The 57671-nt window shown below is 54.3% G+C and carries 44 protein-coding genes and 1 pseudogene (2 of these 45 cut by a window edge); 21 read left to right on the top strand and 24 right to left on the bottom strand.

Features of this window, described 5'->3' with window-relative positions:
• The 5 genes in view from glgB to glgP are tightly spaced (at most 19 nt apart) and all read left to right on the top strand, a layout consistent with a single transcriptional unit that may run on beyond the window.
• A protein-coding gene (gene glgB, locus OGV83_RS08330; RefSeq protein WP_248622799.1) for a 1,4-alpha-glucan branching enzyme crosses the window boundary here: on the top strand, positions 1-1416 show its 3' portion. It extends 771 nt beyond the left edge of the window; only the last 1416 of its 2187 coding nucleotides appear in the window; its start codon lies beyond the left edge, outside the window; it ends in the stop codon at positions 1414-1416.
• Positions 1413-3386: a glycogen debranching protein GlgX gene (gene glgX / locus OGV83_RS08325; protein ID WP_286463418.1), complete on the top strand. Its 1974-nt coding sequence runs from the start codon at positions 1413-1415 to the stop codon at positions 3384-3386. The genes glgB and glgX overlap by 4 nt, the downstream gene beginning before the upstream one ends.
• Before the next feature lie 17 nt (positions 3387-3403).
• Positions 3404-4699 carry a glucose-1-phosphate adenylyltransferase gene (glgC, locus tag OGV83_RS08320; RefSeq protein ID WP_024131017.1) on the top strand — a complete coding sequence of 432 codons (1296 nt, stop codon included), beginning with the start codon at positions 3404-3406 and terminating at the stop codon, positions 4697-4699.
• Complete coding sequence (gene glgA / locus OGV83_RS08315) at positions 4699-6132, top strand: glycogen synthase GlgA (protein WP_286463416.1); 1434 nt, start codon at positions 4699-4701, stop codon at positions 6130-6132. The genes glgC and glgA overlap by 1 nt, the downstream gene beginning before the upstream one ends.
• Before the next feature lie 19 nt (positions 6133-6151).
• A complete protein-coding gene (glgP, locus tag OGV83_RS08310) occupies positions 6152-8599 on the top strand; it encodes a glycogen phosphorylase (RefSeq protein WP_012135533.1) in 2448 nt (815 codons plus the stop codon).
• Between the two features lie 207 nt (positions 8600-8806).
• Here the strand turns inward: glgP and OGV83_RS08305 are convergent, their stop codons facing one another.
• The 9 genes and pseudogenes from OGV83_RS08305 to glpD all read right to left on the bottom strand — a co-directional run bounded on the left by OGV83_RS08305 (position 8807) and on the right by glpD (position 19802).
• A complete protein-coding gene (locus OGV83_RS08305; RefSeq protein ID WP_058668211.1) occupies positions 8807-9091 on the bottom strand; it encodes a type VI secretion system PAAR protein in 285 nt (94 codons plus the stop codon).
• Positions 9092-9307: 216 nt separating this feature from the next.
• The gene (locus OGV83_RS08300; protein WP_286463415.1) at positions 9308-9928 is read right to left on the bottom strand and encodes a hypothetical protein; all 621 of its coding nucleotides are present in this window, start codon (positions 9926-9928) and stop codon (positions 9308-9310) included.
• Positions 9929-10883: 955 nt separating this feature from the next.
• Positions 10884-12071 (bottom strand): annotated as a pseudogene (gene tssI / locus OGV83_RS08295) (type VI secretion system tip protein TssI/VgrG); the annotation flags it as partial.
• Positions 12072-12263: 192 nt separating this feature from the next.
• Positions 12264-12548 carry a type VI secretion system PAAR protein gene (locus tag OGV83_RS08290; protein ID WP_072272059.1) on the bottom strand — a complete coding sequence of 95 codons (285 nt, stop codon included), beginning with the start codon at positions 12546-12548 and terminating at the stop codon, positions 12264-12266.
• 91 nt (positions 12549-12639) lie between these two features.
• On the bottom strand, positions 12640-13593 hold the full coding sequence (locus tag OGV83_RS08285; RefSeq protein ID WP_058668209.1) for a hypothetical protein: 954 nt from the start codon (positions 13591-13593) through the stop codon (positions 12640-12642).
• Between the two features lie 57 nt (positions 13594-13650).
• Entirely contained in the window at positions 13651-15273 is a 1623-nt protein-coding gene (locus OGV83_RS08280; RefSeq protein ID WP_060816133.1) for a hypothetical protein, read from the bottom strand.
• A 10-nt stretch (positions 15274-15283) separates the two neighbouring features.
• Positions 15284-16123, bottom strand: coding sequence for a DUF4123 domain-containing protein (locus OGV83_RS08275; protein WP_049012082.1), 840 nt, complete (start codon positions 16121-16123; stop codon positions 15284-15286).
• Positions 16124-16128: 5 nt separating this feature from the next.
• Entirely contained in the window at positions 16129-18081 is a 1953-nt protein-coding gene (locus tag OGV83_RS08270) for a type VI secretion system Vgr family protein (RefSeq protein WP_058668207.1), read from the bottom strand.
• 212 nt (positions 18082-18293) lie between these two features.
• Positions 18294-19802, bottom strand: coding sequence for a glycerol-3-phosphate dehydrogenase (glpD, locus tag OGV83_RS08265; protein ID WP_012135531.1), 1509 nt, complete (start codon positions 19800-19802; stop codon positions 18294-18296).
• Between the two features lie 202 nt (positions 19803-20004).
• On the opposite strand from glpD, the gene glpE reads away from it, so the two are divergent.
• From glpE to OGV83_RS08250, 3 genes are all read left to right on the top strand, one after another.
• Entirely contained in the window at positions 20005-20331 is a 327-nt protein-coding gene (glpE, locus tag OGV83_RS08260) for a thiosulfate sulfurtransferase GlpE (RefSeq protein ID WP_012135529.1), read from the top strand.
• A gap of 75 nt (positions 20332-20406) precedes the next feature.
• Complete coding sequence (gene glpG, locus OGV83_RS08255; protein ID WP_012135528.1) at positions 20407-21237, top strand: rhomboid family intramembrane serine protease GlpG; 831 nt, start codon at positions 20407-20409, stop codon at positions 21235-21237.
• A 115-nt stretch (positions 21238-21352) separates the two neighbouring features.
• Complete coding sequence (locus tag OGV83_RS08250) at positions 21353-22111, top strand: DeoR/GlpR family transcriptional regulator (RefSeq protein ID WP_012135527.1); 759 nt, start codon at positions 21353-21355, stop codon at positions 22109-22111.
• A gap of 47 nt (positions 22112-22158) precedes the next feature.
• Here the strand turns inward: OGV83_RS08250 and malT are convergent, their stop codons facing one another.
• Complete coding sequence (gene malT / locus OGV83_RS08245; RefSeq protein ID WP_012135526.1) at positions 22159-24864, bottom strand: HTH-type transcriptional regulator MalT; 2706 nt, start codon at positions 24862-24864, stop codon at positions 22159-22161.
• A gap of 617 nt (positions 24865-25481) precedes the next feature.
• Between malT and malP the strand changes: the two genes are divergently transcribed.
• Positions 25482-27875 (top strand): maltodextrin phosphorylase, encoded by a 2394-nt coding sequence (gene malP / locus OGV83_RS08240; RefSeq protein WP_058668199.1) that lies wholly within the window; start codon positions 25482-25484, stop codon positions 27873-27875.
• Between the two features lie 9 nt (positions 27876-27884).
• Entirely contained in the window at positions 27885-29972 is a 2088-nt protein-coding gene (gene malQ / locus OGV83_RS08235; protein ID WP_200093163.1) for a 4-alpha-glucanotransferase, read from the top strand.
• A 131-nt stretch (positions 29973-30103) separates the two neighbouring features.
• Here the strand turns inward: malQ and gntT are convergent, their stop codons facing one another.
• The 3 genes from gntT to gntX form a co-directional block, all read right to left on the bottom strand.
• Complete coding sequence (gene gntT, locus OGV83_RS08230; protein ID WP_012135522.1) at positions 30104-31420, bottom strand: gluconate transporter; 1317 nt, start codon at positions 31418-31420, stop codon at positions 30104-30106.
• A 349-nt stretch (positions 31421-31769) separates the two neighbouring features.
• Positions 31770-32345 carry a Fe-S biogenesis protein NfuA gene (nfuA, locus tag OGV83_RS08225; RefSeq protein WP_012135521.1) on the bottom strand — a complete coding sequence of 192 codons (576 nt, stop codon included), beginning with the start codon at positions 32343-32345 and terminating at the stop codon, positions 31770-31772.
• A gap of 58 nt (positions 32346-32403) precedes the next feature.
• The gene (gntX, locus tag OGV83_RS08220) at positions 32404-33087 is read right to left on the bottom strand and encodes a DNA utilization protein GntX (RefSeq protein WP_024131016.1); all 684 of its coding nucleotides are present in this window, start codon (positions 33085-33087) and stop codon (positions 32404-32406) included.
• Positions 33088-33124: 37 nt separating this feature from the next.
• On the opposite strand from gntX, the gene bioH reads away from it, so the two are divergent.
• Complete coding sequence (gene bioH, locus OGV83_RS08215; protein ID WP_047460677.1) at positions 33125-33895, top strand: pimeloyl-ACP methyl ester esterase BioH; 771 nt, start codon at positions 33125-33127, stop codon at positions 33893-33895.
• Between the two features lie 83 nt (positions 33896-33978).
• Here the strand turns inward: bioH and feoC are convergent, their stop codons facing one another.
• From feoC to greB, 5 genes are all read right to left on the bottom strand, one after another.
• Positions 33979-34215, bottom strand: coding sequence for a [Fe-S]-dependent transcriptional repressor FeoC (gene feoC / locus OGV83_RS08210; protein ID WP_012135518.1), 237 nt, complete (start codon positions 34213-34215; stop codon positions 33979-33981).
• 11 nt (positions 34216-34226) lie between these two features.
• On the bottom strand, positions 34227-36545 hold the full coding sequence (gene feoB, locus OGV83_RS08205) for a Fe(2+) transporter permease subunit FeoB (RefSeq protein WP_115181033.1): 2319 nt from the start codon (positions 36543-36545) through the stop codon (positions 34227-34229).
• Positions 36546-36563: 18 nt separating this feature from the next.
• Positions 36564-36791 carry a ferrous iron transporter A gene (gene feoA / locus OGV83_RS08200; RefSeq protein ID WP_012135516.1) on the bottom strand — a complete coding sequence of 76 codons (228 nt, stop codon included), beginning with the start codon at positions 36789-36791 and terminating at the stop codon, positions 36564-36566.
• Positions 36792-37216: 425 nt separating this feature from the next.
• Positions 37217-39547: a Tex family protein gene (locus OGV83_RS08195; RefSeq protein ID WP_012135515.1), complete on the bottom strand. Its 2331-nt coding sequence runs from the start codon at positions 39545-39547 to the stop codon at positions 37217-37219.
• 97 nt (positions 39548-39644) lie between these two features.
• The gene (gene greB, locus OGV83_RS08190; protein ID WP_012135514.1) at positions 39645-40118 is read right to left on the bottom strand and encodes a transcription elongation factor GreB; all 474 of its coding nucleotides are present in this window, start codon (positions 40116-40118) and stop codon (positions 39645-39647) included.
• Between the two features lie 226 nt (positions 40119-40344).
• Here greB and ompR point away from each other — a divergent pair, with 226 nt between their 5' ends.
• Together ompR and envZ are read left to right on the top strand one after the other, a co-directional pair.
• Positions 40345-41064 carry an osmolarity response regulator transcription factor OmpR gene (gene ompR / locus OGV83_RS08185; RefSeq protein ID WP_001157751.1) on the top strand — a complete coding sequence of 240 codons (720 nt, stop codon included), beginning with the start codon at positions 40345-40347 and terminating at the stop codon, positions 41062-41064.
• Positions 41061-42413: a two-component system sensor histidine kinase EnvZ gene (envZ, locus tag OGV83_RS08180; RefSeq protein ID WP_012135512.1), complete on the top strand. Its 1353-nt coding sequence runs from the start codon at positions 41061-41063 to the stop codon at positions 42411-42413. The genes ompR and envZ overlap by 4 nt, the downstream gene beginning before the upstream one ends.
• Before the next feature lie 288 nt (positions 42414-42701).
• On the opposite strand, the gene pckA is transcribed toward envZ, so the two are convergent.
• The 5 genes from pckA to igaA all read right to left on the bottom strand — a co-directional run bounded on the left by pckA (position 42702) and on the right by igaA (position 48936).
• On the bottom strand, positions 42702-44321 hold the full coding sequence (gene pckA / locus OGV83_RS08175) for a phosphoenolpyruvate carboxykinase (ATP) (protein ID WP_012135511.1): 1620 nt from the start codon (positions 44319-44321) through the stop codon (positions 42702-42704).
• Positions 44322-44738: 417 nt separating this feature from the next.
• The gene (gene hslO / locus OGV83_RS08170) at positions 44739-45617 is read right to left on the bottom strand and encodes an Hsp33 family molecular chaperone HslO (protein ID WP_286463414.1); all 879 of its coding nucleotides are present in this window, start codon (positions 45615-45617) and stop codon (positions 44739-44741) included.
• A 24-nt stretch (positions 45618-45641) separates the two neighbouring features.
• Positions 45642-46043: a ribosome-associated heat shock protein Hsp15 gene (hslR, locus tag OGV83_RS08165; RefSeq protein WP_047460684.1), complete on the bottom strand. Its 402-nt coding sequence runs from the start codon at positions 46041-46043 to the stop codon at positions 45642-45644.
• A 10-nt stretch (positions 46044-46053) separates the two neighbouring features.
• Positions 46054-46722, bottom strand: coding sequence for a GMP/IMP nucleotidase (gene yrfG / locus OGV83_RS08160; protein WP_012135508.1), 669 nt, complete (start codon positions 46720-46722; stop codon positions 46054-46056).
• Positions 46723-46803: 81 nt separating this feature from the next.
• Positions 46804-48936: an intracellular growth attenuator protein IgaA gene (gene igaA / locus OGV83_RS08155; RefSeq protein ID WP_286463412.1), complete on the bottom strand. Its 2133-nt coding sequence runs from the start codon at positions 48934-48936 to the stop codon at positions 46804-46806.
• 322 nt (positions 48937-49258) lie between these two features.
• On the opposite strand from igaA, the gene nudE reads away from it, so the two are divergent.
• Positions 49259-49819: an ADP compounds hydrolase NudE gene (nudE, locus tag OGV83_RS08150; RefSeq protein WP_012135506.1), complete on the top strand. Its 561-nt coding sequence runs from the start codon at positions 49259-49261 to the stop codon at positions 49817-49819.
• Between the two features lie 93 nt (positions 49820-49912).
• Here the strand turns inward: nudE and mrcA are convergent, their stop codons facing one another.
• On the bottom strand, positions 49913-52465 hold the full coding sequence (mrcA, locus tag OGV83_RS08145; RefSeq protein WP_047460696.1) for a peptidoglycan glycosyltransferase/peptidoglycan DD-transpeptidase MrcA: 2553 nt from the start codon (positions 52463-52465) through the stop codon (positions 49913-49915).
• A gap of 120 nt (positions 52466-52585) precedes the next feature.
• On the opposite strand from mrcA, the gene OGV83_RS08140 reads away from it, so the two are divergent.
• From OGV83_RS08140 to aroB, 7 genes are all read left to right on the top strand, one after another.
• A complete protein-coding gene (locus OGV83_RS08140; protein WP_058668194.1) occupies positions 52586-53365 on the top strand; it encodes a type IV pilus biogenesis protein PilM in 780 nt (259 codons plus the stop codon).
• A complete protein-coding gene (locus OGV83_RS08135) occupies positions 53365-53904 on the top strand; it encodes a PilN domain-containing protein (RefSeq protein ID WP_058668193.1) in 540 nt (179 codons plus the stop codon). Before OGV83_RS08140 ends, OGV83_RS08135 begins: the two co-directional genes overlap by 1 nt.
• Positions 53888-54358, top strand: a complete 471-nt coding sequence (locus tag OGV83_RS08130) for a HofO family protein (RefSeq protein ID WP_058668192.1) — start codon at positions 53888-53890, stop codon at positions 54356-54358. The genes OGV83_RS08135 and OGV83_RS08130 overlap by 17 nt, the downstream gene beginning before the upstream one ends.
• Complete coding sequence (locus OGV83_RS08125) at positions 54351-54752, top strand: DUF2531 family protein (RefSeq protein WP_058668191.1); 402 nt, start codon at positions 54351-54353, stop codon at positions 54750-54752. Before OGV83_RS08130 ends, OGV83_RS08125 begins: the two co-directional genes overlap by 8 nt.
• The gene (gene hofQ / locus OGV83_RS08120) at positions 54664-55902 is read left to right on the top strand and encodes a DNA uptake porin HofQ (RefSeq protein ID WP_230031937.1); all 1239 of its coding nucleotides are present in this window, start codon (positions 54664-54666) and stop codon (positions 55900-55902) included. Before OGV83_RS08125 ends, hofQ begins: the two co-directional genes overlap by 89 nt.
• A 308-nt stretch (positions 55903-56210) precedes the next feature.
• Complete coding sequence (gene aroK, locus OGV83_RS08115; protein WP_012135498.1) at positions 56211-56732, top strand: shikimate kinase AroK; 522 nt, start codon at positions 56211-56213, stop codon at positions 56730-56732.
• A 58-nt stretch (positions 56733-56790) separates the two neighbouring features.
• Positions 56791-57671: the 5' portion of a 3-dehydroquinate synthase gene (gene aroB, locus OGV83_RS08110; RefSeq protein ID WP_047460717.1), read on the top strand. It continues 208 nt past the right edge of the window; only the first 881 of its 1089 coding nucleotides appear in the window; it begins with the start codon at positions 56791-56793; its stop codon lies off the right edge, out of view.

The raw sequence follows: 57671 nt of genomic DNA, 5'->3' as shown, positions 1-57671 counted from the left end.
GATAACAATTTCTGGCTGAGCTACCGCGAACTGGCGGATCAGCTTATTCCATACGTAAAATGGATGGGCTTTACCCACCTCGAACTGCTTCCTGTTAATGAACATCCCTTTGATGGCAGCTGGGGCTACCAGCCGACCGGGCTGTATGCGCCGACCCGCCGTTTCGGCACGCGCGATGACTTCCGCTATTTCATCAATGCCGCTCATCAGGCGGGTCTGAACGTCATTCTTGACTGGGTGCCGGGCCACTTCCCGTCGGATGATTTTGGTCTGGCGGATTTCGACGGCACCAAACTGTATGAGCACAGCGACCCGCGCGAAGGGTATCACCAGGACTGGAACACGCTTATCTATAACTACGGGCGCCGTGAAGTCAGCAACTATCTGGTCGGGAACGCGCTTTACTGGATTGAGCGTTTCGGCATTGATGCGCTGCGTGTAGACGCCGTGGCGTCGATGATTTACCGCGACTACAGCCGCAAAGAAGGCGAGTGGATCCCCAACGAGTTCGGCGGGCGTGAGAACCTGGAAGCCATTGAGTTCTTACGCAATACCAACCGTATTCTGGGAGAGCAGGTGCCTGGCGCGGTGAGCATGGCCGAGGAGTCCACTGACTTCGCTGGCGTGTCCCGACCACAGGATATGGGCGGACTGGGTTTCTGGTACAAATGGAACCTGGGCTGGATGCATGACACGCTGGACTACATGAAGCTGGACCCGGTTCATCGCCAGTATCATCACGATAAGCTGACCTTCGGCATGCTCTACAACTACACCGAAAACTTTGTCCTGCCGCTGTCGCATGACGAAGTGGTGCATGGCAAAAAATCGATTCTCGACCGTATGCCTGGCGACGCCTGGCAGAAATTCGCCAACCTGCGCGCCTATTACGGCTGGATGTGGGCGTTCCCCGGTAAGAAACTGCTGTTTATGGGCAACGAGTTCGCCCAGGGGCGCGAGTGGAACCACGACGCCAGCCTTGACTGGCATCTGCTGGAAGGCGGCGACAACTGGCACCACGGCGTACAGCGGCTGGTGCGCGATCTCAACCATACCTATCGCCACCATAAAGCGCTGCATGAACTTGATTTTGACGCTTACGGTTTTGAATGGCTGGTGGTGGATGATAACGAACGTTCGGTGCTGATTTTTGTCCGCCGCGATAAAGTCGGCAATGAAATCATCGTCGCCAGCAACTTTACCCCGGTGCCGCGCCATGACTATCGTTTTGGCATCAATCAGCCAGGGAAATGGCGGGAGATTGTGAATACCGACTCCATGCACTACCACGGCAGCAATACCGGCAACGGCGGGGGGGTGCACAGCGACGAGATCGCCAGCCACGGCCGCCAGCACTCATTGAGTCTGACGCTGCCGCCGCTGGCCACCATCTGGCTTGTGCGGGAGGGTGAATGACGCAACTGGCAACCGGCAAAGCGACACCGCATGGCGCGACGTATGACGGTCATGGCGTCAACTTCACGCTCTTTTCGGCGCATGCGGAGCGCGTTGAACTGTGCGTGTTTGATGCGCTCGGCAATGAGCAGCGGTATGACCTGCCGGGGCGCAGCGGCGATATCTGGCACGGCTACCTTGCCGACGCCAGACCCGGCCTGCGCTACGGGTATCGCGTACACGGCCCGTGGCAACCCGCGCAAGGGCACCGCTTTAACCCGGCAAAACTGCTTATCGATCCCTGCGCTCGCCGCGTTGAAGGAGAGCTGAAGGATAACCCGCTGCTGCACGGCGGGTACGACGAGCCGGACCATCGTGATAATGCCGCTGTTGCCCTGAAGTGCGTTGTCACCGCCGACCGCTATGACTGGGAAGATGACGTCCCGCCGCGCACGCCGTGGGGCAACACGGTCATCTACGAAGCGCATGTGAAGGGGCTGACGTACCTGCATCCGGCGATCCCGTCAGAGATTCGCGGCACCTGGAAGGCGCTGGGCCATCCGGTGATGATCGCGTATTTCAAGCAGTTGGGCATTACCGCGCTGGAGCTGTTGCCGGTGGCGCATTTTGCCAGTGAACCGCGCTTACAGCGCCTGGGGCTGTCGAATTACTGGGGCTATAACCCGGTGGCGATGTTCGCGCTGCATCCGGCTTATGCCTGCTCCCCGGAAACGGCGCTGGATGAGTTTCGCGATGCCATCAAAGCGCTGCATAAAGCCGGTATTGAAGTCATTCTTGATATTGTGCTGAACCATAGCGCGGAGCTGGATCTCGACGGGCCGCTCTTCTCCCTGCGCGGAATCGACAACCGTAGCTATTATTGGATCAAGGAGGATGGCGACTATCACAACTGGACCGGCTGCGGCAACACCCTCAATCTGAGCCATCCCGGCGTGGTGGAGTTTGCGTGCGAGTGCCTGCGCTACTGGGCTGAAACATGCCATGTGGACGGTTTTCGTTTTGATCTGGCCTCCGTGATGGGGCGCACCCCGGCGTTCCGTCAGGATGCGCCGCTGTTTACCGCCATCAACAATTGCCCGGTATTGTCGAGCGTGAAGCTCATTGCTGAGCCCTGGGATATCGGCGAAGGCGGCTATCAGGTGGGGAATTTCCCGCCGCCGTTTGCCGAGTGGAACGACCATTTCCGTGACGCGGCCCGCCGCTTCTGGTTGCAACGCAATCTGCCCCTCGGTGAGTTTGCCGGACGTTTCGCCGGTTCCAGCGATGTGTTTAAACGCCACGATCGCCTGCCCAATGCGTCCGTCAATCTGATCACCGCGCATGACGGTTTTACGCTGCGTGACTGTGTTTGTTTCAATCAGAAACACAATGAGGCGAACGGTGAGGAAAATCGGGACGGCACCAACAACAATTACAGTGATAATCATGGTAAAGAGGGATTAGGCGGCACGCTGGATCTGATTGAACGGCGGCGCGACAGCATTCACGCCCTGCTGACCACGTTGTTGCTCTCTCAGGGAACGCCGATGCTGCTGGCGGGCGATGAACACGGCCATAGCCAGCACGGCAACAATAACGCTTACTGCCAGGATAACGCGTTAACCTGGCTGGACTGGCAGCAGGCAAACAGTGGGCTAACCACCTTTACCGCTGCATTGATTCATCTTCGCCAGCAGATACCGGCATTAGTGGGAAATCGCTGGTGGGAAGAAAATGACGGCAATGTTCGTTGGCTGAATAAAAATGCAGAGCCCTTAAGCGCGGGCGAGTGGGAAAACGGGCCGAAACAGATGCAGATCCTGCTTTCAGACCGCTTCCTTATCGCGATAAACGCCACGCTTGAGGTGACAGATATCGTTTTACCTGAAGGGGAGTGGCACGCTATTCCCCCATTCGCTGGAGAGGATAATCCGGTGATTACGGCTGTCTGGCAGGGACCTGCGCACGGACTGTGTGTGTTCCAGAGATGATAAAAAAGGAGTTAGTCATGGTGAGTTTAGAGAAGAACGATCGTGTAATGTTGGCGCGCCAGCTGCCATTAAAATCTGTTGCCCTGATCCTGGCCGGTGGCCGTGGTACACGCCTGAAAGATTTAACCAACAAACGTGCCAAACCTGCCGTGCACTTTGGCGGTAAGTTCCGCATCATCGATTTTGCCTTATCCAACTGTATTAACTCCGGGATCCGCCGTATTGGCGTGATCACGCAATACCAGTCTCATACTCTGGTACAGCATATTCAGCGCGGCTGGTCATTCTTCAGCGAAGAGATGAACGAATTCGTCGACCTGCTTCCCGCCCAGCAAAGGATGCAGGGCGAAAACTGGTATCGTGGAACGGCAGATGCCGTGACCCAGAACCTGGACATCATTCGTCGCTATAAAGCGGAATATGTGGTGATCCTCGCGGGCGATCATATCTACAAGCAGGACTACTCGCGCATGCTGATCGACCACTTCGAAAAAGGAGCGCGCTGCACCGTGGCGTGTATGCCGGTGCCGATTGAAGAGGCCACCGCGTTTGGCGTGATGGCGGTGGACGAGAGCGATAAGATCATCGAGTTTGTTGAAAAACCGGCGAATCCGCCAGCCATGCCTGGCGACGCGACGAAATCTCTCGCCAGCATGGGGATCTACATTTTCAACGCCGATTATCTGTATGAGTTGCTGGAGGAGGACGACAAAGACGACACCTCCAGCCACGATTTCGGTAAAGATATCATCCCAAAAATCACCAAAGCCGGTATGGCATATGCGCATCCATTCCCGCTGTCCTGCGTGCAGTCCGATCCCGAATCTGAACCTTACTGGCGCGATGTGGGAACGCTGGAAGCCTACTGGAAAGCCAATCTCGACCTGGCCTCGGTGACGCCGGAACTCGACATGTATGATCAAGACTGGCCGATCCGCACGCACATGGAGTCTCTGCCGCCTGCGAAATTTGTTCAGGATCGCTCCGGCAGCCACGGCATGACGCTCAACTCGCTGGTCTCCGGCGGGTGCATTATATCCGGTTCGGTGGTGGTGCAGTCCGTCCTGTTCCCGCGCGTGAGGGTGAACTCATTCTGTAACATCGATTCGGCAGTCCTGCTGCCAGAGGTTTGGGTTGGACGCTCATGCCGCTTGCGTCGTTGCATCATCGATCGCGCCTGCGTAATCCCGGAAGGTATGGTGATTGGCGAAAACGCGGAAGAAGATGCCCGTCGTTTCTACCGCTCAGAGGAAGGCATTGTGCTGGTCACGCGTGAAATGCTGCGCAAATTGCAGGTCAAACAGGAGCGATAATGCAGGTTTTACATGTATGTTCAGAGATGTTCCCCCTGCTAAAAACAGGTGGTCTGGCGGATGTGATTGGCGCGTTGCCTGCGGCACAGATTGCGGATGGTGTGGATGCTCGTGTGCTGCTTCCTGCATTTTCTGATATTCGTCGGGGCATCCCGGATGCGCAGGTAGTGACCCGGCGCGATACCTTTGCGGGAAGAATTACGCTCCTGTTCGGGCATTATAACGGCGTGGGAATCTACCTGATTGATGCGCCGCATCTGTATGACCGTCCGGGAAGCCCTTATCACGATACAAATTTATTCGCCTATACCGATAACGTCCTGCGGTTTGCGCTGTTGGGATGGGTGGGATGTGAAATGGCCTGCGGGCTTGATCCATTCTGGCGCCCGGATGTGGTGCATGCGCACGACTGGCATGCAGGCCTGGCGCCTGCGTATCTGGCTGCGCGCGGGCGTCCGGCGAAATCGGTGTTTACCGTACACAACCTGGCCTATCAAGGCATGTTTTATGCACATCACATGGATGACATCCAACTGCCATGGTCGTTCTATAACATGCATGGTCTGGAGTTTAACGGGCAGATTTCATTCCTGAAGGCGGGGTTGTATTACGCCGACCATATTACGGCGGTGAGCCCGACCTATGCGCGTGAAATTACCGAGCCGCAGTTCGCGTACGGGATGGAAGGCCTGCTGCGTCAGCGTCATCAGGAAGGGCGTCTGTCCGGTGTGCTGAATGGCGTGGATGAGAAAATCTGGAGCCCGGAAACGGATCTGCTGCTGGCGGCGCGCTATACGCGTGACTCGCTGGAGGAGAAAGCGGAGAACAAGCGCCAGCTACAGATTGCGATGGGGCTGAAAGTGGATGACAAAGCGCCGCTGTTCGCCGTGGTCAGCCGTCTGACCAGCCAGAAAGGGCTGGATCTGGTGCTGGAGGCGTTGCCGGGATTGCTGGAGCAGGGCGGGCAACTGGCGCTGCTGGGCGCGGGCGATCCGGTATTGCAGGAAGGATTTTTAGCGGCGGCGGCGGAACACCCAGGCCAGGTGGGCGTGCAGATCGGCTATCACGAAGCCTTCTCTCACCGCATCATGGGCGGGGCGGATGTCATTCTGGTGCCCAGCCGCTTTGAGCCGTGCGGCTTAACGCAGTTATACGGACTGAAGTACGGCACGCTGCCGTTGGTGCGGCGTACCGGTGGGCTTGCTGATACGGTGTCGGACAGTTCGCTGGAAAACCTGGCGGACGGCATCGCCAGTGGGTTTGTATTTGAAGATAGTAATGCCTGGTCTCTGTTACGGGCGATCCGGCGTGCTTTCGTGTTGTGGTCCCGACCTTCGCTCTGGCGGTTTGTGCAACGGCAGGCTATGGCCATGGATTTTAGCTGGCAAGTCGCGGCGAAGTCTTACCGCGAGCTTTACTATCGCTTGAAATAGTTATCCAGGAATCACCTATATGAATGCTCCATTTACTTATGCATCGCCCACTCTTAGCGTAGAAGCGCTTAAGCATTCTATTGCCTACAAACTGATGTTCACGATTGGTAAAGATCCGGTCATTGCCAATAAACATGAATGGCTGAACGCCACGCTGTTCGCGGTGCGCGATCGCCTCGTGGAACGCTGGCTGCGTTCTAACCGTGCTCAACTGTCGCAGGAAACCCGTCAGGTCTATTACCTGTCGATGGAATTTTTGATTGGCCGAACCCTCTCCAATGCCTTGTTATCGTTGGGTATTTACGACGATGTTAAAGGGGCGCTGGAAGCGATGGGGCTGGATCTCGAAGAACTGATTGATGAAGAGAACGACCCCGGTCTTGGCAACGGCGGTCTTGGCCGTCTGGCGGCGTGCTTCCTCGATTCGCTGGCGACCCTGGGCCTGCCGGGGCGCGGCTATGGGATTCGCTACGACTACGGCATGTTCAAGCAGAACATTGTCGAGGGGCGGCAGAAAGAGTCCCCGGACTACTGGCTGGAATACGGCAATCCGTGGGAGTTCAAACGCCATAATACGCGCTACAAAGTGCGTTTCGGCGGGCGAATTCAGCAGGAAGGCAAGAAAGCCCGCTGGATTGAAACCGAAGAGATTCTGGCGGTGGCCTATGACCAGATTATCCCGGGCTATGATACCGACGCCACCAACACGCTGCGCCTGTGGAGCGCTCAGGCCAGTAGCGAAATCAACCTTGGTAAATTTAACCAGGGCGACTATTTCGCGGCGGTAGAGGATAAAAACCACTCTGAAAACGTATCCCGCGTGCTTTACCCGGATGACTCCACCTATTCGGGACGCGAGCTGCGCCTGCGTCAGGAGTACTTCCTGGTTTCTTCAACGGTACAGGACATTCTGAGCCGCCACTACCAGCTGCATAAAACCTATGACAACCTGGCGGATAAAATCGCCATTCACCTCAATGATACTCACCCGGTGCTGTCGATCCCGGAACTGATGCGCTTGTTGATTGATGAGCACAAATTCAGCTGGGACGATGCGTTTGAGGTGTGCTGCCAGGTCTTCTCCTACACCAACCACACGCTGATGAGCGAAGCGCTGGAAACCTGGCCGGTGGATATGCTGGGTAAAATCCTGCCGCGTCATTTGCAGATCATCTTTGAGATTAACGACTACTTCCTGAAAACGTTGCAGGAGCAGTATCCCAACGATACCGCTCTGCTGGGGCGGGCGTCGATTATCGATGAGTCCAACGGTCGTCGCGTCCGTATGGCGTGGCTGGCGGTAGTGGTGAGCCATAAAGTGAATGGCGTGTCGGAGCTGCACTCTAACCTGATGGTGCAGTCGCTGTTTGCTGATTTTGCGAGTATCTTCCCGACCCGCTTCTGCAACGTGACCAACGGTGTGACGCCGCGCCGCTGGCTGGCGCTGGCGAACCCGTCGCTTTCTGAGGTGCTGGACGAAAATATCGGGCGCACCTGGCGTACGGATCTCAGCCAGCTAAGCGAACTACAGCAGCATTGCGATTTCCCGCTGGTGAATCACGCGGTGCGCCAGGCGAAGCTGGAAAACAAAAAACGGCTGGCAATACTCATCGCTCAGCAGTTGAACGTGGTGGTCAATCCGAAGGCGTTGTTTGATGTGCAGATTAAACGTATTCACGAGTACAAACGTCAGTTGATGAATGTGCTGCATGTGATTACGCGTTATAACCGCATCAAGGAAGATCCTGAGGCGGAATGGGTGCCGCGCGTGAATATCTTTGCCGGTAAGGCGGCTTCGGCCTATTACATGGCGAAGCACATTATTCACCTGATCAATGACGTTGCTAAGGTGATCAACAACGATCCGCAGATTGGCGATAAGCTGAAAGTGGTGTTTATCCCGAACTACAGCGTGAGCCTGGCGCAGGTCATTATTCCTGCCGCCGACCTGTCTGAGCAGATTTCGCTGGCGGGTACGGAGGCGTCCGGCACCAGTAACATGAAGTTTGCGCTTAACGGCGCGCTGACCATCGGTACGCTGGACGGCGCAAACGTCGAGATGCTGGAGCATGTGGGGGCGGAGAATATCTTTATCTTTGGTAATACGGCGGAAGAAGTGGAAGAACTGCGCAAGCAGGGCTATAAACCGCGCGAGTATTACGAAAAAGATACGGAGCTGCACCAGGTGCTGACGCAGATCGGCAGCGGCGTGTTCAGCCCGGAAGAGCCGGGGCGCTACCGTGATCTGGTGGATTCGTTGATTAACTTTGGCGACCACTATCAGGTGCTGGCGGATTATCGTAGCTATGTTGATTGTCAGGATAAGGTGGATGAATTGTATCGTCATCCCGAAGAGTGGACCGCGAAAGCGATGCTCAATATCGCCAATATGGGGTATTTCTCCTCCGACAGGACGATCAAGGAGTATGCCGAAAATATCTGGCACATTGATTCGGTAAGGTTGTAACAAGGGACAGGACTACCTGTAGGACGGATAAGGCGTTAGTCGCCATCCGGCAAAAGGCCCGGTGGCGCTGACGCTTACCGGGCCTACAGTTTAGGAGAGTGACTCACGCAGACTGTTGTTTTTGCATGATGCCGTATATTGGCTTCCTTAATAGAGCATTGCTTGTTTGTATTCGAGAGTAATATTTCATTACCTTTGCCTTGTATATCAGCCAATATTGACTGTACCGTTGCCGATAACCACGCCACCGCAGTCAATGGCATCACCGGTTCTGGCGGCAGGCAGGCCGTCAATAAATACGGTACCTGAACCACTGGCTATTTTTCGTGGGTGAGGAGGATGTTTGGGTTTGTCGTGGGGCGTCAGCGGGTCACCCATACGGGCAGCGGGTAGCCCGTCGATAGAAACTGTTGGTGAACCCGCGATAATAACGGTTTCATGATAACCGTCATGCTGGGTACCTTTGTCTGAAAGTTTAGCAGCTAATGACATATCAACTCCTTAAGAACTTAAAAGTTTATAAAGTATTTAGTTTGGAATAGTATCAAACGATTTTAAGTGACTTCCTGTTTTTATATATACACCTGTTTTTGGTCTGTCGCATCCTCAAAGTACCATTCGTTAAATTTACCGACCTGAATTATTATTCCAACCAAGGAAAATGAATATTGGATTATATAATGATTAGTATTGTTTGGAGTGTTTATTCTATTGGTTGGAATTTTTATGTCCAATTATGTCATCAAGAATTTTATTCTTAATATGAGGCTCTAGTTTTGATTCATTAATGGATTTTTTTATTTCAATTATATCAAATGAGTCGTTTGTATAATTGTTTTTGATGAAAAGTTCAATTGTGGCAATACTACCAATTTTGATGTTTGGAGCTTCAAGAGCATATTTTAGCTTGGTTAGTTCTCCCTGGAATGCAATTTCTTTTCCAATTTTATTATTTTCTTCGAGATCTGATTTATACTGTTCCCTGGTTTTTTTATTTTTAATTATAGCTGGATCTACAGTGCCAAATATAGGTCCATCTACTGCGCCTTGAGGAGGCATGACATTCATGTAATAAGGTTTACTTGATCTATAGTTTTTAATGTGGTGTTTTTCAAACAACTCAATAATTTCAATATGATATTTTAACTCATCTAATCTATATTTTTTAAATTCAGATGGTGTTAAATCAAATTTCAAAACATTTGTATTGTTCAGTATAGAAAGTGCACCTCGCAAGTTGGCATTATTAGCTTCAAGTGCAGGATTTTCTTTGAATGTTGATATTTTGTTTTTGACGTTATTTAGATTTGAATCGATATTATCCACCATATTATTCTCACTATTCATTGCGGTTATACTAACGATGCATAAACTGAAGACCACTATCTGGATCAGTATATATTGTAGTTTCATGATGTACTGTTTTAGTCGTTGTACAACGGCCATCTGTGGAAATTTCATGTCTTTGCTCTGTTTGAGGAAAACTATAAATCTTCGTTTTATCAATAGTCCACTCCCATTGTATGGGCATAGAAAGAACACAAGGGGTAAATGGCGGTTTGGTTCCTGCATTAGAGCCTATAGTAGCAAAAATCTTATCAAAAACACTTGGATCCAAGGTGCTTCCGAAGTAAGGAGAGTACTCTTGAGCATCAATTAGGAACCAATCAGAAGTACCTGTAGCATAATTCCCATGCCACCGTCCCGTCAAACTACTATAAGGCCCAGTCCCTGTAGCCTGAGAATCTCTTTCCCTTATAAAAATAGCATAAAAGTTAACATCTACAGGTTCAACATATGGCCTGCCTAACCATCCACAATCAGGGTATCCATAGTGATGAAGTAATGGCGATCCTGATTTTCGATTCATCACAAAGGCAGATGGTTCTACAACAGTGAATTGAATATCAATCGTCCCAGTGGCTGTAGTCGCGGTCACTGTAACCACAACTGCTTTATCAGAGGCAGTAAAACTAGCAGTATTGCTACCTGTTTTTGTCAACTCTCCGCTCTCATTCGGTGACATAGACCAATTAGAAACTTCGTTATTACATGTCAAGTTAACTTGCTCGCCTACACCAATCTTTCTCCTGGCACGATCAGCAGGCATAGCAACCATTGTTTCTGTTGTAATTACATCTGGATTAACCTCTTTTGGATTTTCTGGATTGTTGGAGTTACCCGTTTCACTATCTCCCCCCGAGTTTCCTCCGCTTCCGGCTCCACTATCACTGCCGGAGTTTCCACTAATCTGTCCGGATACCATATCGTCCCCTTCATCCGCCAGCACTGTCGATTGCAGAGTCCCCACTGGCGCCCCCGGACTGCCCCCGCTGTTAAGATTAATTTTCGGCCCCATAATGTCCACGCCACCCGGATGGATAACAATGAACGAACCGCCCACCTTCAGGCTTATCTGGCTGCTGCTCTCCAGGACAATGTCGCCTTGGACCTTAATCCCCAGCGCACCCGCCACCTTCTGCGCGAGGTCGCCTTTCACCTCCAGACTGTGGCTGCCTTTCACCAGACTGATATGGTCTCCGCGGGTGGTGTGCTCCTGTTTTCCGTCCACCGTCACCCTGCGGTCATTCGCCACGTACAGCCCGTCGTCATGGCTGATGCTCACCATCCGGTCGTTCTTCACCTTCAGCGTCTGGTCATTGCCGACACTCACGCTCTGGTCATGAGCCACCGTCACAGTCTGGTCATGCCCTCCGGCATTCTCCTTACCCACAGTGACCGTTTGTCCCAGACCCACGGTGATTTTCTGGTTGTTACCGATGGTTTCGGTGTGGTCCACCTCCACGTCGGTGGTACGGTTGTTCAGCACCTCCGTATCCATGTTCTTCTGCGCATGGATATAAACCTGCTCCTGGTCCGTCGCATCCTCAAACCGCAGCTCATTAAATCCACCGCCTTTATAGGTTTTCGAGCGGATGGTCATCTGCGTTTTTGTTCCCGGCAGGCTGCCGGGTGAACGGTTGTCCTGATGGTAGGTGCGGCCCATAATAATGGGCTGGTCCGGGTCACCGTTAAGGAAGTCGACTATCACTTCCTGGCCCACGCGCGGAATGGCAAGGTTGCCAAACCCGGCTCCGGCCCACGCCTGTGACACCCGTATCCAGCAGGAACTGTCTTCGTTTCCCGGACAATAGCGGTCCCAGTGAAAACGCACCCGGACCCGCCCATGCTCATCGCAGAAAATTTCCTCGCCTTCCGGGCCGGTGACAATGGCGCTCTGGGGGCCGTCAACGGAGGGTTTTGACAGGGGGGAGGCGCGCCATGTCCGGTCAGCCGGGATGACGTCAACGTTGTTGCTCAGCGTGGTGCCTTCACCCTGGTTGCCGTGCTGCGCCTGTGGCTGTTTCCCTTTCAGAACACTGACTGTCACCTGCCACTCCCGGTTCAGTGTGGATGAAGGGTGGCCGGTGAGGGTGAAACGTTTTCCGGGCCACAGTTTCGGGGAGTTGCTCACACAGATTTGGAACTGTTATCTTAGACATAGATCCTATCCCATTAGGGTTTACTTGCCATTTTGAACTTGGGCAGTGCTCGAAATCCTCATGCAGTACGTGTACGCTCCCGTTTCTCCGCGCTGTCCGTATTCAAACTGTCTGCGCTGGTTACGCCTATCGGGATAGGCTCATAGTCTTCTCCTTGTATATCACCCGATATTGACTGTGCCGCTACCGATAACCACGCCACCGCAGTCAATGGCATCACCGGTTCTGGCAGCTGGCAGGCCATCAATAAATACGGTGCCTGAACCACTGGCTATTTTTCGTGGGTGAGGAGGATGTTTGGGTTTGTCGTGGGGGGTCAATGGATCGTTCAAGCGAGCGGCGGGTAGTCCGTCAATTAAAACTGTTGGTGAACCCGCGATAATAACGGTTTCATGATAACCGTCATGCTGGGTACCTTTGTCTGAAAGTTTAGCGGCTAATGGCATGAGTTCTCCAGTTGTTCTATTATATAACCAAGGGAAGTTATAACAAATATGATTCGAATATTAGTATGGATCATTAACCATACTAGTTATTTTAAATAACAGGAATGAACTTACCATCAATTAGTGAGAATACGGGAGCATAATAACCCATAAACTCCTCACCATTTTTGTCAGTATATTTATATGTCAATGGGGAATAAGTTGGTTTTGATTTATTATACATTCGGACCATGCGCCCCTTATTCATGACTCGAATATCGTAATCCTCCCACTTAATGGGAAGCAGTATTGCTTTTCCACCTTCTAGGTCATCTTTTGTAAACTGCGATAACAGTATCTCATCTTCGCTGTCACCGGTAGTTGCAGACCACGCTTCCAGTGCAGTCTTGTCATACGCCTTCAGGCGGTTCCGATCCCGGCTGTTGATAATTCTCGCCATCTCACTGTAAGCAGTCCGTAACTTTTGAAGTTGTTCACTGCTGCCTGTGAAAGGTTCGGCTTTAACCCATGCCCATTCCGGAATACCACTTACCGTCACTTTCTGCGTAAACCGGTAGAGTTCCATTCCTTGTGGAAAATAGGTCTTATCAAAATAATCGGGATCGATATGTCCGGGTGTGGCCTGCTCTGCCAGAACTTTGGTTCGGGTAATGGAACGCGTGTTGTCAGGTAATGCCTCAGGTAATCCCTGCGGACTGATGGTCACTTTTATTGATGAAAGCATTTGCTTTTCCTGTCCGTTAAAACGTACAAGTTCCAGACTACAGGCTGACTGTGGATCGAAATGACCTCTCTCTTCCGGGGATAGTGACTTATCAGAAAACCAGCCCAGTGCACCAATCTCCAGGCTGATTTCGTTCTCACCGTTTTCCACCAACATTAAAGTGTTGGTACTGGAAATTCCACCTCCTCGTCCCTTCCATGCAGATTTGCGATTATCAAACCCGGTGACATCATTAGTTTTGATTGCACAGTAGGCTTGCTGGATATTAAAAAGGCTTCGTATTTTTTGTGGTTCATTACTTGAAAATGCTGCTAACGACATAATACCTCCTGTTAATATTATTGTTAGGGTGATATACTTTAATCTCATATATTTTTCTCAAATTTGTGGGATTCCGTTATATCCTGTTTTATCCTCATCATTTTTATTCCAGTTTGGATTGGAACCCATTGCCCACGGTTCAAAATGAGCAGGAGGAGTAATCGCAGGACGAGGGATAACACGTTCTTTACCATATAAATTAACACGTAAAGGCGAATCTTCTGTTTTTAAAGGAGAAGATAATTGCCATTCGTCTTCTATGTTATTTTTAGTCTCAGGTTGACTTGTATTTTTACTATCTTTATCTCCAGTTCCGATATCAGCAGAAAACTTAAACGTTCCCTTAATTCCGTCATGGTATAAAACCAGATCCAGACCATTATCATGCTCATCCAGAGCAAAACCTGCTGCTGCATCGATAGTCGCTTTTGCCTCAGATCTAAGTTCTACCACAAAAACTTCGGCTTCAAAGGTGGCACTTACAACACCTTTTATACCCAGATATAACTGATTTTCTGTGAGGATTTTGAATGCCCATTTATCATCTTTTTTGCTGTATGCTGCCCCGATATTCAAATTAACACCAGGAGCTACTTCTATATAGCATTCTACACTGGTACCGTGTCTTTTGAGATAGTCTCGGCATTTGCCAACTAAAGTATCAATTTTACAATAGGCACAGATAAACTGAATAATATCAAATCTTAACTTTGCCTCCAGAAAGGGCTTTCCATACAACCCGAAATAATGACATGGACCTTCTTTTATATCAGTATACTGATAAGCGTAAGAAACTCCAATTTTTAGCGGTTCTGCATTAAATGAAAATACAGAGTATTCCCGCGTCTTGTTTCCACTTTCCGGATCAGGAGCAAAATAGGCATTAAGGTTATCAACTAACTGGTCTGCCCGATTTAACTGCTCAAGTGCTTTAGTTCTACGCAGTTTTTTGATTTCTTCTTCATATTCATGTGTAAATTCTACATTGCAAATTTTTAATCCGAAATCCACGTTCAGTGCAGTTTTATTCATCAACTCAAACTGAGCCGTTTTATATTTCCAGCCGTCGCGTAATTTATTTTTATTTTTGGGCTGAGTATTATCCATAGCTTGCCGAGATTTTATTTGCTCATCACGGCGTTCTTTTATAGTTCGCTCTCTTTGTGACGAAATAAGATCGTAACTTAACCCGACAGTAAAACGTATTTCTATCGTCGGATAGACATCAATTTCGACATATCTGCCGCACTCGTAACAGCCATTTACCACAACCGCATAATGAGCCGGTTCGTCAAACATATCTCCGGGGTGAGTAATTGAACTGAGATATTCCCATGGACTCCTGAATGAATCTACTACACTTAACCCTTTTTTTTCTCCACCGTAATAAAGTGTTACTTTATTTGGCTTTCCATCAGAGCTTAACGATTCATAAGTCCCCTCTTTATGCTCTTCCAGCCATGCTTCCGGGCACCCGCTTTTGTCGCATTTACTCTCAATAGTGATGGTTCCATCACATCCTTCCCCTTCATCCAGCAGTTCAAAATGAACTATTCCCTCTTTCGACCAGACATGATGTTCTTCATTTTCAGGAAAATCAGTAATCACATCCATCAGGCATGGATCAGGGATACCACATTCCACACAGGCTTTTCCGGCAGTCGATGACGGTTTTGACATAATAATTTCCTTACTGAGGGAAAAAACCCAGTTTCTGTAGAAGCAACATTTCAACCTGTCGGTGTACTGCCGCTTCATTATTATTTAACATATCAATCCATTCATGTGGAATATCTGTGTTATTATAAATTTTATTTTCCAGCAGTAAATAGATTATGCCTCTGATAGATCTGTCATCATTTATATTCAATGAGTGACAAAAATCAAAATAATCCTCAGCACAATGGCCATTGTGTTCCTGCTTCTTCGGAACAGGAGAACCTTTTTCTGTGTAATAATTGCGTATATATAGCTCCAGTGTTTTGATATAGTTTTTTTGTGCCTGTCTGTTCAGCAGATCATATTGTCGTTGGGAGAAAGTCAGTACAGCATCACTTTTTCCAGTAATGTTTCTTTTTCCTGACTGACGGAATGAGGAAAAATCATCCTCCCGTCTTTCTTCTGAATATTGAGTAATAATTTTATTGACTGGCTCAATAAATTTGTAGAGTTCGAAAGGAGTCAATACATTAACCAGTGCCCAGATATTACGCGGATCATAAAATCTAAATAATACTGGCTTGCTCTGTTCTGGTATGTTAGCCCACAGATAATGGCGGAAATGTTGTACTAGCAAATGAATCTTATTATATGAATAAAAATATATTCCCCAGGGCGTTTCCTTTGTAGTCAGCCACCTGGCTACTTCCTGTGTGACCTCCAGCAGGTAAGGAGATATCTCGACTAGGTCTGACTGGACTGGCGGAGGAAACAGGCAACAGTGTGGAGGATTATTTTGGTGCAGAAAATCCAGCAAATCTTCTTCCACGGCACCATCCACAATGGCATATTGTACAGGAGTGATTTCCATCAGTTTTAATTCTCCTTCGGACAATGCGATACAAATACGGTTCCACTTCCCGCAGCGGCCTTCAGGATCATCGGGCGCATTGGCAGGATAACTTCGCCGGGACTGCCGCGGCTGTTAAGATTAATTTTCGGTCCCATGACATCCACGCCGCCCGCATGTATCACCACAAACGAACCACCTACCCGCAGACTGATTTTGCTGTCGCTTTGCAAAACAATATCGCCCTGAACTTTGATACCGAGAGCACCAGCAATCTTCTGCGCCAGATCACCTTTTACTTCCAGACCGTGGCTACCTTCCACTAAACTGACATGGTCTTTTGTTGTTTTGTGATCCTGCTTCCCGTCAACGGTCACTTTCCGGTCATTGGCCACCACCAGCGATTCGTCATGACCAATGCTGACAGTACGGTCATAATTAACCCGCACGTCCTTACTATTGAGTACCTTCACCTGCATGTTTTTCTGCGCATGCAGGAAAATTTCTTCATTATCAGTCGCATCCTCAAACCGCAGCTCATTAAATCCACCGCCTTTGTAGGTTTTTGAGCGGATGGTCATCTGCGTTTTCGTGCCCGGCAGACTGCCCGGCGAGCGGTTGTCCTGGTGGTAGGTGCGTCCCATGATGATGGGCTGGTCCGGGTCGCCGTTGAGGAAGTCCACTATCACTTCCTGGCCCACGCGCGGAATGGCGAGGTTACCAAATCCGGCCCCGGCCCACGCCTGTGACACCCGTATCCAGCAGGAGCTGTCTTCGTTTCCCGGACAATAGCGGTCCCAGTGAAAACGTACCCGGACACGACCATGCTCATCGCAGAAGATTTCCTCGCCAGCCGGGCCGGTAACAATGGCGCTCTGCGGGCCGTCAACGGAGGGTTTGGGCAACGGGGAGGAGCGCCATGTCCGGTCTGCCGGGATGACGTCCAGGCTGTTACTGAGCGTGGTGCCTTCACCCTGGTGGCCATGCTGTGCCTGTGGCTGTTTCCCTTTCAGCACACTGCCTGTCACCTGCCACTCCCGGTTCAGCGTTAATGAAGGGTGGCCGGTGAGGGTGAAACGTTTTCCGGGCCACAGTTTCGGGGAGTTGCTCACACAGGCTGCGGTTTCAGCATCATGCCGGTGGCCTTCAGCCTGGTAGCGGGCGAAAGCCTGACCGTGCTGCTCGTCCTTGAAGCGTCCCGGCCAGTCGAAGATTTCATACTGCGTGCGCTGGCCGTTCAGGTTCGTGGCCTGGTGGCTGAACCAGCCGGGCCATCCGGGTGTTTTAAAGGTGTAATCCTGGTTTTCCACCGATGAAGGACGCACCTGCGCCCGGTAGTGGAACTCGCTGATGCATTCAGTGGAGATTTCGCGGGTATTCGGGTTAAAGGGCAGGGAGCCGAGGGTGGAAACACCGGCGACGTCATCGCAGAGCACCAGCTTCTGGTCTGGACCGGTCGGGTGGAACCAGTCAAAGAAGAAAATGCCTTCTTCAGCCCACAGCCGGGTGAGAAAGCCGAGGTCGGTTTCCCCATACTGTACGCAGAACTCCCGCGCCGGGTGAGGTTCATAAAAGGAAGGCACCCATCCGGTGACGCCGTTTTCAGTGAGCAGGGTGGCGGAAATGGCCTGAATATCCTGCTGCTGAAAGATACGGAAGTTCTGGCGCAGGCCACAGCGCCAGAGCGGGGGAGAAAGGGTCAGGGTGTAATTCATCTGCCAGTTGTTGTTTTCCCCGGTTTCCATGCCCGTAATGATGCCGTGAAGGTAGCGCTGCGGGATATCACCCAGCCAGATGGTCAGGGTGGCGTTTTTTTCGAGGAAACTGACGGCGGTGAGGTCAGGCAGACTGCTGGCAATATCGACACTGAGTAAAAAGGGCGTGGAGAGACTCTGGTGGAGGGTGAAGCTGACGACAGCGGTTGCCGTCTGCGTTAATCCGTCCACATCCAGCGTAAAGCGCAGTCCCTGCTGTGACATAAGAATCTCTCCGTGAAATATCATCCAAAAGTACCATACGCCTGTGAAAGCGGGACGCGTAGAGGAAGAAGCTGGATTAACTGAAAATAGGAAAACGTTTAGAAGGGGTATGAAACATCGTCATTATACGGCTTTCACAAGGAAAGAAATTAAGGTGGGGGGGATAGTGAAAATAAAGGAGGGGCTACGGAAGCCGCCCTCCTTTATGAAGATTAAGACGCCAGCGACAACTGACGTTTGCCAATATATTCCGCCAGCCACTGGCTCACGCGGGACTGCTGCTCGGCGTTGAGCCACATCCCTTCTTTGGTGCGGCGCCACAACGCGTCGTCCGCACGACGTACCCATTCGTGATCCACCAGATACTTCAGCTCCGCTTCGTAAAGTTCGTGACCGAAATCTTCACCTAACTCGGCAACGGAGGTGGCTTCGCCGAGTATCCACTCGGTATTGCTGCCGTAGGTGCGGGAATAATGACGCGCCAGCGACTCCGTCAGGAACGGATAGCGGCGGCGCAGTTTGGCCGCGTAATCTTCACGATCGCCGCCGATATCCCCGCCAGGAAGCACGCACTCTTTAGTCCAGGCCGGGCCAATGCCCTGGTAATAGGACGACAGTTTTTCCATCGCGTGTTCGGCCAGCTTACGATAAGTGGTCAGCTTACCGCCGAATACCGACAGCAGCGGCGCTTTGCCGTTTTCATCGTGGATATCCAGCGTGTAGTCACGGGTGATCGCCTGCGGAGAATCAGACTCGTCGTCGCACAGCGGACGCACGCCGGAGTAGGTCCAGACGATATCGTCGCGGCCCAGTTGTTTCTTGAAGTGCGCGTTATAGACTTTCAACAGGTAATTGATTTCGCTTTCATCAATTTTCACTGCTTTCGGATCGCCTTTGTACTCCACGTCAGTGGTGCCGATGATTGAGAACTCATCCATCCACGGAATCACAAATACGATACGCTTATCTTCGTTTTGCAGGATATAAGCCTGTTTCTGCGTATGCACGCGCGGCACCACAATGTGGCTGCCTTTGATCAGACGAATGCCGTAGGGTGAAGGCAGGTGCATACCGTCGTCGAAGAACTGTTTTACCCACGGCCCCGTGGCGTTGACCAGACCACGCGCCTGCCAGGTGTGCTTTTTACCGGTATCGATATCTTCCGCTTCTACGATCCACAGACCGTTTTCACGACGGGCAGAGGTCGCTCGGGTACGGGTTAACACTTCCCCGCCTTTACGCACCACCATTTGGGCGTTTGCCAGAACCAGACGCGCATCGTCTACCCAGCAGTCAGAATATTCGAAACCGCGCACGATCTCAGGTTTCAGCACCGAATCTGCGCCAAAACGCAAACCGGTTGAACCGGGCAGACTGGTGCGTTTGCCCAGATGATCGTACATAAACAGACCAATTCGGATCATCCATGCCGGGCGCAGGTGCGGGCGGTGAGGCAGGCGGAAGCGCATCGGGAAGGCGATGTGCGGCGCCATTTTCAGCAGCACTTCACGTTCGGCCAGCGCTTCGCTGACCAGGCGGAATTCGTAGTGTTCAAGGTAGCGCAAGCCACCGTGAATTAATTTAGAGCTGGCGGAAGAGGTTGCACAGGCCAAATCCTGCGCTTCCAGCATGAGCACGGATAAACCACGTCCGGCGGCGTCTGCCGCGATACCCGCACCGTTAATGCCCCCGCCTATCACAATCAGATCTTTGGTTTCCATGCTACCCTCTTGCACTTTCGTTAAAGCTCAAAAATGTTCGTTATCGAGCATAATAGCAAAAAAACGAGCTGGTGGTAACATCGAAAAAACATTTTAGAGTGATACATATAACATTATGGCGTTTACTTACCCCGGCGACGTACACTGAACGGTAAAATAGCCATCTGCATATAAAGCCTGCATATAAAAGAAAGAGAGACTCATGGATCAGTTTGAATGTATTAATGTCGAAGAAGCTCACCAGAAACTGCACCAGGGAACGGCGGTGCTGGTGGATATCCGCGATCCGCAAAGCTATGCGATGGGCCACACGCCGCAGGCGTTCCATCTGACCAACGATACGCTGGGCGCGTTTATGCGCGACCATGATTTCGATACCGTGGTGATGGTGATGTGCTATCACGGCAATAGCAGCAAAGGCGCGGCACAGTACCTGCTACAACAGGGTTATGACGCGGTTTACAGTATTGATGGCGGGTTTGATGCCTGGCACCGCCATTTCCCCTCAGAGGTGGCATTTGGCGCTTAAGCCCACAAAGATGCAGCCTGAAGCCGGAAGGGCCTATATACTGTCCTCTTTTGTGTGGACTAAGCGACAGCAACAATGTTGATGATTACCTCTTTTGCTAACCCCCGCGTGGCGCAGGCATTTGTTGATTACATGGCGACGCAGGGCGTTATCCTGACGATTCAACAACATCATCAAAGCGATGTCTGGCTGGCGGACGAATCTCAGGCCGAGCGCGTGCGGGCGGAGCTGGCGCGCTTTCTGGAAAATCCCGCCGATCCGCGTTATCTGGCGGCAAGCTGGCAGTCCGGTCATACCGGCAGTGGGCTGCACTATCGCCGTTTCCCGTTTATCGCCACATTGCGCGAGAGGGCGGGCCCGGTCACCTGGCTTATTATGATCGCCTGTATCCTGGTGTTCGTTGTGATGAGCATCGTCGGCGCGCAGAGCGTCATGGTGTGGCTGGCGTGGCCGTTTGATCCGTCACTGAAATTTGAGTTCTGGCGCTATTTCACCCATGCGTTTATGCACTTCTCGTTAATGCATATCCTCTTCAACCTGTTGTGGTGGTGGTATATCGGTGGGGCGGTGGAAAAGCGTCTGGGCAGCGGAAAACTGATCGTTATTACCGTCATCAGCGCATTGCTGAGCGGTTATGTACAGCAGAAGTTCAGCGGCCCGTGGTTTGGTGGGCTTTCCGGCGTGGTTTACGCGCTGATGGGTTACGCCTGGCTACGTGGTGAACGCGATCCGCAAAGCGGCATATATCTACAGCGTGGGCTTATTGCTTTTGCGTTGATCTGGATTGTTGCCGGGTGGTTTGATGTGTTTGGCATGTCGATGGCGAATGGTGCGCACATCGCCGGGCTGGCCGTGGGGCTGGCGATGGCATTTGCTGACACGGTGAATGCGCGAAAACGAACATGATTGGGGTTGCGCCGGATGGCGGCGAAACGCCTTATCCGGCCTACTAAAAATGCACGGTCGGTAGGCCGGATAAAACGCCATGCGTCGCCATCCGGCAAAATTCCAGGGAATAACAATGAAACAGACACAACGTCATGACGCTATCATCGAACTGGTAAAAAAGCAGGGATACGTCAGCACTGAAGAACTGGTGGAACATTTCTCCGTCAGCCCACAAACCATCCGTCGGGATCTCAACGACCTGGCGGAGCAGAATATGATCCTGCGCCACCACGGCGGCGCGGCGTTGCCTTCCAGCTCGGTAAACACGCCGTGGCACGATCGTAAAGCGACGCAAACGGCGGAGAAGGAACGTATTGCACGGAAAGTCGCTACGCAAATCCCCAACGGTTCAACGCTGTTTATCGATATCGGCACGACGCCGGAAGCGGTGGCGCATGCCTTGTTGGATCACAGTAACCTGCGCATTGTGACCAACAATCTCAACGTGGCGAACACGCTGATGGTGAAAGAGGATTTTCGCATTATTCTCGCTGGCGGTGAGCTTCGCAGCCGTGACGGCGGCATTATTGGCGAAGCGACGCTCGATTTCATCTCTCAATTCCGCCTGGATTTTGGCATTCTGGGGATCAGCGGTATCGACAGCGACGGGTCGCTGCTGGAATTTGATTATCACGAAGTACGCACGAAACGCGCGATTATTGAAAATTCACGCCATGTGATGCTGGTTGTGGATCACTCTAAGTTTGGTCGTAATGCGATGGTGAATATGGGCAGCATTAGCCTGGTGGATGCCGTCTATACCGATATGACGCCGCCAGCAGGGGTATTGCAGGTGCTTACCGACCACCATATTCAGTTAGAGTTGTGCTGATCATCGTGATTGTAGGCCCGGTAAGCGTAAGCGCCACCGGGCAATCATCACACCCCGTACCCCATCATTTTCAAAAGCCTCTGCGCATGTTGTACGGCGTCCTGACGATGCGCGACGCCGAGCTTCTGATATAAATTGCGAATGTGCGTTTTGATGGTCGTGGCCGCAACCGCCAGCTCGCCGGCGATTTGCTCGTTGCTGTAGCCGGAATAGATCAGTCCCAGAACCTGCCACTCACGCTGCGTTAGCGGGCTGGTGCGGATCAGCTCCGGTACGTCCGGGTGATTTAACAGCCGCTCCACAAAGCCTTCGTCAAAATGGGCGAACTTATGTCGATGGTGCTGGTTAATTTCCCGCAGGATGCGCTGTGCGCGATGTTGTTCAAGCTCCGGCAGCGTATTCAACTGAATCAACTGACGCAGTTGCTGCGCCATCGCTTCGCCTTCAATCACAAAGTGGCTGATGAAACCGGTACGGTTCGCCAGTTGCAGCGCATCAAGCAACACCCGCTGGGCGTCGTTTTTACGTCCGGCCTGCCAGTACAGCTGATTAAGCAACAGCAGGTTACGGTTAAGATCGCTCATTAAACGCAGGCTACGGGCGTTCTCGTTTAGCTCTTCCAGCACAATCTCTGCGGATTCAAACTCACCCAGCAGGATCTGCGCCCTGGCGATATTACGCCACTGGCCTTGCAGGAAGTGGTTGTTAGCAAATTCTGGTTTCGGCGTATGACGCAGCCAGTTGGCGGCGGACTTCTTATCGCCCGTCATCTGCCAGTAAATCACGCGAACCTTATCGGCATTGGAAATCCAGTCGCTGTGATACTGGCCGTTGCCCAGCAGGTTCTCCAGACGGTTCAACTGCGTGCGGGCATTATCCAGATCGCCGCGCGCCAGCGAGCACTGCACCAGCAGCGCCAGACACTGCAATTGCTGCTGCGGCTGGAATGCGGAAAGCACATCAATACCGCTGCGGGCGGAGGCTTCCGCTTCGTCAAGACGCGCCCATGCCCACAGAAGCTGCGCGCGAATGCGCATCAGGAACTCGTGCATCGGCAACTGTTCGAGATGTTGCTCTTTAATCAGCTGGAACGCTTTCTCCTGGGTTTCCCAGGCGGCCTGCAAAAAGCCCTGGGCGAAGAGAATTTCACTTTGTTGGAGCAGGCTCCAGAGGGCGTAATGCCAGACGTCATGATGACGTGACATTTGCTCAGTTTGCTGCATCAACGACAGTGAACGGGAGAGATCGCCTTTACAGTGCAGCACTTCGCCGTGTACGGAGGTGGCGACAATACGGCTGTAAAACCAGGCGATCGGCAGCTCATCCAGCGCCAGTTTTGCCAGCCGTTCCGCTTCATCCGGGTTGCCGTCGTTAATCGCGACCTGAGCGCGCAGGGCGTTGAATTCCGCATGCAGCGTACCGTCCATCATGCCCTGAATTTCTTGCTCAGCGCGCGCCAGCAGGGTATTCACTTCGCTGTAGCGGTGCTGGCTTTGCATCAGCCATGCCTGCAACAGAACCAGCCGCGGGTTTTCCAGCAAACTTTCCCACGGCAGGGCCTTTAACGACTCTTCCAGCAGCGCCAGCTCACTGTGGTTAAATAGCCCCCACGCATGATTCAGCAGGATATCGCGCAGCATATGCGCATCGCCCGCCGCCAGGGCATGGTGAATGGCTTCGCTGGGGAAACCTTGCGCCATCCAGCTTTCGGCGGCAGCGCGGTGGATATCCGGTAGCTCGGTCGCCAGTTCCCACTGGCAACGCTGACGCAGGAAGCTGCCAAACAGCGGGTGATAGCTGAACCATTCGCCCGTATCGTCCATACGTTGCAGGAACAGCCCCTGACGCTCAATCTCCTCCAGACGCATCTGCCCGTTCTCTTCGCCCGTCACGCGCACGATCAGCGCATCGTTCATCGAACGCAGGATGGCGCTTTTCAGCAGAAAATGCCGGGTACTCACGTCCACGTTGTCCAGCACTTCATCGACCAGGTAATCAGACAGATGGCTGGCGTTAATTCCCGCCAGGCGTCGCGCAGACTGGTGCGCGGAGTTATTGTTCTGGCGGGCGGAAAGGGCGATAAGCTGTAGCGCGGTTGCCCAACCGGCGACGTCGTCGCACATCCGGCTGCTCTCGGCGGCTTCGATAGGCGAGGACAGACGGCGGTCAAAGAACTGTTTTGCTTCCTGATGGTTAAAGGCTAATTGCTGGCTGCCGATTTCCAGCAGCTGATCGCGAACGCGCAGGTTAGCGATGCCGAGCTGCGGTAAATTACGCGACAGCACGACCAGCGTGAGATTTTCGGGCTGATGGCGCAGGAAAAAGCGCATCGCGTCGTGGATCACCGGGTTTGTGATCAGATGGTAATCATCAATGACCAGATAAAGCGGGCGATGCCACTCAGCCAACTCAATAAAGAGTTGCGCGAAAAGGGAGGTCAGGCTGACGTACTGGCGTTTTTGCACCATGACTTCACTGGTGGAGCAATGCCCGCCCGTTGCCTGCTGAAGCGCGGCAATTAAATAACTGGCGAATCGCTCCTGCTGGTTGTCGCCTTCATCCAGCGAGAACCAGCCTAACTCGTTTTTCCCGGCAGCCCACTGTGAAACAAGCGTGGTTTTCCCATAGCCCGCAGGGCTTGTTACCAGGGCCAGCCTGAAATTGTTCGCGCCGGAAAGTTTAGCCAACAGGCGCTCACGAACCACCGTATGGTCGAGTCGAACCGGACGACTTAATTTAGACGGAATCAACATAGTAATCACTTCACTGTGAGGAAATGGGGAAATGCGATTTTTTTTGCGCTTCGTAATTAATAGATATAAGGTCGGACAGAAACCGGTTTAATGCAAGCTATGCAAGTTTTTTGTGTGTCTGAATTTGCACTCTGTCACAATTCTAAATATCCATTGCAAGAAACGGTTTAGCACGGTCTGAGTGTGCGTGGAGACTGGGATGGTGCCCGATCCTGCCTGCCCCAAATAATGCCATTTCCTCTGTGTGGTTACTGTACTTTTTAATGAAAGTCAGGAAGTAATGAACTCAGGGAATTATTCAGGAACGGAAATAACTGAATGGGTTTGATATTTCAGGTTAGAAACTATTTCCGCATTTACATATTCACTTTCAATAAACCTCCGCGATTTAATTATTTGTGTCATCGTGCGTAAAACGGCGTGCAGTCGCAGGTATGCTGTGCGGTAATTCGACGTATTCACCGGCAATCCACTACCTTTAAGTGGCGGCGATCACACTTTTATGCTCATCCCCACTACTCCTCCCTGCCTAATCCCGGGTGGGATGAGGAAGGTCAACATCGAGCCAGGCAAACTAACGATAACGTTGTTTTATTACCTGAGGATTCGGAATTTCTATGTCACAGCCTACCTTCAACAAAGATCACTTTCAGGCTGCCCTGATGCGTCAGTGGCAGCGTTTCGGTTTACTGTCGGCTCATGAGATGACATCTCGCCAGTGGTGGCAGGCCGTTAGCGGCGCACTGGCTGAATTGCTCAGCGCGCAACCTGCGGCGAAACCGGCTAAAAACCAGCGTCATGTTAACTACATCTCGATGGAATTCCTGATTGGCCGCCTGACCGGGAACAACCTGTTGAATCTGGGCTGGTATCAGGCGGTGAGCGATGTGCTGAAAACGCACGACGTCAACCTGACCGACCTGCTGGAGGAAGAGGTTGATCCTGCGCTGGGCAACGGTGGTTTAGGGCGTCTGGCGGCATGTTTCCTGGACTCTATGGCGACGGTAGGCCAGTCCGCAACGGGCTATGGCCTGAACTACCAGTATGGGCTGTTCCGTCAGTCTTTTGTCGATGGGCAACAGATGGAAGCGCCGGATGACTGGCATCGCGGTAGCTACCCGTGGTTCCGTCACAATGAACAGCTTGATGTTCAGGTCGGTATTGGCGGTAAAGTGACGAAGGACGGGCGTTGGGAACCGGGTTTTGTGATCACCGGGCAGGCGTGGGACTTGCCGGTGCTTGGCTACCGGAACGGCGTCGCACAGCCGCTGCGTTTGTGGCAGGCCGCGCATGCGCATCCGTTTAACCTGACCAAATTCAACGACGGCGATTTCCTGCGCGCGGAGCAGCAGGGTATCGATGCGGAAAAACTGACGAAAGTCCTCTATCCGAACGACAACCACACCGCAGGCAAAAAGCTGCGCCTGATGCAGCAGTATTTCCAGTGCGCCTGCTCGGTAGCGGATATTCTGCGTCGTCACCACCTGGCGGGGCGCAAATTGCATGAGCTGGCGGAGTATGAGGTCATTCAACTCAATGATACTCACCCGACCATCGCTATCCCTGAACTGCTGCGCGTGCTGCTCGATGAGCACCAGCTAAGCTGGGACGACGCCTGGGCCATCACCAGTAAAACGTTCGCCTACACCAACCATACGCTGATGCCGGAGGCGCTGGAGTGCTGGGATGAGAAACTGGTGAAAGCGCTGCTGCCGCGCCATATGCAGATCATCAAAGAGATTAATGACCGCTTTAAGAAACAGGTTGATAAAACCTGGCCGGGCGATAAGCAGGTGTGGGCGAAGCTGGCGGTAGTGCACGACAAGCAGGTGCGGATGGCCAATATGTGCGTGGTCAGCGGCTTTGCGGTCAACGGCGTTGCGGCGCTGCACTCCGATCTGGTGGTGAAGGATCTGTTCCCGGAATATCACCAGCTGTGGCCGAACAAATTCCACAACGTGACCAACGGCATTACGCCGCGTCGCTGGATCAAACAGTGCAACCCGGCACTTGCAGCGCTGCTGGATAAGTCGTTGAAGAAAGAGTGGGCTAACGACCTCGATCAGCTGATCAACCTGGAGAAATTCGCCGACGACGCGGCGTTCCGCAAAACGTATCGTGAGATTAAACAGGCGAATAAAGTCCGCCTGGCCGAATTTGTGAAAATGCGCACCGGGATTGAAATCAACCCGCAGGCGATTTTCGATATCCAGATTAAGCGCCTGCACGAATATAAGCGCCAGCACCTGAACCTGCTGCATATTCTGGCTCTGTACAAAGAGATCCGCGAAAATCCGAAAGCAGACCGCGTGCCGCGCGTGTTCCTGTTTGGCGCAAAAGCGGCGCCGGGCTACTATCTGGCGAAAAACATCATCTTCGCCATTAACAAGGTGGCGGAAACCATCAACAACGACCCGAAAGTCGGCGATAAGCTGAAAGTGGTCTTCCTGCCGGACTACTGCGTTTCGGCGGCGGAAATGCTGATCCCGGCGGCGGACGTCTCTGAGCAGATCTCTACTGCCGGTAAAGAAGCCTCCGGCACCGGCAATATGAAGCTGGCGTTGAACGGCGCGCTGACGGTCGGTACGCTGGATGGGGCGAACGTTGAGATCGCCGAACAGGTCGGGGACGAGAACATCTTTATCTTCGGTCATACCGTGGAAGAGGTGAAACGGCTGAAGGCCAAGGGCTACGACCCGGTGAAATGGCGTAAGAAAGACAAAGTGCTGGACGCGGTGCTGAAGGAGCTGGAAAGCGGCAAATACAGCAACGGCGACAAGCACGCTTTTGATCAGATGCTGCACAGCATTGGCAAACAGGGGGGCGATCCGTACCTGGTGATGGCGGACTTTGCCGCCTACGTTGCGGCACAAAAGCAGGTGGACGTGCTGTATCGCGACCAGGATGCCTGGACCCGGGCGACGATCCTGAACACCGCGCGTTGCGGGATGTTCAGCTCGGATCGCTCCATCCGCGATTATCAGGCTCGTATCTGGCAGGCAAAACGCTAAGGAAGCGCCATGGAACGCAAACGTCTGGATAATGCCGCGCTGGCGGCGGGGATCAGCCCCAATTACATCAATGCCCACGGTAAACCGCAGTCGATTGGCGCCGAAACCAAACGGCGTTTGCTTGATGCGATGCACCGCGCCACCGCCGCCACGAAGGTGGCGGTAACGCCAGTGCCGAATGTGATGGTGTATACCGCAGGCAAGAAGATGCCGCTGGCGGTAGAAGGCAGCGGCGATTTTAGCTGGCTGCTGACCACCGAGGAGGGCGTACAGCACAAGGGGCACGCCACCGGCGGTAAAGCCTTTACGCTTCCGGCAAAGCTGCCGGAAGGGTATCACACGCTGACCCTGACTCAGGGCGAACAGCGCACGCACTGCCGGATCATCGTGGCGCCGAAACGCTGCTATGAGCCGCAGGCGCTGCTGACCGGACAGAAGCTGTGGGGAGCGTGCGTTCAGCTTTATACCCTGCGTTCGGAAAAAAACTGGGGGATTGGCGACTTTGGCGATCTCCAGTCGATGCTGACGGATGTTGCGAAACGCGGCGGCGCATTTATTGGCCTGAACCCGATTCACGCCCTCTACCCGGCAAACCCGGAGAGCGCCAGCCCGTACAGCCCCTCATCCCGCCGTTGGCTGAATGTCATTTATATCGACGTGAATGCCGTTGACGATTTCCGGTTGAGCAAAGAGGCGCAGGCCTGGTGGAACACGCCGGCGACGCAGCAGACATTGCAGCGCGCACGGGACGCCGAATGGGTTGATTATTCTGCTGTTACCGCGCTGAAAATGACCGCCCTGCGGATGGCATGGAAAGGTTTTGCGCTTCGTGATGACGAGCAGATGGCGGCGTTTCGCCACTTTGTCGCCCAGGAAGGCGACAGCCTGTACTGGCAGGCGGCATTTGACGCGCTGCACGCGCATCAGGTGAAGGAAGATGAGTTGCGCTGGGGCTGGCCGGTCTGGCCGGAAGCGTATCAGTCAGTGAACTCGCCGGAAGTGAAACAGTTCTGTGAAGATCACCGCGATGAGGTGGACTTTTACCTCTGGTTACAGTGGCTGGCGTATACCCAGTTTGCCGCCTGTTGGGCGGTATGCCAGGGTTATGATATGCCGATTGGCCTGTATCGCGATCTGGCGGTAGGGGTTGCGGAGGGCGGGGCGGAAACCTGGTGCGACCGTGAGCTGTATTGCCTGAAAGCGTCGGTGGGCGCGCCGCCGGATATCCTCGGCCCGCTGGGGCAGAACTGGGGACTGCCGCCGATGGACCCGCACATCATCGCCGCCCGCGCCTATGAGCCGTTTATTGAACTGCTGCGCGCCAATATGCAGAACTGCGGCGCTTTGCGTATCGATCATGTTATGTCGATGCTGCGTCTGTGGTGGATTCCTTACGGTGAAACGGCGGATCACGGGGCGTATGTGCATTACCCGGTGGACGCCCTGCTCTCTATTCTGGCGCTGGAAAGTAAACGTCATCGCTGCATGGTGATTGGCGAAGATCTGGGGACGGTGCCGGTGGAAATCGTGGGTAAACTGCGTGACAGCGGCGTTTACTCGTATAAAGTGCTCTATTTCGAGAATGATCATGAGAAGAACTTCCGCGCGCCGAAAGCGTACCCGGAACAATCAATGGCAGTCGCGACGACGCATGACCTTCCTACGCTGCGTGGCTACTGGGACAGCGGCGACCTGACGCTCGGCAAAACGCTGGGGCTTTACCCGGATGAAGTGATATTGCGTGGGCTGTATCAGGATCGTGAGCTGGCGAAGCAGGGTCTGCTGGACGCGTTGCACAAATACGGTTGCCTGCCGAAACGCGCCGGGCATAAGGCGTCGCTGATGTCGATGACGCCGATCCTCAACCGTGGAATGCAGCGTTACATTGCGGACAGCCATAGCGCATTGCTGGGGTTGCAGCCGGAAGACTGGCTGGACATGGCGGAGCCGGTCAATATTCCAGGCACCAGCGACCAGTACAAGAACTGGCGGCGCAAGTTGTCCACGACGCTTGAGAAGATGTTTGCCGATGACAAGGTGAATAAACTGCTTAAGGATTTGGACAAGCGGCGAAAAGCGGCCGCGAAGAAGAAGTAAAAAAAGCCGGGAAATTCCCGGCTTTTTTATGATGACAACACGTAGGCCTGATAAGCACAGCGCTATCAGGCAATTCTGGCGCACATTGCCGGATGGCGGCTTTGCCTTATCCGGCCTACAGGCCGTCTCGGTTACACCACCATTCCCAGCAGCAGACACCCAATCAGGCCGCAGACGGAGATAATGGTTTCCAGCATTGACCAGGACTTGATGGTTTCGCCGATGGTCAGGTTGAAATACTCTTTGAACAGCCAGAAGCCTGGATCGTTTACGTGAGAGAAAATGACGCTACCGGAACCGACGGCGATAACCATCAGCTCAGGGCTTACGCCCGTCGTCGCAATCAGCGGCGCCACGATACCACCCGCGGTAATCGCGGCCACGGTGGCAGAACCGAGCGCGATACGCAGTACGGCTGCGATGGACCATGCCATGAACAGCGGAGAAACGTTGGTTTCGTTCATCATGGACGCGATGTATTTGTCTACGCCGCTATCAACCAGTACCTGCTTGAATGCGCCGCCGCCGCCGATGATCAGCAGCATCATCGCGATGATTTTGATTGAGGAACCCAGCGTGTCGTTAATCTGATCCATTGAGCGGCCACGGTTCAGACCGAACGTGAACATCGCAATCAGTACCGCAATCAGCGTTGCCATTACCGGGTCGCCAAAGAACTCAGCAACCGGCAGGAAGGCATGACCTTTTGGCAGCACCATTTCTGCAACGGCGCGCATGGCCATTAAAATAACCGGCACCAGAGAAGTCCAGACGCTGACGCCAAAGCCAGGCATCTCTTCTTCAGTAAAGTTTTTTGCGCTGTACAGACCTTCCGGGATCGGCTTATCGATGCCTTTCAGGAAGCGGGCAAATACCGGGCCAGCGAGAATTACGGTCGGGATAGCCAGAATCGTACCGAACAGCAGGGTTTTACCCATATCGGCGTGGAAGATCGTGGCGATGGCGGTCGGGCCTGGGTGCGGAGGCAGGAAGCCGTGGGTAACGGACAGCGCTGCCGCCATCGGTACGCCGACATACAGCAAAGGAATGCTGGCCGCCGCTGCGATGGTGAATACCAGCGGCAGCATCAGCACGAAGCCCACTTCATAGAACAGTGCGAAACCTACCGTGAAACCGGTTAATACCACTGCCCACTGGATGTGTTTTTTACCAAATTTGGCAATCAGCGTGGTCGCGATGCGCTGTGCGCCGCCGCAGTCTGCCAGCATTTTGCCCAGCATGGCGCCGAAACCCATAATCAGGGCGAGGCTACCAAGAGTACCACCAACACCAGCTTTAATAGAGCCAATGACTTTATCCAGCGGCATTCCTTGCATCAATCCAACAGCAAGTGCCACCAGGACGAGAGCGATGAAACCGTTCATTTTGAAGCGGATCATCAGGAGTAATAACAAAATTACACCGATAGCGACGATGACTAATGGCATGATTTACCTGGCCTTTCATTTGTTATGGGTAACGTCGGTGTGTCGACGAAAAATTCCGCTTGTCCCAACCGGGAACAGAAGCGTAACGGCACCAACACTGATTGACTTTAACACTATCTGGTTTAGTCGGCTGTTATGGGGATGTTTGGTGCCCATATGAATGATACGGGTAACATATAGCGATTGAGAATCACCCTGGCAGGCAAAATTTAAATTATGAGAGGCAGGTCATGTTATCGGAGGGGAAAAGCGGAAGATATCATCACGCCGGATGGCGGCGTAAACGCCTTATCCGGCCTACGGGATATACATTGTAGGCCCGGTAAGTGACGCGCCACCGGGCAGAATCTTAGTAGTAAGAGTGCTCGCCGCGCTGGTGTTCGGTCAGATCGCGAACGCCTTTCAGCTCAGGGAATTCATTCAGCAGCTGCTTCTCGATCCCTTCTTTCAGGGTCACATCGACCATCGAGCAACCGTTACAGCCGCCGCCAAACTGCAAAATGGCGTAGCCTTCGTCGGTGATCTCCATCAGAGAGACGCGACCGCCGTGACCGGCAAGCTGCGGGTTGATCTGCGATTGCAGCATGTACTCCACACGTTCCATCAGCGGCGCATCATCAGCAACCTTACGCATTTTGGCGTTTGGCGCTTTCAGCGTCAGCTGAGAACCCAGCTGATCGGTGACGAAATCGATCTCGGCATCTTCCAGATACGGCGCGCTCAGTTCATCAACATAAGCGGTCAGCAGGTCAAATTTCAGGGCAGTGTCGCTTGCTTCCACGGCGTCCGGCGGACAATAAGAAACGCCGCATTCAGCGTTAGGCGTACCGGGATTGATCACAAATACACGGATTTGTGTCCCTTCTTCCTGATTTGCCAGCAGTTTGGCAAAGTGCGCTTGTGCAGCATCGGAAATATGGATCATAGTAATGGCCTAATAGTTGACTATTTTACTTGGTTATAATACGCCCATCATCGAGGCTCTACAAGGTTCGACACAGGCACCATACCTGGACAGTCGCCGCGCCGTTGCGCAAAAGCAGCTGCGCGATCTCCGCGACGGTACTTCCGGTAGTGACGACATCATCCACAATGACCATATGGAGTCCCTGTACCGGCAATTCAAGGCGAAACGCATTTTTCAGGTTATGTTTGCGCAATCGGGCGCTGAGATGGTGCTGAGTGGCGGTGGCGCGAAGGCGCGTGACGCTTCGGCTGTCCCAGCCGCAGCCCAGCCAGCGCGCCAGGGGGCGACACAGCAGATCGCTTTGGTTAAATCCCCTGCGCCAGTGGCGGCGCTGCCAGAGCGGCACGCTGACTAAGCGATCCGGTAGCGGAAGCGTCGATGCGCGGTGCGCGTGTAAGACTTCCAGCAACAGCAGGCGTGAAAGGGCGGCGGCGACGTCGCTGCGGCGAGAGAATTTTAGCTGGTGGATAAGTAAACTCAGCGGCGGTACGTAGTCGCTGACCGTCACCAGACGCTGCCACGGCGGGGGTTTTTGCAGACAACGCCCGCAGGGAATGGCGGCGTGCGCAGCGGGTAATCCACACTGTGGGCACAGGCTGACGCGGCGACGCGCCGCTCTCGTGCAAACCGAACAAATCCCCCAGTGACTCAACGCCAGCGGCATTCGGCATAGCCAGCATAATCCCGGTACTGTTAGCATATGTTCATCCTTGTTAGCCAAAAGAGAACAGTAACTGATGAATGACATCTGGTGGCAGACTGAAGGTCAGGGAAATTGCCATCTTGTGCTGCTGCACGGATGGGGACTGAATGCGGAAGTGTGGAATTGCATTCGTGAGGAACTCAGCGCGCATTTCACGCTGCATCTTGTCGATTTACCCGGATTTGGCCGCAGCCAGGGTTTTGGCGCGATGTCGCTGGAGCAGATGGCGGAGCATGTGCTGAAACAGGCGCCTGATAAAGCCGTCTGGCTTGGCTGGAGTCTGGGAGGGCTGGTGGCGAGCCAGGTGGCGTTAACCCATCCTGAACGCGTTCAGGCGCTGGTGACCGTCGCGTCATCGCCCTGTTTCAGCGCTCGCGAAGCGTGGCCGGGTATTAAGCCGGATATCCTGGCGGGATTTCAACAGCAGCTCAGCGAAGATTTCCAGCGTACGGTGGAACGTTTTCTGGCGCTGCAAACGTTGGGCACCGAAACCGCGCGTCAGGATGCCCGCACGCTGAAAAGTGCCGTGCTGGCGTTGCCGATGCCGGAGGTTGCGGTGCTGAACGGTGGGCTGGAGATATTGAAAACGGCCGACCTGCGCGAGCCGCTTAAATCGCTGACCATGCCGTTCCTGCGTCTGTATGGTTATCTGGATGGTCTGGTGCCGCGCAAAGTCGTGCCGATGCTGGATGCCGCATGGCCGGAGAGTGAATCGCAGGTGTTTGCAAAGGCCGCCCATGCGCCGTTTATTTCGCATCCCGGCGAATTTTGTCAGGCGTTGATGGCGTTAAAGCAGAAGATATAATTATTGTCTATGCAGTGCCGGATAGCGGCGTAAACGCCTTATCCGGCCTACATGTTAGCTACCGTTCGCCATCCGGCAGAACGTTAACGCAACGTCCACCACTCCCGGAGACAGGCTTTTCCTTCCGGGCAGCTTTTGCAGCTACCGGACAGACAGCCGTCGGGATCTTCCTGAATCCGCACGGCCCTGCCCATATTCTCCAGTTGATTCAGCATCGCGTCGATCATCGGCTGCGGCGTATGCAGCGTGCGGCTAATCTGCATTGCCTCCATACGCCCCTGCAAAGCCAGTAAATCACGAACCTGAATAAGTGACGCCATTGTTCTCAACCTTAGTGACAGTTGCCGGCAGGGCTTGCGCAGCAGGCGCTGGCCGTTTTACGCGTCGCCAGCAGTTCGATATCCACCCGGCTGCGGGCGCGCCGTAACAGCCCCAGCACCACGATGTTAAACAGGATGACCGCCAGAATGCAGACCAGGCTATAGGTCGGATGCTGGCTAAAGCTTGCAACCTGATAGAACAGGGTAGACAGCGAGTAGGCGATATTCAGCCCCCACAGAATCGAGAAGCTCATCCAGCCGCGGCTGGATTCACGCGCGATAGCCCCCATCACCGAGATGCACGGTACATACAGCAGAACGAAAATCAGATAGCTGTATGCGGCAGCGGCGCTGCCAAACTTCGCGTCCATCACGCCCATCGCCCCGGTCGCCATTTCACCGTCGCCTTTGCTGGCTTCGATTGGGTTAGCCAGTACGCTAAGGCTGAAGGTGTCTTTCAGGCTTTGCCAGGTTTCATCGACCGCGCCCAGCAGCTCGTCGCCGAGATGGAAGTCAGCCGGATTAAACTCTTCTTCCTGAATATTTTCAGCGGTATAGAGGGTGTTCAGCGTCCCCACCACCACCTCTTTCGCCATTGCGCCGGTGAACAGGCCAACGGTCGCCTGCCAGTTATCTTCATGAACGCCAATCGGTTTAAAGACAGGCGTAATCACGCGGCTGATGGACGCGAGTGCAGAGTCGTTGATGTTATCGACGATTTTTCCGCTCAGGGAGAAGCTGTTAAACGCGCTGAGGAAAATACTGACGATGATGATGACCTTACCGGCACGCAGCACAAAGCCTTTCAGGCGTTGCCAGGTCTGGATCACCAGGCTTTTGATGTGCGGCACATGGTAGACCGGCAGTTCCATCACGAACGGAGAGGCTTCGCCGCGCATAATCGTGTGTTTAAGCATCAGGCCGGTCAGTACCGCCATCACGATACCCAGCACATACAGCGAGAAAACCGCCAGCGCGCCGTTTTGCCCAAAGAACGCGGCGGCAAACACGGCGAAAATCGCCAGACGTGCGCCGCAGGACATAAACGGCGCCATCATAATGGTCATCAGACGTTCACGCGGCGCGTCCAGGGTACGGGCACCCATTACGGACGGGACGTTACAGCCAAAGCCGACAATCAGCGGCACGAACGATTTACCCGGCAGCCCCAGCGCCTGCATCAGACGGTCCATAACGAACGCCGCGCGCGCCATGTAGCCGGAGTCCTCCAGGAAAGAGAGGAACAGGTACATCATGCCGATCTGCGGCACCAGCGGCAGAACGGTATTGATACCGCCGCCCAGCCCTTGCGCGAGGAAAATGGTGAGCCAGTCCGGGAAGTGCAGCGTGTAGCCGATCCACTGAATGCCGTGAATAAAGAGCGCCACGGAACCCACGTCGAACAGCGGTTGCAGCGCGCCGCCAATGTTAATGGCCAGCAGGAACATCAGGTACATGACGAACAGGAAAATCGGCAACCCGAGGAAACGGTTCAGGATGACCTTATCCACCGCTGCGGTGAAACGGCTGGGTTCCGCCGTCAGGGTGTTGCTGACCACGTCGCAAATTGCGGCGATGCACTGATAACGCGCATCGGCGATGTGCAGCGCCGGGTCATCCATCTCTTTGCTCAGGCGAGTGAGCGACGCCTCAAGGTTTTGCGCGGCATTACCGGCGTAAACGCGGCTGTAGATATCGCCTTCCAGCATCTGCAAGCCTAGCCAGCGGCGCTGTTGCGCTGGCATATCCGCCGCCATGACATCGGCCAGCGATTCGGCCTCGCGCAGCAACGGCCGGGCATAATGTGCCAGCTCAACGTTTTCGTTTTCTTTATAGCGATCGATAGCCAGTTTCAGGGCTTCAATCCCACGGCCGCGTGTGGAAACCAACGGCACAACCGGGCAACCAAGGCGTGCGGACAGCGCGTCGATATCAATGCGAACCTGCTGTTTCTCCGCGATGTCGAGCATGTTGAGCGCCACAATGCAGGGAATGCCCAGCTCAAGCAGTTGCAGCGTCAGGTAGAGGTTGCGCTCAAGGTTAGAGGCATCCACCACGTTGATCAGCAGGTCTGCGTCGCCGCTCAGAATGTAATGGCAGGCGATTTGTTCATCGAGGGAGGTTTGTGACGAAATGGTGGTCAGTGAATAGGTGCCGGGTAAATCGACCAGCGTGACCTGATGGTCGGTTGTTGCGAACTGACCTTCTTTGCGTTCAACGGTAACACCCGCCCAGTTCCCCACACGCTGACGCGCGCCGGTGAGCTGGTTAAATAATGTTGTCTTGCCGGAATTTGGATTACCAATTAAACCAATGGTTAATTTTTTCATTTTTATAGACTCACCGAATTAACAGGAAACCGCTTCCACTTCTAATAACGCCAGATCTTTCTTACGTAATACCAGGCTCACGCGGCGAGTTTCGATATGAATAGGATCGCCTAATGGGGCGACGCGCACTACGTTAAATGAAGAACCTGGCAACATGCCGAGTGAAAGCAGTTTCTGACGGTATGCCGGGCTGATTTCATGGGAAAAGCCGGTAATTTTCCACGCCGTGTCTGGAATGAATTGCATAGGGGGCCTACTTGTTTCTCGCTAACTGGACGTATACCTCATGCGCGCTCAGAAGGCGGCATAAGACCAGATGATTAGCCAACGAAAGAAAGATTAAATAATCAACAAGACAATGATAATGAGAATGGTTTTTATCATCAATGATTAAAATGTGACGGAATGTAGAAATGGATAATAAATTGAGTCAGTTTTGACATGGCTCAACATTTATTCGTCTTAAAAAGAACGTGTTGATTTAAACATTATTCAGCGTTGCTAATGTTTAATTAAGGTTTCATCTGTTAATGAATTGATAATTACCAGTGCTGGCAACAGGCGGGTAATGAATTAAGCAATTTAATTCGTAAGATTTAATTGTTAATTTCAAATATAACGGCCGGATGGCGGTATAGATACCTCATCCGGCCTACAAGCATAAGGCTTGATTAGCGTTTTTTACCCATTGCGGCCGCCAGCGCGTCCATCATGGCGCTGTTGCCCGCAGGCTGCGCATCACGACCACGCGGCTTCGCCGCTTTTGCCGCCGGGCGGTTGCCCTGGGCGCGATCGTTGCCGCCGCCGCGACGGGCGTTGGTTTCACCCGGCTGCTCGTCCAGACGCATAGTCAGCGCGATGCGCTTACGTTGCAGGTCAACCTCCAGCACTTTCACCTTCACGATGTCGCCCGCTTTCACCACGGTGTGTGGATCTTCGACGAACTTATTCGACAGGGAAGAGATGTGCACCAGACCGTCCTGATGTACGCCGATATCCACAAACGCGCCAAAGTTGGTGACGTTGGTTACGGCGCCTTCCAGAATCATGCCCGGTTGCAGGTCGTTCATGGTTTCTACGCCATCAGCAAACTGCGCGGTTTTGAACTCTGGACGCGGGTCGCGGCCCGGTTTTTCCAGCTCTTTGATGATGTCGGTAACGGTTGGCACGCCGAATTTGTCGTCGGTGAAATCCACCGCTTTCAAATTGCGTAGCTCGCTGCTGTTTCCCATCAGCGCTTTCAGCGCCTGTTGGGTGGCGGCAAGAATACGCTCGACCACCGGGTAGGCTTCCGGGTGAACGGTAGAGGCATCCAGCGGGTTATCGCCGTGGTTGATGCGCAGGAAGCCCGCGCACTGTTCAAAGGCTTTCGGCCCCAGACGGCTCACTTTCAGCAACTGCTGGCGGTTCTGGAACTGACCGTTTTCATCACGCCAGGCGACGATATTCTGCGCCATCATGCGCGTTAAGCCTGCCACGCGGGTCAGCAACGGTACGGACGCGGTATTGAGATCGACGCCGACGGCGTTTACGCAGTCTTCCACAACGGCATCCAGCTTACGGGCAAGCTGGGTCTGGCTGACGTCGTGCTGATACTGGCCGACGCCGATGGATTTCGGATCGATTTTCACCAGCTCCGCCAGCGGGTCTTGCAGACGACGGGCGATAGAGACCGCGCCGCGCAGCGAAACGTCCAGATCCGGGAACTCCAGCGCCGCCAGCTCGGAAGCGGAATACACCGATGCTCCGGCTTCGCTGACGATCACTTTCTGCGCCGTCACTTTCGGGAACTGTTTCTGCACGTCGAGGAAGAAGCGCTCGGTTTCGCGCGATGCCGTGCCGTTACCAATCGCCACCAGCTCAACGTTGTGTTTTTCGCACAGCGCGGCAACCGCCACCGCAGCTTTAGCCGCCTGACCGGTATGTGGATAAATGGTGTCGGTGGCGACCAGTTTACCGGTGCCGTCCACTACGGCAACCTTCACGCCGGTACGCAGACCCGGATCGAGACCCATAGTCGCGCGCAGGCCAGCAGGCGCCGCCATCAGCAGATCGTGGAGGTTGCGGGCAAAGACGTTAATGGCTTCATCTTCCGCGCGTTCACGCACGGTGCCCATCAGTTCGGTTTCGAGATGCATCAGGACTTTGATACGCCATGTCCAGCTCACCACGCCTTTGCGCCAGCTATCCGCCGGGGCGTTGTTCAGACGCAGGCCGAGGTGATCCTGGATGATCTGCTCGCAGTGGCTCTCTTTGGGCGGCTCATCGAATTGCGGGTCGGCATTCAGCGACAGTTGCAGCACGCCTTCGTTGCGGCCACGGAACATCGCCAGCGCACGGTGTGAAGGGACGGTGGCGATCGGTTCGTGATGATCGAAATAATCACGGAATTTCGCCCCTTCCTCCTCTTTGCCGCTCACGACGGTCGCGACCAGGTGGGCGTTCTTCCACAGATAATCGCGCACTTTCGCCAGCAGCGCCGCGTCTTCGGCAAAACGCTCCATCAGGATATAACGTGCGCCATCAAGGGCTGCTTTGGCATCCGCCACGCCGTTGTCAGCGTCGATGTATTTTGCCGCTTCCGTTTCCGGGGTGTGGGAGGGATCTGTCCACAGCAGGTCAGCCAGCGGTTCAAGTCCGGCTTCGATGGCGATTTGCCCGCGCGTGCGACGCTTGGGTTTGTAGGGCAGGTAGAGGTCTTCGAGTTCGGTCTTACTTAACGTGCCGTTGATGGCGTTAGCCAGCTCATCGGTCAGCTTGCCTTGCTCGGAAATAGACTTGAGAATGGCCTGACGTCTGTCTTCCAGTTCACGCAGATATCCCAGACGGGTCTCCAGATTACGCAACTGCGTGTCATCCAGCCCACCGGTGATCTCCTTACGATAACGTGCGATAAACGGCACGGTGTTCCCTTCGTCAAGCAGGCGAACGGCAGCGTCTACCTGTTCGGCGCGTGCCTGAATTTCACCCGCGATAATGCGGCAGAAAGAATCATTCATCATGGATTTAGTTTCATCTGAGTAAAAAATCAGGGGATAGTTATACGGATTGACTGGCAAAATTGCCAGTCATCAGCGGGGGCTTCGGATTGTTCCGGCGCTATTTTACGTATTCGATCTCATTAACGTACCAGCTGGCCTCGCCGGCGGGTGTGTGTACTACCGCGAGATCGCCCACTTCTTTTTTCAGCAACGCCCGCGCCATAGGCGAGTCGATGGAGATGTAATCCTTACGACCGAAAATTTCATCGTAGCCGACGATGCGAAAGCGGCGGATATCGCCCTCATCGTTTTCGATCTCCACCCACGCGCCGAAGAACACTTTGCCTTCCTGCTGCGGGGAATAATCGACGATTTTCAGGTTTTCCATGCATTTGGTCAGATAACGAACACGACGGTCGATCTCACGCAGGCGCTTTTTATTATACTGATAGTCGGCATTTTCGCTGCGGTCCCCAAGACTCGCAGCCCAGGTCACTTTTTTGGTGACTTCCGGGCGCTCTTCCCGCCAGAGATAATTCAGCTCGTGTTTGAGTTTTTCGTACCCTTCCCGGGTAATCAGGGGCGTTTTCATCTCGTTGATTTACCTTTGACTATTTGGCGATGCGCACAATACGTATTACGTGATCGCCGCAGCAGAATAAATAATGTGTCGCAAGATTAATTGTATACTTAAGCTGCTGTTAAATATGCTTTGTAACAATTTAGCCTGGAATTTATACCAGAATTCGCTGGTGACGAACGTAAGCTTTTTTAAGAATACACACATTCAATTGTTGCGAACCTTTGGGAGTAAAACAATGCAAGAGAATTATAAGATTCTGGTGGTGGATGACGATATGCGCCTGCGCGCGCTACTGGAACGTTATCTGACCGAGCAGGGCTTCCAGGTTCGAAGCGTGGCAAACGCCGAGCAAATGGATCGTCTGCTGACCCGTGAGTCCTTCCACCTTATGGTACTGGACCTCATGCTGCCTGGCGAAGACGGCCTGTCAATTTGCCGCCGTCTGCGCAGCCAGAGCAACCCTATGCCGATCATCATGGTGACGGCGAAGGGCGAAGAAGTGGACCGCATTGTGGGTCTGGAGATCGGTGCCGACGACTACATTCCGAAGCCGTTCAACCCGCGTGAACTGCTGGCGCGTATTCGCGCTGTGCTGCGCCGTCAGGCGAACGAACTGCCGGGCGCGCCTTCGCAGGAAGAAGCGGTAATCGCCTTCGGTAAGTTCAAGCTGAACCTCGGCACCCGCGAAATGTTCCGCGAAGACGAACCGATGCCGCTCACCAGCGGTGAATTTGCGGTACTGAAAGCGCTGGTCAGCCACCCGCGCGAACCGCTCTCCCGCGATAAGCTGATGAACCTGGCGCGCGGTCGTGAATACTCTGCGATGGAACGCTCCATCGATGTGCAGATCTCCCGTCTGCGCCGCATGGTGGAAGAAGATCCGGCGCATCCGCGTTACATTCAGACCGTCTGGGGCCTGGGCTACGTCTTTGTACCGGACGGTTCTAAAGCATGAGGCGAATGCGCTTCTCTCCGCGAAGTTCATTTGCCCGCACGCTACTGCTCATCGTCACCTTGCTGTTCGTCAGCCTGGTGACGACTTATCTGGTGGTGCTGAACTTTGCGATTCTGCCGAGCCTCCAGCAGTTTAATAAGGTTCTGGCCTACGAAGTTCGTATGCTGATGACCGATAAGCTGCAACTGGAGGACGGCACGCAACTGGTGGTGCCGCCTGCGTTCCGCCGGGAAATCTATCGTGAGCTGGGGATTTCTCTCTATTCCAACGAGGCTGCCGAAGAGGCCGGGCTGCGTTGGGCGCAACACTATGAATTCTTAAGCCATCAGATGGCGCAGCAGCTGGGCGGCCCGACGGAAGTGCGCGTTGAGGTCAACAAAAGCTCGCCGGTGGTCTGGCTGAAAACCTGGCTGTCGCCCAATATCTGGGTGCGCGTGCCGCTGACGGAAATCCATCAGGGCGATTTCTCCCCGCTGTTCCGCTATACGCTGGCGATTATGCTGCTGGCGATAGGCGGCGCATGGTTGTTTATTCGTATCCAGAACCGACCGCTGGTCGATCTTGAACATGCTGCGTTGCAGGTGGGGAAAGGCATGATTCCGCCGCCGCTGCGCGAGTATGGCGCGTCGGAGGTGCGCTCTGTGACCCGCGCCTTCAACCATATGGCAGCAGGCGTGAAGCAACTGGCTGATGACCGTACCTTGCTGATGGCGGGCGTGAGCCATGATTTGCGCACACCGTTGACGCGTATCCGCCTGGCTACCGAAATGATGGGTGAAGAGGACGGCTATCTCGCGGAGTCCATTAATAAGGACATCGAAGAGTGCAACGCCATTATCGAACAATTCATCGATTACCTGCGTACCGGTCAGGAAATGCCGATGGAGATGGCCGATCTGAATGCCGTGTTGGGTGAGGTTATTGCGGCGGAAAGCGGCTACGAGCGGGAAATTGATACTGCGCTGCAACCGGGCAGTATTCAGGTGAAAATGCATCCGTTGTCGATTAAACGCGCGATCGCCAATATGGTGGTCAATGCCGCCCGTTATGGCAATGGCTGGATCAAGGTCAGCAGCGGTACGGAACCGCATCGCGCCTGGTTCCAGGTTGAGGACGATGGGCCGGGCATTAAGCCGGAACAGCGTAAGCACCTGTTCCAGCCGTTTGTACGTGGCGACAGCGCGCGCAGCACCAGCGGCACCGGGTTGGGGCTGGCGATTGTGCAGCGTATTGTGGATAACCATAACGGTATGCTGGAGATTGGCTCCAGTGAGCGCGGTGGGCTTTCTATTCGCGCCTGGCTGCCGATTCCGGTCGCTCGCGTGCCGGGTTCGACGAAAGACGCATAAGAAAAGGGAGGCGAAATGCCTCCCTTTTTGTTTCTCAGCGCCCGGTGGCGCTACGCTTACCAGGCCTACAACAACGTATGCTTCGTAGGCCGGATAAGGCGCAGCCGCCATCCGGCATTGCGCCCGGTGGCGCTACGCTTACCGGGCCTACAACAATGTGTGCTCCGTAGGTCGGATAAGGCGCAGCCGCCATCCGGCATTGCGCCCGGTGGTGCTACGCTTACCGGGCCTACAACAACGTGTGCTCCGTAGGCCGGATAAGGCGCAGCCGCCATCCGGCGTGTTTTTTTACAGCTTCGGCCCGGCGCTGACCAGCGCTTCACCGGCTGGGGTATCGGTGTATTTCTCGAAATTCTCGACAAACAGTTTCGCCAGCGCGGTGGCTTTTTCCTGCCACTGTTCCGGTGACGCGTAGGTGTTACGCGGGTCAAGAATACGTGTCTCTACGCCCGGCAGCTCGGTCGGGATCGCCAGGTCAAACATCGGCAGATTAAAGGTTTCCGCATTATCCAGAGAGCCGTTCAGGATGGCGTCGATAATCGCGCGCGTATCTTTGATGGAGATACGTTTGCCCGTGCCGTTCCAGCCGGTGTTTACCAGATACGCCTGCGCGCCGGATGCCTGCATGCGTTTGACCAGCACTTCAGCGTACTGCGTCGGGTGCAGCGACAGGAACGCCGCGCCGAAGCAGGCAGAGAAGGTTGGCGTCGGTTCGGTAACGCCGCGCTCAGTACCAGCCAGTTTAGCGGTAAAGCCAGACAGGAAGTGGTACTGCGTCTGGTCAGCCGTCAGGCGAGAAACCGGCGGCAGCACGCCGAAAGCGTCGGCAGTCAGGAAGATGACTTTGGTTGCATGGCCCGCTTTTGATACCGGCTTAACGATGTTATCGATGTGATAAATCGGGTAGGAGACGCGGGTGTTCTCGGTTTTGGAACCATCGTCGAAATCGATGGAGCCATCTTCGCGAACGGTGACGTTTTCCAGCAGCGCATCGCGACGGATAGCGTTGTAGATTTCCGGTTCGGCTTCTTTAGACAGCTTGATGGTTTTCGCGTAGCAGCCGCCTTCAAAGTTAAACACGCCATCGTCATCCCAGCCGTGTTCGTCATCGCCGATCAGACGGCGTTTCGGGTCGGTGGAGAGGGTGGTTTTCCCGGTGCCGGAAAGCCCGAAGAAGACCGCGACGTCGCCTTTCTCACCCACGTTGGCGGAGCAGTGCATGGAAGCAATGCCTTTCAGCGGCAGCAGGTAGTTCATGACGGAGAACATCCCTTTTTTCATTTCGCCGCCGTACCAGGTGCCGCCAATTAACTGAATGCGTTCAGTCAGGTTGAAGGCCACGAAGTTTTCAGAGTTCAGCCCCTGTTCCTTCCACTGCGGGTTGGTGCATTTCGCGCCGTTCATCACGATAAAATCTGGTTTGAAATCCACCAGTTCTTCGTCCGCAGGACGGATGAACATGTTTTTGACAAAATGCGCCTGCCAGGCGACTTCCGTGATGAAGCGAACGGAGAGACGGGTATCCGCGTTAGCGCCGCAGAAGGCGTCAACGATGAACAGGCGTTTGCCGGAGAGTTGCTGAGTTACCAGCCCTTTCAGGTGCTGCCAGGTTTCCTGGGACAGCGGTTTGTTGTCGTTCTTGCCTTTGCCTTTGTCGGACCACCAGAGCGTGTCACGCGTGGTGTCGTCACGGACAATGTATTTATCCTTCGGCGAACGTCCGGTAAAGATACCAGTATCAACGGCAACGGCGCCCAGATTCGTTAATACGCCGCGCTCGTAACCTTCCAGAGTAGGATCGAGTTCCTCCTGGTACAGCAGGTCGTAGCTGGGGTTGTAAACGATATCCTGAACGTCATTGATACCATAAGCCTTGAGATCTTGCGGGGTTAAGCTGTTAACGCGCATGTCACTACTCCTTAGCCAATATGTATTACCTGAAATTGTAGGGTTTTTTAGGGTTTGTTAACCGCGACGAGGCTCATAGATTTACGTATCTGGACAAAATCACGATTGACCGAAAACGCTGTGACTCCTGTCACGAAGCGGTGCTTATTATGGCAGAGAACCCTTTTTTGTTGTGGAAAATGTTCTTAAAACGTTAAAAATGAGTGTATTCTGCGGGAATGTTGTGAGTGTAATCGCATTCATGTAAGAAATTTACGAAACCCTTACATATAAAATATCGATTCACCACGAAGGAAAAAATGAACAAAAAGTGCGGAATTTTGCGGGGCAGGCCGGATGACGACGCGGATGCGTCTTATCTGACCTGTAAATGAGTAAGCCTGATGAGCGATTCGCCATCAGGCTTTTTACTAGTGATTAATGCACCTGCGGGTCGGCAGGGGAGGCGTTGTTGCGGATTTCCGCAATGTCCATCGCGTTGAACAGATAGTGGCTGCCGCAGTAATCGCAGTGCATATCGATCTCGCCTTCTTCCGCCAGGATGCTGTCCACTTCTTCATCCGGCAGCGTTTTCAGCGCGCCCGCACAGCGTTCACGAGAACAGGTACACTTGAACTCAACGTCCTGCGGGTCGTAGAGCGTGACTTCTTCTTCATGGTACAAACGCCACAACACATCGTTAGCCGGAAGGGTCAGCAACTCTTCGGTTTTGATGGTTCCGGTCAGCGTCGCCAGGTGATCGAAGTCGTCTGCCTGCGCGTTCTGCGCGGGCATTACCTGTAGCAGCATTCCGCCCACCGCCGGTTTGCCTTCCACCTCGCCAGTGCGGATGAACAGGCGTGTCGGCAGCTGTTCGGAACGCAGGAAGTAATCTTCCAGGCACGCCGCCAGCGTGTCGCCTTCCAGACCGACCACGCCCTGATAACGCTCGCCTTCTTCCGGTGTAATGGTGATCACCAGATAGCCGTTGCCCACCAGCGTTTTCAGATCCGCGTTTTCCGGCACTTCGCCCTGTACGCGAGCGACGCCGCGCATCTGCTGGTTGTTATTGCCGTTGATCACCGCCAGGCTCAGCGGGCCGTCGCCCTGTAGCTGCACGGTAATGTCACCGGCAAATTTCAGCGTGGCGGTCAGCAGGCTGGTGGCGACCAGCAGCTCGGCCAGCACGGTTTTTACCGGCTGCGGATAGGCGTGGTTTTCGAGGATCTGTTGCAGGGTTTCCGATACGGTCACCAGTTCGCCGCGCACGGCAAAGTTTTCAAACAGATAACGATGTAATTGGTCATGTTGCGGCATAATCATCTCTCTTGCGGGTGACAGTCACTCACTGTCGCCGTGTTTAAATCGTAACAGGTCGCGGCGCTCTTTTTTATCCGGTCGCCTGTCCGGGTGCGGCATGGTTAATGCGTTAAGTTTGCGTGCCTGCGCCATTTTTTCGCGTTTTTCCACGCTCTCCGCTGTTTCTTCATACAGCGTAACGGCTTCGCTCGCCGGACGGCGCTGCTCGGTAATGCCTTTAATGATTACCGTCCGCTCGTCGTTGCCCTGGCGCAGGGTCAGCGTCGCATTCAGCTCGACAATCTTGCCCGGCTTGCTGCGCTGCCCGTTATAGTGCACCTTACCGCCTTCAACCATTTCGCGGGCCAATGCACGGGTTTTATAAAAGCGTGCGGCCCACAGCCATTTATCCAGTCGGACCTCAATAGAGGGCTTTTCTTTCATGGCGTCTCCTTCACATCAGTGAGGGGATCAGTCGGCGGTAATCATTCAACGACGGATGGCGTGCATACTGCTTTTCTGCAATGCCGGAGTCGGGATTGGTCACGCCGAGGCAGTAACGAATGCCGAATTGGGCGGCGGCGTCGAGAATCGGTTCGCTGTCGTCGATAAACAGCGTTTTCTCTGCGCTTATTCCCGTTTCTTCAGCCACTGCGTGCCATAACCGCTGATCCTCTTTGGGATAACCAAATGTGTGGGTGGAAAGTAATAAATCAAGGTGTGATGCCAGACCGGTATGTTCCAGCTTCACCGCCAGGTTATGCGGGTGCGCGTTGGTCAGCAGAATGCGGCGTTTACCGCGGGCTTTTAACGCATCCAGAAACGGCACGGTATCTTCGCGCAGCACGGCGCGCGGCCCCTGTGCCGTCGTCATGGCGCAAATGTCCAGACCCAGCCGCTCGCTCCAGTAATCAAGACAGTACCAGTTTAGCGTATGCTGCACGGCATGATACTGCTGGCGAATATAGTCCTGGGCTTCCTGTGCAGTGATTCCCTGCTGTGCGCCATAGGTTTCCGGCACCAGTTTCTGCCAGAAATAGTTATCGAATGCCAGATCGAGCAGCGTGCCGTCCATGTCCAGCAAAACGGTATCGACGTCCTGCCAGGCAATATCAATATGCATGGGAATTCTCCAGATGAGATTGCCGCCAAACCCTGGCGGCTTTTGCCGGATATGCGCTACAGGGTAGCATACCGTGAGCTGTCAGATGAGGCTTTCCGGGGAGGCGATCAGCTTTGGATTCAGGCAGTTTTCATAATATTCCTGAATTTCCGCCATACGGGTGCGGTTACGCTGATAACGTCTGAACGCCTGAATGCCGTTGTAAGCGGCGCAGCCCAGCATGGTGAGCATCAGCAACGTCGTGCCAAGGTAGCGCCATAAACCGGAACGATCCGGGATGCGGTGCAGGCCGATGTGCTGCGTGCCGTTGGCGTCGGTGTAGACACGGGTGACGATCCCTTCGGCGCTAAACGGCGTTTGCATTAACATCTGCGCCAGGCGCTGGAATGCGCCCCACTGTTCCTGCGCGGGGTAATCGTACAGGGACATCGACGGCCACGGCTGATCAACCAGATCGCTGCCTTCATCGCTGATAATCAGGAAGCCGCCCGGCGCGGGGCTGTTAAGCGCCTGTGCGGCGCGCGCGGTTTCACGGGAGATAAACGGCGCGGTTGAGGTCGTCACCAGGTTATCGAGCGACTCCGCGCTGACAGGGCGCAGCAGAACGTTCACGCCGTCAAGTTTGCCCGCATTCGCGCGTTTGACCAGCGCGGCCCAGTTTTTGCTGTTGCCGAGGTTCACCAGCGCGTTTTTCAGGCGCACGCATTCGTCTTCGGCGGCGCACAGATCGGCGGTCTTTAATACGATGTCGCCGAAATCATCCAGCAATACCATCCCGGACTTTTGAATCGCCGAACGTAGCGACGCGCTAACGCGGGAGTCATCTTCCGGCTTCGGGTGCAGCTGGCGGTTGATGGCCTGGGTCAGCGCCGTGGCTTTGTTGACGAGATCGGACTCGGGCAGCGGCAGCGTCCGCGCGTCGTTCCAGATGATTTGCGAGCAATCAAACGGCATAAAAGGGGAGTTCGGCTGCGCAGTCCAGCTGCCAGACTGATGGATATTACACATGCCTTTGCCGCTCAGATGCAGCGTATCGCCCACGCGAACTCCGGCGTCGTGGAGCTGTTTAACGCTGGTGGCCTCAATGGTTTGCGCGCCTTTCATCCACGACAAAGTGAATTTGAACGGCATATCCAGCGGGATCCAAAAGAGCAGCATAAACAGCACCAGCAGCGATCCGCCCGCAATAACGGCGCTACGCAGCCAGTGTTGCAACGGGAAATTTTTCACCTCGTCATGCAGGGAGAGAAAACGCCCTTGCCGCGCGACGTGGCGATCCAGATAGATATCAATATCCGTTTGCTGCCCGAGATCCTGTGCGATATAGGGTTGCCAGTGGGCAGGGTAAATCAGGTCAATAATCCCCAGCGAAATATTGTTGATCTGCTCCTGATCGTTTTCGCCAAACAGCCCCCAGCGACGCGGGGTTCCCCGCAGGCAGTGAATCTCCCGCAGCGAGGTTTTAGATGGCGGAGCGAACAGCCCCCAGAGACCTGCGGCGAGCAGCAGAATTGCGCCACCCGCAATCCACGGCACGAAGACATCCGGCGTAATTAAGCAACAGAAGAACAGCAGGAATGAGGCCACAATCAGCGATGCTTCGCGCAGCCCCGCGGGGCGGCTGAGCGCATACTCTTCGTGAGTTTCCTGACGAATGTTCAGCAGTTCAATTTGCTCGCTCTCTTCGCCACGAATCGACGCCTGGGTGGAGGAGGTATGCTGTAGCGCATAGCCGCGCGTCTCCTGCATGTACTCCTGCAACGTGTGGCCGTTAAGCGAGATGACCAAAGGAAGCGTATCGGTATGGATCAGCTCAACGTTATTTTCGTCATTGATGTACTGTTCCCAGAACGGCGGCAAATGAACCTCAACGGAATCAAGGTAATATCGCCATTTATTGGGATCGTCGGTCGTAATGCCGTAACGCGTAATGGAATGGGTCAGAATAATGACGTTATTACTCTGGGCATTCAGCGTTAACGACACGGGAGCGGTGCTGGCGCCTGTCGGCCCCGGCACCTGCTGAATCTGACTGAGGTTGTCGAGATAGTTTTCAACCGCACTGCGCTCTTCCGGCGTTAGCTTGCGCGTCGCGGCGTCTGAAAAGGCGCTGATCCAGGGCAGATTCTGCCGCCTGGCTCTTACTCTGAGTAGCCATCCTGCCAGTAGAGAGCAGGCCAGCAAAGCAGCTAAGAAAATCAAAATGGTGCTCATGCTTTCCCCATCTTACTAAGTCTGTCAGGCGTGGTCAGTCGCACCCTGTCGAATAAATGTGATGCTGTGGTTGGCTATCGGCAAGCGTGGAGTTGAACTTGAGCATTTTTACGCGCATCCCAGTGAACGCGGATCATAGCAAACACACCAAAAGCGGAATATCAGCAAATTCCTGGAGTTATTTCAACCTATTGACTTTTAATTTTAAATGGGAATTAATTTTTACTACGTTACATAAATGTAAATAAACGGCAATTCACATTGCCGAAACCGTGCTGTATATCGCACAATGGCACCAGATTTCACTGCATAGATTCTCACGATGAGCAAATCATTACAAAAACCCACCATTTTGAAAGTTGAAACTGTCGCGAAATCCCGGCTGTTTAACGTCGAAAGTGTGGATCTCGAATTCAGCAACGGCGTGCGCCGCGTCTATGAGCGTATGCGTCCGTCCACTCGTGAAGCGGTAATGATTGTGCCGATCGTAGACGATCACCTGATTCTGATCCGTGAATATGCCGTGGGCACGGAGTCTTATGAGCTGGGGTTCTCCAAAGGGTTGATCGACCCTGGCGAAACCGTTTTTGAAGCGGCGAACCGGGAACTGAAAGAAGAAGTTGGGTTTGGCGCGAACGATCTGACGTTCCTCAAAAAGCTCAGTATGGCGCCGTCCTATTTTTCCAGCAAAATGAACATTGTGATAGCGGAAGACCTCTATCCTGAATCACTGGAAGGCGACGAGCCGGAACCGCTGCCGCAGGTGCGCTGGCCGCTGACGCATTTAATGGATCTGCTGGAAGAACCGGATTTCAGTGAAGCGCGAAACGTCAGCGCGCTGTTCCTGGTCCGTGAGTGGCTGAAGGGGCAGGGGCGGTTGTAATTTATATTGCCGGATGGCGGCTGACGTTTTACCTGGCCTACAACAAAACGTAGGCCGGATAAGACGTCTCAGGCGTCGCCATCCGGCAAAAGATCAAAACAGTTCGTGTGTCTCACCGTTATCGATAATGGTGGTGCCCACCTCATGCACTGCCTGCTGCGTTGGCTGAGTGCCTTCGATAAAGTATTCCGCGCGGCTGTTACCGCCGTTTGCCAGTTGCCCGGTGCTTCTGTCGATATTGATCGTCACGATGCCCGGAGGCGGCGTCAGCGGCTCTTCAGGAACCCCTTCCAGCACGGCTTTCATGTAAGCATCCCATGCGGGTTGCGCACTTTTCGCGCCGCCTTCGTAACCAGAAATCTGGTCTTTGATCGCCCCGGACGCGGTAGTGCGCCCCAGATCGCGACGGTGATCGTCAAAGCCGATCCACACGGAAGTCACCACGCCCGGGCCGTAACCGGAGAACCAGGCATCTTTCGAGCTGTTGGTTGTCCCGGTTTTTCCGCCGATATCATGACGTTGCAGGTCGCGACCCGCGCGCCAGCCGGTGCCCATCCAGCCGGGTTCGCCGAAGATGTTGCTGTTCAGCGCGCTCTTAATCAGGAAGGCCAGCGGCGTGTTGATCACATGCGGAGCATATTCCTGCATTCCGCTTTGCGCCACTAACGCCTGGTTAGCCTGCTCCAGTTTTGGCATTGGCACGGTGGCGTTTTGCTGCTCCTGAGAGATGGCGACATCTTCAACGTTATTGTTTTCCAGCACGTTGGATTTCTGGGTATCACCGTAAATGACCGGGATATCGCAATCCGGGCAGGCGATTTTCGGCTTCGCTTCGAAGATCACGCCGCCCTGGTCGGTCTCTATCTTGCTGATGAAATACGGATCTACCAGGAAGCCGCCGTTAGACATTACCGCATAACCGCGCGCCACCTGCATTGGGGTGAAAGACGCGGAGCCCAGCGCCAGCGATTCGGTATGCACGATGTTCTGCGCCGGGAAACCGAAGCGTTGCAGATATTCTGCGGCGTAATCCACGCCCATCGCGCGCATCGCCCGCACCATCACCACGTTTTTCGACTGACCCAGACCCTGACGTAAGCGGATTGGCCCGGCATACTGCGGCGGGGAGTTTTTTGGCCGCCAGTCGGAACCGGCGCCTGCGTCCCAGCGGGAAATCGGCACGTCGTTCAGCATACTCGCCAGCGTCAGACCTTTATCCATCGCGGCGGTATAGAGGAACGGTTTGATGTTCGACCCGACCTGACGCAGCGCCTGCGTGGCGCGGTTGAATTTACTCTGGTTGAAGTCAAAACCGCCGACCAGCGCCAGAACCGCGCCGTTTTGCGGGTTGATGGAAACCAGCGCCGAGTTCACATCCGGGACTTGCGCCAGCCACCAGGCATCACCCATCTGGCGAACCCAGATTTGTTGGCCTGTCTGTACGGCGTCAGTCACTTTACGCGGCGTCGGGCCCTGTTGGGTATCCGAACGGTAAGGGCGCGCCCAGCGTACGCCTTCCATCCGCAGCGACACGGAGGTGCCATCCGCGAGCATCGCGGTGGCTTCCTGCGGATTCGCGCCGGTAATGACGGCAGGCAGCAACGGCCCGTAGGTTGGCAGGGCTTTCAGCGTGTCGGTGATTTTTTTGTTGTCCCAGGCGGTTTCGCCTACTTTCCACAGCACGTTCGACGGGCCGCGATAGCCGTGGCGCATGTCGTAGTCCAGCACGTTGTTACGCACGGCTTGCTGTGCCGCCTGCTGAACTTTGCGGGTGATTGTGGTGTAGATGCGATACCCGTCTTCATAGGCGCTTTCGCCATAACGGCTGTACATTTCCTGGCGCACCATTTCCGACAGATACGGCGCTGAGAACGCGATTTCCGGCGCATGGTAATTGGCGTCAATCGCTTCGCCGCGCGCCTGATCGTACTGCGCCTGGGTGATGTAGCCTTCGCTCAACATACGAGACAGCACCACGTTACGACGCGCCGTCGCCCGATCCATCGAGTAGAGCGGGTTAAATGTGGAAGGGGCTTTCGGCAGACCGGCAATCACCGCCATTTCGCTCAGGGTGAGCTGATCGACCGTCTTACCGAAATAGACCTGCGCCGCCGCGCCGACGCCGTAGGCACGGTAGCCGAGGTAGATCTTGTTCAGGTAAAGTTCGAGGATCTCATCTTTGCTCAGCATCTGCTCAATGCGGATTGCCAGGAACGCTTCCTTAATTTTACGCATCAGCGTGCGTTCCGGGCTCAGGAAGAAGTTTCTCGCCAACTGCTGGGTGATGGTACTTGCCCCCTGTGAGGCATGGCCTGAGAACAGCGCGACGCTGGCCGCACGGAAGATCCCTACCGGATCGACGCCATGATGCTCGTAAAAGCGGCTGTCTTCCGTAGCGATAAAGGCTTTAACCATTTCCGGCGGCATCTGGTCAAGCGTGACCGGGATACGACGTTTCTCGCCATACTGCGCGATCAGCTCGCCATCCGCGCTGTAAACCTGCATCGGAATCTGCAAACGCACGTCTTTTAAGGTCGCGACGTCAGGTAGTTGCGGCTCGATATAGCGGTAGAGGCCATAAATCGAGCCTGCTCCCAGCAGGATGCAACATACTGCAAGGATCAATAAATACTTTACGAACTTCACTGGAGATTTCCCATTTAGTGTCATTTGGGCAGTTTATAAACAAACGCGCGGTAGTATAAAGGCAAGCCAGACGCATTGATATACCCGTAAGAGCGACCATTGATAAGGAGATCATAAGCAATGGCTTTCAGGTTCTGGCAAATTGGCCTTCATATTCAGCAGCATGAGGCGCTGGCTGTCGCCGTGGTTCGCGGCGCGTCAGGCTGGTCTTTACAACGCTGGTGGCGGGTGCCGCTGGCGGAACGTACCTTCGTTGACGGGCATCTTCGCGAGCCTGAACAGCTCGTCGATGCGCTGCTTCCGTGGCGTCGTTCGCTTCCTCACCGGCATCATATTTATCTCTCTTTCCCTGCCAGCCGGACGCTGCAAAAGCATTTTCCGCGCCCGGAAATGGCGCTGCGCGAACGTGAACAAACGGCGTGGCTGACCGGCGCGATGGCGCGTGAGCTGGATATGCCCCCCGACGCCCTGCGCTTTGACTATCGCGAAGATACCCTGACTCCGGCATTTAACGTGACCGCCGCCCAAAGCAAGGAGGTGACGACCTTATTAACGCTGGCGCAAAAACTGAAAATGCAGGTGACGGCGATTACGCCGGATGCCTGCGCATTACAGCGCTTTATTCCTTATCTGCTGGCGCACCAGCAGTGTCTGGCCTGGCGTGACGAAGAACAGTGGCTGTGGGCGACGCGCTATGCGTGGGGACGAAAACCGCTACAAGAGGTGGCCTGCGCCGACAGTCTTGCCGCGACGTTGTCCATTGCGCCGGAAAGTCTGACGGTGTGCGGCGCGGGCGGCTTCGAACCCTGGTGCGCGGTTGCCATTCGCCAGCCTCCCGTTCCGCCGGAAGGCCATACCTTTGCCATCGCGCTGGGATTAGCAATGGGGGCGCCGCGCTGATGAGTTATCCGGTCAACTTTTTGCCCTGGCGTCAGTCCCGGCGGCGCGAATGTCTGCGATTCTGGAGCGTTATGTTCAGCGGTTCACTGCTGCTGACCATTGCGCTGGCGTACATCCATGAGGTTACGCTCACGGCGCAAAAGCGGGTGGATGCGCAGTGGCCGATCGCAGAAAAAGAGCGTGCCGCCGCGCTGCTGGCGATCCAACCCCGCTTACAGCAGCGGCAGACCGCGTGGCAGCGAGCGTTGCAGCGGCAAACGGAATATGAGCAGACGCGGCGCTGGCAGAGCGTGCTGGAAGGGATGGCGGCGCTGTTGCCCGAGCAGGCGTGGCTAACCCGGTTATCCTGGCAGCAGGGAACGCTGGAACTTGAGGGATACGCGACGACATTTCTCGCGTTAAACACGCTGGAAACCGCGCTGCGTCGTCATCCTGATTTCCCGTTAGCCGGGAGTGGGGCAACGCAGCAGGATGCGCAGGGACGCTGGCAATTTCATTACCGGTTAAAAAGGAGCCTCGCAGATGGCCGCGCTTTTTGATCTCTGGTGCGGGTTATTGCCGCGAACCCGCCTCTTCTGCTGGTTAGGCTGGAGCCTGGGGCTGGGATTACTGGCGTGTTTATGCGCGTTTTCTTCGGGCGCGCAGCAACAGGAGCGGCAACGAACGGCGCTGGCGCAACAGCGGGCGGCTATCGACCGGCAGTGGCGAAGCCTGCGCCAGATCGCCGCATCAATGGATATGTCTCGTTTAGCGTCGGCCAGCAAGCGCGTGCCTTTTTCCCCTCTGGATTTTCAGCGCTCTCCGGTACGCCTTCTTCACTGGCAGCCTTCCGCGCAGGGAGGCGAGCTGGCGCTGGCATCCTCCTGGGAGGCGGTTCCGCAACTGTTCAGTCGGCTGGCGGAGCGTGGCATGCGCATTAACCGCTTTTCGCTTGTTCCGCAGGAGACGGAGCTGCTGTTGACGCTACAGCTGGAGCGGCTGACTGATGACTAAGCGCTGGCTGTTGATCTGTAGCTGCCTGCTGATGCTGACCGGAATGCGCGACCCCTTCAAACCGCCGGAGGACCGATGCCGGATCGCTGAACTGCCGATGTGGCGTTACCAGGGCGTGGTGAGTCAGGGAGAGCGCCTGACTGGCATTCTCAAAGACAGCCAGCAGAAGTGGCGGCGCGTCGAACAATATCAGGTGCTGGAGAACGGCTGGACGATTTCCCGACTGACGGCAGACAGCATAACGCTTGAGACCGGTAAAGGCTGTGAACCATCGCAGTGGCGGTGGCAACGACAAGGAGAAGTGAATGAAGCGATGGATAGCCGCAGCGTTGATCGCCGTGATGCCCGCCGTACAGGCGGGGAAAGCGCAAAACGTGACGCTGGTGGTGGATGATGTTCCTGTTGTTCAGGTATTGCAGGCGCTTGCCGCGCAGGAGAAGAAGAATCTGGTGGTCTCGCCTGACGTCAGCGGTTCGCTGTCGCTGAGTCTGACGGATGTGCCGTGGAAGCAGGCGGTGCAGACGGTCATAAAAAGCGCCGGGCTGGTGCTGCGCCAGGAGGGGAATATTCTGCATGTTCACTCGGTTCACTGGCAAAACGAAAACGCCGCGCGGCAGGAGGCCGAGCAGACAAGGCTGCGGGCCAACTTACCGCTGGAGGATCGCAGTATTTCTCTGCAATACGCCGATGCCTCCGAACTGGCAAAAGCGGGAGAAAAGCTGCTGAGCGCCAAAGGCAGTATGACGGTAGATAAGCGCACCAACCGGTTATTGCTTCGGGATAACAACGCCGCGCTGGCGGCGCTGGAAAAGTGGGCGGCGCAAATGGATCTCCCCGTTGAGCAGGTTGAACTGGCGGCGCATATCGTCACCATAAATGAAAAAAGCCTGCGTGAGCTGGGGGTAAAGTGGACGCTGGCGGACGCGCAACAGGCCGGGTCGCCAGGGCAGGTGACGTCGCTTGCCAGCGATCTGTCCGTCGCGGCCGCCACGTCTCGCGTCGGGTTTAACATCGGGCGCATCAACGGTCGCTTGTTGGATCTTGAGCTTTCCGCCCTGGAGCAGAAGCAGCAACTTGATATTATCGCCAGCCCACGACTGCTGGCTTCGCACCTGCAACCTGCCAGTATTAAGCAGGGGAGCGAAATCCCGTATCAGGTCTCCAGCGGCGAGAGCGGGGCGACGTCCGTGGAGTTTAAAGAAGCGGTGCTGGGGATGGAGGTGACGCCCACCGTTTTGCCGAAGGGGCGCATTCGTCTGAAGCTTCACATCAGCCAGAACGTTCCCGGTCAGGTGCTACAGCAGGCGGATGGCGAAGTGCTGGCGATCGATAAGCAGGAGATCGACACACAGGTCGAGGTTAAAAGCGGCGAAACGCTGGCGCTGGGCGGCATCTTTTCGCGCAAGAACAAATCCGCTAAAGATAGCGTCCCGCTGTTAGGCGATATCCCCTGGCTTGGTTCCCTTTTCAGCCATGATGGAAAAGAGAACGAGCGGCGCGAACTGGTGGTGTTCATTACCCCCAGACTGGTTGCGGCAGAATAATTTATGCCTGAAATCGCGCTGTTTTTGCACTGAACACGTTTCAGGGATTTGACGTGGGGGTGTATTTAGCATACAAGGAGTACCGATTTGAGAGTTGGTTCTTCTCGTCGCTATCCGGCGACGCTGCCTCCGGGGTTGTCTACAATATGTCTTGGTAATTTATTCAGTTGCCAAACCCGTTGGAGTATTGAGATAATTTTCAGTCTGACTCTCGCAATATCTTATGAGGTTTCAGTTCATGTCCTGCTGCGCAAGGTGTCTGCGACGCGGGTTTATCATTAACGAATTGTCTTAGTAGTACCGAAAAAATGGCAGAGAAACGCAATATCTTTCTGGTTGGGCCTATGGGTGCCGGAAAAAGCACTATTGGGCGCCAGTTAGCTCAACAACTCAATATGGAATTTTACGATTCTGATCAAGAGATTGAGAAACGAACCGGAGCTGATGTGGGCTGGGTCTTCGATGTAGAAGGTGAAGACGGCTTCCGTGATCGCGAAGAAAAAGTCATCAACGAGTTGACGGAAAAACAGGGTATTGTGCTGGCAACCGGCGGTGGCTCTGTAAAATCACGTGAAACGCGTAACCGTCTCTCCGCGCGTGGCGTCGTGGTGTATCTTGAAACGACAATCGAAAAACAACTTGCGCGTACGCAGCGCGACAAGAAACGCCCGCTGTTGCAGGTAGAAGCTCCGCCTCGTGAAGTTCTGGAAGCGTTGGCCAACGAACGCAATCCTCTGTATGAAGAGATTGCCGACGTGACCATTCGTACCGACGATCAGAGCGCTAAGGTCGTGGCAAACCAGATTATTCATATGCTGGAAAGCAACTGATTCTGGCTTAATACATACTCGGTAAGCGGGTACAAGTAACTAAGGTGGATGTCGCGTCATGGAGAGGATTACAGTTACTCTCGGGGAACGTAGTTACCCTATCACCATCGCGGCTGGTTTGTTTAACGAACCAGCTTCATTCTTACCGCTGAAATCGGGCGATCAGGTTATGTTGGTGACCAACGAAACCCTGGCTCCCCTTTACCTTGATAAGATCCGTAGCGTACTTGAACAGGCGGGGGTTAACGTAGATAGCGTTATCCTGCCCGATGGCGAAAAGTATAAAAGCCTGACGGTACTTGATACGGTTTTCACCGCGTTACTGCAAAAACCGCACGGTCGCGATACCACGCTGGTTGCCCTCGGCGGCGGCGTGATTGGCGACCTTACCGGTTTCGCCGCCGCCAGCTATCAGCGTGGCGTGCGCTTTATCCAGGTCCCGACGACATTGCTGTCGCAGGTCGACTCCTCCGTAGGCGGGAAAACCGCTGTAAACCATCCCCTCGGCAAGAACATGATCGGCGCGTTCTACCAGCCTGCTTCTGTGGTGGTGGATCTCGACTGTCTGAAAACGCTTCCTGCGCGTGAGCTGGCATCGGGTCTGGCGGAAGTGATCAAATACGGCATCATTCTTGACGGTGAATTTTTCACCTGGCTTGAGGACAATCTGGACGCGTTATTACGTCTGGAAGGTCCGGCAATGGCGTACTGTATCCGCCGTTGTTGTGAGCTGAAAGCCGAAGTTGTCGCAGCAGACGAGCGCGAAACGGGCTTACGTGCTTTACTGAATCTGGGACATACCTTTGGTCATGCCATTGAAGCTGAAATGGGTTATGGCAATTGGTTACACGGTGAAGCCGTCGCTGCTGGTATGGTGATGGCGGCGCGCACGTCAGAGCGTCTCGGTCAGTTTAGCGCTGCGGATACGCAACGCATTAT

The sequence above is a fragment of the Citrobacter sp. CK189 genome (assembly GCF_030333505.1).
Classification (GTDB): Bacteria; Pseudomonadota; Gammaproteobacteria; order Enterobacterales; family Enterobacteriaceae; genus Citrobacter_B; species Citrobacter_B koseri.
This window is presented reverse-complemented; position numbering and strand designations above follow the sequence as displayed.

What these genes read in the sequence shown, in the direction of transcription:
- gntT (WP_012135522.1), bottom strand. Translation starts at nt 31,420, where the DNA reads ATGCCATTAGTCATCGTCGCTATCGGTGTAATTTTGTTATTACTCCTG.
- malP (WP_058668199.1), top strand. Translation starts at nt 25,482, where the DNA reads ATGTCACAGCCTACCTTCAACAAAGATCACTTTCAGGCTGCCCTGATG.
- bioH (WP_047460677.1), top strand. Translation starts at nt 33,125, where the DNA reads ATGAATGACATCTGGTGGCAGACTGAAGGTCAGGGAAATTGCCATCTT.
- nfuA (WP_012135521.1), bottom strand. Translation starts at nt 32,345, where the DNA reads ATGATCCATATTTCCGATGCTGCACAAGCGCACTTTGCCAAACTGCTG.
- ompR (WP_001157751.1), top strand. Translation starts at nt 40,345, where the DNA reads ATGCAAGAGAATTATAAGATTCTGGTGGTGGATGACGATATGCGCCTG.
- glpD (WP_012135531.1), bottom strand. Translation starts at nt 19,802, where the DNA reads ATGGAAACCAAAGATCTGATTGTGATAGGCGGGGGCATTAACGGTGCG.
- glgC (WP_024131017.1), top strand. Translation starts at nt 3,404, where the DNA reads ATGGTGAGTTTAGAGAAGAACGATCGTGTAATGTTGGCGCGCCAGCTG.
- OGV83_RS08280 (WP_060816133.1), bottom strand. Translation starts at nt 15,273, where the DNA reads ATGTCAAAACCGTCATCGACTGCCGGAAAAGCCTGTGTGGAATGTGGT.
- OGV83_RS08135 (WP_058668193.1), top strand. Translation starts at nt 53,365, where the DNA reads ATGAGTTATCCGGTCAACTTTTTGCCCTGGCGTCAGTCCCGGCGGCGC.
- OGV83_RS08285 (WP_058668209.1), bottom strand. Translation starts at nt 13,593, where the DNA reads ATGTCGTTAGCAGCATTTTCAAGTAATGAACCACAAAAAATACGAAGC.
- glgA (WP_286463416.1), top strand. Translation starts at nt 4,699, where the DNA reads ATGCAGGTTTTACATGTATGTTCAGAGATGTTCCCCCTGCTAAAAACA.
- OGV83_RS08140 (WP_058668194.1), top strand. Translation starts at nt 52,586, where the DNA reads ATGGCTTTCAGGTTCTGGCAAATTGGCCTTCATATTCAGCAGCATGAG.
- hofQ (WP_230031937.1), top strand. Translation starts at nt 54,664, where the DNA reads ATGAAGCGATGGATAGCCGCAGCGTTGATCGCCGTGATGCCCGCCGTA.
- OGV83_RS08130 (WP_058668192.1), top strand. Translation starts at nt 53,888, where the DNA reads ATGGCCGCGCTTTTTGATCTCTGGTGCGGGTTATTGCCGCGAACCCGC.
- feoB (WP_115181033.1), bottom strand. Translation starts at nt 36,545, where the DNA reads ATGAAAAAATTAACCATTGGTTTAATTGGTAATCCAAATTCCGGCAAG.
- OGV83_RS08300 (WP_286463415.1), bottom strand. Translation starts at nt 9,928, where the DNA reads ATGGTGGATAATATCGATTCAAATCTAAATAACGTCAAAAACAAAATA.
- malT (WP_012135526.1), bottom strand. Translation starts at nt 24,864, where the DNA reads ATGTTGATTCCGTCTAAATTAAGTCGTCCGGTTCGACTCGACCATACG.
- OGV83_RS08195 (WP_012135515.1), bottom strand. Translation starts at nt 39,547, where the DNA reads ATGATGAATGATTCTTTCTGCCGCATTATCGCGGGTGAAATTCAGGCA.
- yrfG (WP_012135508.1), bottom strand. Translation starts at nt 46,722, where the DNA reads ATGCATATTGATATTGCCTGGCAGGACGTCGATACCGTTTTGCTGGAC.
- OGV83_RS08275 (WP_049012082.1), bottom strand. Translation starts at nt 16,123, where the DNA reads ATGGAAATCACTCCTGTACAATATGCCATTGTGGATGGTGCCGTGGAA.
- OGV83_RS08290 (WP_072272059.1), bottom strand. Translation starts at nt 12,548, where the DNA reads ATGCCATTAGCCGCTAAACTTTCAGACAAAGGTACCCAGCATGACGGT.
- OGV83_RS08125 (WP_058668191.1), top strand. Translation starts at nt 54,351, where the DNA reads ATGACTAAGCGCTGGCTGTTGATCTGTAGCTGCCTGCTGATGCTGACC.
- envZ (WP_012135512.1), top strand. Translation starts at nt 41,061, where the DNA reads ATGAGGCGAATGCGCTTCTCTCCGCGAAGTTCATTTGCCCGCACGCTA.
- nudE (WP_012135506.1), top strand. Translation starts at nt 49,259, where the DNA reads ATGAGCAAATCATTACAAAAACCCACCATTTTGAAAGTTGAAACTGTC.
- glgX (WP_286463418.1), top strand. Translation starts at nt 1,413, where the DNA reads ATGACGCAACTGGCAACCGGCAAAGCGACACCGCATGGCGCGACGTAT.
- hslO (WP_286463414.1), bottom strand. Translation starts at nt 45,617, where the DNA reads ATGCCGCAACATGACCAATTACATCGTTATCTGTTTGAAAACTTTGCC.
- feoC (WP_012135518.1), bottom strand. Translation starts at nt 34,215, where the DNA reads ATGGCGTCACTTATTCAGGTTCGTGATTTACTGGCTTTGCAGGGGCGT.
- OGV83_RS08250 (WP_012135527.1), top strand. Translation starts at nt 21,353, where the DNA reads ATGAAACAGACACAACGTCATGACGCTATCATCGAACTGGTAAAAAAG.
- feoA (WP_012135516.1), bottom strand. Translation starts at nt 36,791, where the DNA reads ATGCAATTCATTCCAGACACGGCGTGGAAAATTACCGGCTTTTCCCAT.
- glpG (WP_012135528.1), top strand. Translation starts at nt 20,407, where the DNA reads ATGTTGATGATTACCTCTTTTGCTAACCCCCGCGTGGCGCAGGCATTT.
- aroK (WP_012135498.1), top strand. Translation starts at nt 56,211, where the DNA reads ATGGCAGAGAAACGCAATATCTTTCTGGTTGGGCCTATGGGTGCCGGA.
- gntX (WP_024131016.1), bottom strand. Translation starts at nt 33,087, where the DNA reads ATGCTAACAGTACCGGGATTATGCTGGCTATGCCGAATGCCGCTGGCG.
- malQ (WP_200093163.1), top strand. Translation starts at nt 27,885, where the DNA reads ATGGAACGCAAACGTCTGGATAATGCCGCGCTGGCGGCGGGGATCAGC.
- OGV83_RS08305 (WP_058668211.1), bottom strand. Translation starts at nt 9,091, where the DNA reads ATGTCATTAGCTGCTAAACTTTCAGACAAAGGTACCCAGCATGACGGT.
- hslR (WP_047460684.1), bottom strand. Translation starts at nt 46,043, where the DNA reads ATGAAAGAAAAGCCCTCTATTGAGGTCCGACTGGATAAATGGCTGTGG.
- glpE (WP_012135529.1), top strand. Translation starts at nt 20,005, where the DNA reads ATGGATCAGTTTGAATGTATTAATGTCGAAGAAGCTCACCAGAAACTG.
- glgP (WP_012135533.1), top strand. Translation starts at nt 6,152, where the DNA reads ATGAATGCTCCATTTACTTATGCATCGCCCACTCTTAGCGTAGAAGCG.
- igaA (WP_286463412.1), bottom strand. Translation starts at nt 48,936, where the DNA reads ATGAGCACCATTTTGATTTTCTTAGCTGCTTTGCTGGCCTGCTCTCTA.
- greB (WP_012135514.1), bottom strand. Translation starts at nt 40,118, where the DNA reads ATGAAAACGCCCCTGATTACCCGGGAAGGGTACGAAAAACTCAAACAC.
- pckA (WP_012135511.1), bottom strand. Translation starts at nt 44,321, where the DNA reads ATGCGCGTTAACAGCTTAACCCCGCAAGATCTCAAGGCTTATGGTATC.
- OGV83_RS08270 (WP_058668207.1), bottom strand. Translation starts at nt 18,081, where the DNA reads ATGTCACAGCAGGGACTGCGCTTTACGCTGGATGTGGACGGATTAACG.